The sequence below is a fragment of the Nocardia pneumoniae NBRC 100136 genome (genome assembly GCF_000308755.1).
In the GTDB taxonomy this organism is placed as follows: Bacteria; Actinomycetota; Actinomycetes; order Mycobacteriales; family Mycobacteriaceae; genus Nocardia; species Nocardia pneumoniae.
Genome location: NZ_BAGF01000040.1, coordinates 226358 through 268674 on the forward strand (window position 1 = coordinate 226358; position 42317 = coordinate 268674).

At 68.3% G+C, this 42317-nt stretch carries 42 protein-coding genes and 2 pseudogenes (1 of these 44 cut by a window edge); 24 read left to right on the forward strand and 20 right to left on the reverse strand.

What is annotated here, in order from left to right:
- The 3 genes in view from lipP1 to ON34_RS11915 are tightly spaced (at most 33 nt apart) and all read right to left on the reverse strand, a layout consistent with a single transcriptional unit that may run on beyond the window.
- On the reverse strand, positions 1–698 hold the 5' portion of the coding sequence (gene lipP1, locus ON34_RS11905; protein ID WP_051022401.1) for a LipP1 family hormone-sensitive lipase. The gene continues 271 nt to the left of window position 1, outside the view; 698 of the gene's 969 nt are visible here — the first part of the coding sequence; it begins with the start codon at positions 696–698; its stop codon lies off the left edge, out of view.
- 13 nt (positions 699–711) lie between these two features.
- The gene (locus ON34_RS11910) at positions 712–1470 is read right to left on the reverse strand and encodes a glucose 1-dehydrogenase (RefSeq protein WP_040778275.1); all 759 of its coding nucleotides are present in this window, start codon (positions 1468–1470) and stop codon (positions 712–714) included.
- A gap of 33 nt (positions 1471–1503) precedes the next feature.
- Positions 1504–2631: an LLM class flavin-dependent oxidoreductase gene (locus ON34_RS11915; protein ID WP_040778277.1), complete on the reverse strand. Its 1128-nt coding sequence runs from the start codon at positions 2629–2631 to the stop codon at positions 1504–1506.
- A 218-nt stretch (positions 2632–2849) separates the two neighbouring features.
- On the opposite strand from ON34_RS11915, the gene ON34_RS11920 reads away from it, so the two are divergent.
- From ON34_RS11920 to ON34_RS11935, 4 genes are read left to right on the forward strand one after another with little or no spacing between them, the layout of a single operon-like run.
- A complete protein-coding gene (locus tag ON34_RS11920; protein ID WP_040778280.1) occupies positions 2850–3605 on the forward strand; it encodes a glucose 1-dehydrogenase in 756 nt (251 codons plus the stop codon).
- A gap of 13 nt (positions 3606–3618) precedes the next feature.
- Positions 3619–5322: a 3-oxosteroid 1-dehydrogenase gene (kstD, locus tag ON34_RS11925; protein ID WP_040778283.1), complete on the forward strand. Its 1704-nt coding sequence runs from the start codon at positions 3619–3621 to the stop codon at positions 5320–5322.
- Entirely contained in the window at positions 5322–6053 is a 732-nt protein-coding gene (locus tag ON34_RS11930; protein ID WP_040778286.1) for a glucose 1-dehydrogenase, read from the forward strand. Before kstD ends, ON34_RS11930 begins: the two co-directional genes overlap by 1 nt.
- Positions 6054–6111: 58 nt before the next feature.
- Positions 6112–6930 (forward strand): SDR family NAD(P)-dependent oxidoreductase, encoded by an 819-nt coding sequence (locus ON34_RS11935; protein ID WP_040778289.1) that lies wholly within the window; start codon positions 6112–6114, stop codon positions 6928–6930.
- Between the two features lie 41 nt (positions 6931–6971).
- Here ON34_RS11935 and ON34_RS11940 read toward each other — a convergent pair whose 3' ends face one another.
- The gene (locus ON34_RS11940; protein ID WP_245547992.1) at positions 6972–7487 is read right to left on the reverse strand and encodes a MarR family winged helix-turn-helix transcriptional regulator; all 516 of its coding nucleotides are present in this window, start codon (positions 7485–7487) and stop codon (positions 6972–6974) included.
- A gap of 88 nt (positions 7488–7575) precedes the next feature.
- Between ON34_RS11940 and ON34_RS11945 the strand changes: the two genes are divergently transcribed.
- Positions 7576–7947 (forward strand): VOC family protein, encoded by a 372-nt coding sequence (locus ON34_RS11945; protein ID WP_040778537.1) that lies wholly within the window; start codon positions 7576–7578, stop codon positions 7945–7947.
- A 99-nt stretch (positions 7948–8046) separates the two neighbouring features.
- Here ON34_RS11945 and ON34_RS11950 read toward each other — a convergent pair whose 3' ends face one another.
- On the reverse strand, positions 8047–9729 hold the full coding sequence (locus ON34_RS11950; RefSeq protein WP_040778540.1) for a FadD3 family acyl-CoA ligase: 1683 nt from the start codon (positions 9727–9729) through the stop codon (positions 8047–8049).
- A 66-nt stretch (positions 9730–9795) separates the two neighbouring features.
- Between ON34_RS11950 and ON34_RS35985 the strand changes: the two genes are divergently transcribed.
- From ON34_RS35985 to ON34_RS11960, 3 genes are all read left to right on the forward strand, one after another.
- Positions 9796–9951, forward strand: a complete 156-nt coding sequence (locus ON34_RS35985) for a hypothetical protein (RefSeq protein ID WP_157172269.1) — start codon at positions 9796–9798, stop codon at positions 9949–9951.
- 134 nt (positions 9952–10085) lie between these two features.
- Complete coding sequence (locus ON34_RS11955; protein WP_083889334.1) at positions 10086–12245, forward strand: pyruvate, phosphate dikinase; 2160 nt, start codon at positions 10086–10088, stop codon at positions 12243–12245.
- Positions 12235–13023, forward strand: a complete 789-nt coding sequence (locus tag ON34_RS11960; protein WP_157172270.1) for a tyrosine-protein phosphatase — start codon at positions 12235–12237, stop codon at positions 13021–13023. Before ON34_RS11955 ends, ON34_RS11960 begins: the two co-directional genes overlap by 11 nt.
- Here ON34_RS11960 and ON34_RS11965 read toward each other — a convergent pair whose 3' ends face one another.
- From ON34_RS11965 to ON34_RS11975, 3 genes are all read right to left on the reverse strand, one after another.
- Positions 13024–13362: an HIT family protein gene (locus ON34_RS11965; RefSeq protein WP_040778295.1), complete on the reverse strand. Its 339-nt coding sequence runs from the start codon at positions 13360–13362 to the stop codon at positions 13024–13026.
- A gap of 78 nt (positions 13363–13440) precedes the next feature.
- A complete protein-coding gene (locus tag ON34_RS11970) occupies positions 13441–14343 on the reverse strand; it encodes a tyrosine-protein phosphatase (protein ID WP_157172271.1) in 903 nt (300 codons plus the stop codon).
- A gap of 75 nt (positions 14344–14418) precedes the next feature.
- Complete coding sequence (locus tag ON34_RS11975) at positions 14419–16821, reverse strand: PEP-utilizing enzyme (RefSeq protein ID WP_157172272.1); 2403 nt, start codon at positions 16819–16821, stop codon at positions 14419–14421.
- Between the two features lie 162 nt (positions 16822–16983).
- On the opposite strand from ON34_RS11975, the gene ON34_RS11980 reads away from it, so the two are divergent.
- From ON34_RS11980 to ON34_RS11990, 3 genes are read left to right on the forward strand one after another with little or no spacing between them, the layout of a single operon-like run.
- A complete protein-coding gene (locus ON34_RS11980; RefSeq protein ID WP_063821665.1) occupies positions 16984–18567 on the forward strand; it encodes an FAD-dependent oxidoreductase in 1584 nt (527 codons plus the stop codon).
- Positions 18564–19727 carry a 3-hydroxy-9,10-secoandrosta-1,3,5(10)-triene-9,17-dione monooxygenase oxygenase subunit gene (gene hsaA, locus ON34_RS11985; RefSeq protein ID WP_040778301.1) on the forward strand — a complete coding sequence of 388 codons (1164 nt, stop codon included), beginning with the start codon at positions 18564–18566 and terminating at the stop codon, positions 19725–19727. Before ON34_RS11980 ends, hsaA begins: the two co-directional genes overlap by 4 nt.
- Positions 19727–20581, forward strand: coding sequence for an alpha/beta fold hydrolase (locus ON34_RS11990; protein WP_040778304.1), 855 nt, complete (start codon positions 19727–19729; stop codon positions 20579–20581). Before hsaA ends, ON34_RS11990 begins: the two co-directional genes overlap by 1 nt.
- 13 nt (positions 20582–20594) lie before the next feature.
- Here the strand turns inward: ON34_RS11990 and ON34_RS38075 are convergent, their stop codons facing one another.
- From ON34_RS38075 to ON34_RS12010, 4 genes are all read right to left on the reverse strand, one after another.
- On the reverse strand, positions 20595–22874 hold the full coding sequence (locus ON34_RS38075) for a LuxR C-terminal-related transcriptional regulator (protein WP_051022403.1): 2280 nt from the start codon (positions 22872–22874) through the stop codon (positions 20595–20597).
- A 74-nt stretch (positions 22875–22948) separates the two neighbouring features.
- A complete protein-coding gene (locus ON34_RS12000; RefSeq protein WP_040778310.1) occupies positions 22949–24193 on the reverse strand; it encodes a bifunctional 3,4-dihydroxy-2-butanone-4-phosphate synthase/GTP cyclohydrolase II in 1245 nt (414 codons plus the stop codon).
- A gap of 45 nt (positions 24194–24238) precedes the next feature.
- Complete coding sequence (locus tag ON34_RS12005) at positions 24239–24814, reverse strand: PadR family transcriptional regulator (RefSeq protein WP_040778312.1); 576 nt, start codon at positions 24812–24814, stop codon at positions 24239–24241.
- Between the two features lie 37 nt (positions 24815–24851).
- Entirely contained in the window at positions 24852–25694 is an 843-nt protein-coding gene (locus tag ON34_RS12010; protein ID WP_083889335.1) for an IclR family transcriptional regulator, read from the reverse strand.
- A gap of 224 nt (positions 25695–25918) precedes the next feature.
- Between ON34_RS12010 and ON34_RS12015 the strand changes: the two genes are divergently transcribed.
- The 5 genes from ON34_RS12015 to ON34_RS12035 all read left to right on the forward strand — a co-directional run bounded on the left by ON34_RS12015 (position 25919) and on the right by ON34_RS12035 (position 29839).
- Positions 25919–26425 carry a flavin reductase family protein gene (locus ON34_RS12015; protein WP_083889337.1) on the forward strand — a complete coding sequence of 169 codons (507 nt, stop codon included), beginning with the start codon at positions 25919–25921 and terminating at the stop codon, positions 26423–26425.
- 94 nt (positions 26426–26519) lie between these two features.
- A complete protein-coding gene (locus ON34_RS12020; RefSeq protein ID WP_040778556.1) occupies positions 26520–27662 on the forward strand; it encodes a 3-ketosteroid-9-alpha-monooxygenase, oxygenase component in 1143 nt (380 codons plus the stop codon).
- A 5-nt stretch (positions 27663–27667) separates the two neighbouring features.
- Positions 27668–27901, forward strand: a complete 234-nt coding sequence (locus ON34_RS12025) for a hypothetical protein (RefSeq protein ID WP_245547993.1) — start codon at positions 27668–27670, stop codon at positions 27899–27901.
- Complete coding sequence (locus ON34_RS12030; RefSeq protein ID WP_040778315.1) at positions 27898–28935, forward strand: ferredoxin--NADP reductase; 1038 nt, start codon at positions 27898–27900, stop codon at positions 28933–28935. Before ON34_RS12025 ends, ON34_RS12030 begins: the two co-directional genes overlap by 4 nt.
- A gap of 16 nt (positions 28936–28951) precedes the next feature.
- Complete coding sequence (locus ON34_RS12035) at positions 28952–29839, forward strand: VOC family protein (protein WP_040778318.1); 888 nt, start codon at positions 28952–28954, stop codon at positions 29837–29839.
- A gap of 16 nt (positions 29840–29855) precedes the next feature.
- On the opposite strand, the gene ON34_RS12040 is transcribed toward ON34_RS12035, so the two are convergent.
- The 5 genes from ON34_RS12040 to ON34_RS12060 form a co-directional block, all read right to left on the reverse strand.
- Positions 29856–30116, reverse strand: coding sequence for a hypothetical protein (locus ON34_RS12040; RefSeq protein ID WP_040778321.1), 261 nt, complete (start codon positions 30114–30116; stop codon positions 29856–29858).
- Between the two features lie 94 nt (positions 30117–30210).
- Positions 30211–30357 carry a hypothetical protein gene (locus ON34_RS12045; protein WP_157172273.1) on the reverse strand — a complete coding sequence of 49 codons (147 nt, stop codon included), beginning with the start codon at positions 30355–30357 and terminating at the stop codon, positions 30211–30213.
- A 153-nt stretch (positions 30358–30510) separates the two neighbouring features.
- A complete protein-coding gene (locus ON34_RS33510; RefSeq protein ID WP_083889339.1) occupies positions 30511–31488 on the reverse strand; it encodes an AraC family transcriptional regulator in 978 nt (325 codons plus the stop codon).
- A 222-nt stretch (positions 31489–31710) separates the two neighbouring features.
- Positions 31711–31995 (reverse strand): cold-shock protein, encoded by a 285-nt coding sequence (locus ON34_RS33515; protein ID WP_051022424.1) that lies wholly within the window; start codon positions 31993–31995, stop codon positions 31711–31713.
- Between the two features lie 375 nt (positions 31996–32370).
- Positions 32371–32790: an Hsp20/alpha crystallin family protein gene (locus tag ON34_RS12060; RefSeq protein WP_040778571.1), complete on the reverse strand. Its 420-nt coding sequence runs from the start codon at positions 32788–32790 to the stop codon at positions 32371–32373.
- Between the two features lie 144 nt (positions 32791–32934).
- On the opposite strand from ON34_RS12060, the gene ON34_RS12065 reads away from it, so the two are divergent.
- Positions 32935–33291 carry a MerR family transcriptional regulator gene (locus ON34_RS12065; protein WP_040778327.1) on the forward strand — a complete coding sequence of 119 codons (357 nt, stop codon included), beginning with the start codon at positions 32935–32937 and terminating at the stop codon, positions 33289–33291.
- Positions 33292–33361: 70 nt separating this feature from the next.
- Here ON34_RS12065 and ON34_RS35990 read toward each other — a convergent pair whose 3' ends face one another.
- Positions 33362–33523: a hypothetical protein gene (locus tag ON34_RS35990; protein ID WP_157172274.1), complete on the reverse strand. Its 162-nt coding sequence runs from the start codon at positions 33521–33523 to the stop codon at positions 33362–33364.
- Between the two features lie 164 nt (positions 33524–33687).
- Positions 33688–34740: a fused (3R)-hydroxyacyl-ACP dehydratase subunits HadA/HadB gene (locus ON34_RS12070; protein ID WP_051022405.1), complete on the reverse strand. Its 1053-nt coding sequence runs from the start codon at positions 34738–34740 to the stop codon at positions 33688–33690.
- An 828-nt stretch (positions 34741–35568) separates the two neighbouring features.
- Between ON34_RS12070 and ON34_RS12075 the strand changes: the two genes are divergently transcribed.
- From ON34_RS12075 to ON34_RS36000, 6 genes and pseudogenes are all read left to right on the forward strand, one after another.
- A complete protein-coding gene (locus tag ON34_RS12075) occupies positions 35569–36471 on the forward strand; it encodes a helix-turn-helix transcriptional regulator (protein WP_040778330.1) in 903 nt (300 codons plus the stop codon).
- Between the two features lie 42 nt (positions 36472–36513).
- A complete protein-coding gene (locus ON34_RS12080) occupies positions 36514–36951 on the forward strand; it encodes a hypothetical protein (protein WP_040778333.1) in 438 nt (145 codons plus the stop codon).
- 129 nt (positions 36952–37080) lie between these two features.
- Positions 37081–37578 carry a hypothetical protein gene (locus ON34_RS35995; protein ID WP_157172275.1) on the forward strand — a complete coding sequence of 166 codons (498 nt, stop codon included), beginning with the start codon at positions 37081–37083 and terminating at the stop codon, positions 37576–37578.
- A gap of 392 nt (positions 37579–37970) precedes the next feature.
- Positions 37971–38174 (forward strand): hypothetical protein, encoded by a 204-nt coding sequence (locus ON34_RS12085; RefSeq protein ID WP_040778336.1) that lies wholly within the window; start codon positions 37971–37973, stop codon positions 38172–38174.
- Positions 38175–38351: 177 nt separating this feature from the next.
- Positions 38352–38909: pseudogene (locus tag ON34_RS37555) on the forward strand (transposase); the annotation flags it as partial.
- A pseudogene (locus ON34_RS36000) lies at positions 38909–39148 on the forward strand (integrase core domain-containing protein); the annotation flags it as partial. The pseudogenes ON34_RS37555 and ON34_RS36000, both read left to right, overlap by 1 nt.
- Before the next feature lie 362 nt (positions 39149–39510).
- On the opposite strand, the gene ON34_RS12100 reads toward ON34_RS36000, so the two are convergent.
- The gene (locus ON34_RS12100) at positions 39511–40611 is read right to left on the reverse strand and encodes a helix-turn-helix transcriptional regulator (RefSeq protein ID WP_051022425.1); all 1101 of its coding nucleotides are present in this window, start codon (positions 40609–40611) and stop codon (positions 39511–39513) included.
- Between the two features lie 158 nt (positions 40612–40769).
- Between ON34_RS12100 and ON34_RS12105 the strand changes: the two genes are divergently transcribed.
- Entirely contained in the window at positions 40770–42230 is a 1461-nt protein-coding gene (locus ON34_RS12105) for an FAD/NAD(P)-binding protein (RefSeq protein ID WP_040778343.1), read from the forward strand.
- The last annotated feature ends 87 nt before the right edge of the window (positions 42231–42317 follow it).

Here is a 42317-nt window from a genome sequence, read left to right on the forward strand (position 1 = left end):
TTCGCGTACGGGTTCGTGCGGTCGCGCGAGTCCAGGTATTGGCTCCAGTACCAACGCAAATGCGCGGCGGTGGTGAAGTAGCCCTCGGCGTTCTCCCGGTAGGACTCGGTGGCGCAGGCCGGGTCGAGCATGGGATACAGCAGCAGCTGCCGGGCGACCTGCGGGCCGCCCCGATCCCGTGCCATCAGCGCCGTGACGGCGGCGAGATTGCCGCCCGCGCTGTCCCCGGCCACGACGACACAGTCCGGATCGCCGCCCAGGGATTCGGCGTGGTCGGCGACCCAGCGCAGCGCCGCGTACGCGTCCTCGGCCGCCGCGGGGAACCGGTGTTCGGGAGCTTGCCGGTAGTCCACCGACACGACGATCGCATCCGTTCCGTTGGCCATGACCCGGCAGAACTGGTCGTGGCTGTCGAGGCCGCAGATCACGAATCCACCGCCGTGGCAGAAGACCACGACCGGAGCCGGGGTAGCAGCGCTGGCGGGCCGGTAGATCCGGACTCGTACCTCGGGTGCGCCCGGCGGTCCCGGAATCGACCGCTCCCGCACCTGCGCGACGGGAATCGGCTCGACAGCCGGAGCTGGACGCTCCGCGAGCAGCCGCCGCGCCTCGGCGGCATCGAGCACCTCGGTGCCCAATCCGGGAAACGCGGCACTGGCGGCATCGACGATCACTTTCGCCTGAGGTGTCAGCGGCATCGTGCTCCCTCGGCTACTGGTGGGTGTCCGGCGGCAGGAACTTGCCCGCTGCCAGGCCGCCGTCGATCGCCACCTCGGCGCCGGTGATGTAGGCCGAGGCGTCCGAGGCCAGGAACGCGACCAGTTCGGCGACCTCGTCCGGCACACCGGTGCGCTGCAGCGGCAAAGTCGGGAAACTGCCCGGACCTGTGGTCAGGTACGGGACCATCGGTGTCGCGATCGGACCCGGGTGTACCGAATTGACCCGGATTCCTGCGGGGCCCAGCTCGAGTGCCGCCGTTTTGGTCAGACCACGCAGTCCCCATTTCGAGGAGCCGTAGGCAGCGTGACCCATCAGCCCCTCCAGGCCCGCCTGCGAGGAGATGTTGACGATCGAACCGCCGCCTGCCTGCGTCATCGGACCGGCAACCGCCTGGATGCCGCGGAATGGGCCGACCAGGTTGACGCGCAGGATCCGCTCAAGTTCCTCGGGGGAGGTCTCGGTGAGCGGCTGGGCGGTGTAGATGGCGGCGTTGTTCACCAGGACGTCCAGACTGCCGAAGGCCGCGACCGCGGCAGCGACAGCGGCCTGCCAGTCCGCGCCGCTGCTGACATCGTGGCGGACGAAACGTGCCGCCTCGCCGAGTGATTCGGCCAGCTCCTGGCCTTCGTCGGCCAGAACGTCGGTGATCACCACGCGGGCTCCGCGCTCGACGAACAACCGCGCTTCGGCAGCGCCCTGTCCGCGGGCGGCGCCGGTGATCAGGGCGACCTTCCCATTCAGATCAACCATGAAGAACTCCTTGATGTTCGGGCGGTCGCCGGGTCAGCTATTGCGGAAGTGGGGGATGACCTTCTCGCCCCAGTGCCGGATGGTCTCCAGGCAGGCGTCCTGCGGGACGGTGCCCATCTGGATGAGGCAGAGGATCTCGTCGGCGCCCGCGGCTTGCAGGCGCTCGACGTATGCGATGGCGTCCTCGGGGCCGCCGTAGGCGTGCTCGGCATTGAACACCGAAGTGGCACTGGCTTTCACCGGGATCTTGGCCTCGTGCAGGTAGGCCAGGTGGTCGTCGGCGGCCTGCTTGATCGCGGCCAGCTCGTCCACGTTCGGATCGACGGCCTCGTCGGGTGCCGGGCCCGCACCGTAGTAGTGCTTGATGGACTGGGCGAAGAAGCGCTGCCCGCGCGCGCCGATCTGCTGGGCCTTCTCCCGGTCGTCGAGGACGATGGTCGGGCACAGCGCCGCGAAGTGATCGTTCACGACGCTCGACACGAAACGCTCACCGGTGCGCGCGGCGATCGCCTCGTCATAGGTGCGGCGCAGTTCCGCGATCTCCTCCACACCGGCGAAGCCGAGGACCAGCGCGCCGATTCCGTAGTCGGCGGCCATCTTCAGCGTGTCCTTCTTGGTGCAGGCCATGAACAGCGGCGGATGCGGCAGCTGCACCGGCCGCGGCAGCAGCGAATGCGGCGAGACCCGCAGCAGTTCACCCTGGTATTCGAATTCGGCTTCCGGGTCCTGCCACGCTGTGCCGATCATCCGCAGCGACTCCTCGACCTCCTGGTAGGTGTGCTCGGGGTCGACACCGCACATGGAGGTCTCGACCGGAGTGGCGCCGCGGCCCGCGCCGAGATTCAGCCGCCCACCGGACAGCACGTCGAGCATCGCGGCGCGTTCGGCCGCCCGCACGGGGTGGTTGAAGTTGAACGGCATGCACACAACGCCGTGCCCGATGCGGATTCGCTCGGTCTTGGCGGCCACCCAGGTCAGGAAAACCTCCGGGGCGCTCATGTGCGCGTACCACTTCAAGCCGTGGTGCTCGACCGCCCAGACGGTGTCGAAGCCCATCTGGTCGGCGAGCACGGCCTGCTCGACGCAGTCGCGCAGCACCTGGTGCTCGTGCTCGCGCGACGGGTTGGCCATCTGGGCCTCGAAGATCATCGAGAACTTCATCCGGTCTCCTTCTCGCATCGCCCGGACCGGGGGGTCCGGTTTCGTCGGGGTGGCTCGTCCCGGCGTGGGACGGGCGGAAGCTGTATGCCTAATCGAAATATGACCGCTGGAACTTCTCAGGTCAGGAGCTGGTCCCGCTGGCCGGGACGGTCCGGTGCCGGTCGCCGACGACCGTCCTAGCGTCGGTGCCGAGCGACGGTCAGAGAGGACGGGAATCGGTGGGAAAACTCGACGGCAAGGTGGCGCTGGTCACCGGCGGAGCGCGCGGTATGGGCGCCGAGCACGTGCGGCAGTTCGTCGCCGAGGGCGCGCGAGTGGTGTTCGGCGACGTGCTCGATCACGAAGGAATGGCGCTGGCCGCCGAGCTCGGTGCGGCCGCGCGATACGTGCACCACGACGTGACCGATGAAGCCGATTGGTCCGCCGCGGTGTCCGAGGCGGTCACCCACTACGGGCGCCTGGACGCGGTGGTGAACAACGCGGGCATCCTGCGGTTCGTCCCGATCGCCGAGATGGGCCTCGCCGACTTCACCTCGATCATGAATGTGAACGTGACCGGCACCTGGCTCGGCATCAAAACCGCCGCGCCCGTGCTCGCGGAGACCGGCGGCGGATCGGTGGTCAACGTCTCCTCCGTGGAAGGCTTCGTCGGCGCGGCCGGTCTCTCCGCGTACAGCGCGAGCAAGTTCGCGATCCGCGGCATCACCAAGTCGGCCGCCCGCGAGCTGGGGCACTTGGGGATCCGGGTGAATTCGCTGCATCCGGGCGGCATCGCCACGCCCATGACCGCGGGGGTGGCCGGAGCGTCCGGCGTCGACGGCGACGACTTCTTCGCGAGCCTGCCGATTCCGCGCTGGGGGCAGCCCGTGGAGGTCTCGCATGTGGCGGTGTTCCTGGCGTCGGATGCCGCGAGCTACTGCACCGGAGGCGAATTCGTCGTCGACGGGGGCATGCTCACCGGTTGCGGCTACTGACGGAAGCGATGCGATGACACAGGAATTCGAATGCGATGTGGTGGTCGTCGGTTCCGGCGCAGCGGGCATGACCGCCGCACTGACGGCGGCCTACCGTGGACTGTCGGTCACGCTGATCGAGAAGAGCCGATCCTTCGGCGGTTCCACCGCACGCTCGGGCGGCGGTATCTGGATCCCGAATAACCCGGTGTTGCAGCGCGAAGGCGTGCCCGACAGTCCGGAGCTGGCTCGCACCTATCTCCGTGCGGTGGTCGGCGAGCGGGTGCCGGAGACCAAACAGCGGGCGTTCCTCGACCGCGGCCCCGAAATGATGCGCTACCTCGGCGCCCGCAGCAAGTATTGGGAATTCCGCTACGACCGCGGCTATTCCGACTATCACCCGGAGCTCCCCGGCGGTCTCGCCCAGGGACGCAGCATCGAGCCCGCGCCACTCGACGGACGGCTGCTGGGCGGCGATCTGCACAAGATCAACCAGCCGACCATGTCCGGGCCCAAGGGAATCGCCTTCACCGTCAGTGACTTCCACGATCTGAACATGATCGCCCGCACCTGGGCGGGAAAACGGACCGCCATCAAGGTCGGTGTGCAGGCGGTGCGCAACAAGCTGCGGGGACGGTTGCCGCTGAGCCTGGGCAAGGCGCTCGTGGCCCGGCTGTGGTTGTCGCTGCGCGACGCCGGGGTGCCGGTGTGGCTGAACACGCCCCTGACGGAACTGATCACGGAGGGGAACGCGGTGGTCGGCGTGCGCGCCGAGCGCGAAGGGGCTCCGGTGCTGATCAGGGCGCGCCGCGGCGTCGTGCTGGCGGCCGGCGGCTTCGAGCACAACCTGGAGATGCGCATGCAGTACCTCAGCGGGCCGCAGTCCACCGACTGGACCGTGGGCGCCACCGAGAATGTCGGCGAGGGCATCGTGGCGGGTCAGAAAGCCGGTGGCGCCGTCGATCTCATGGATGACGCCTGGTGGGGCCCGTCCGTGCGCAACCCCGACGGGCCGCCGTTCTTCTGTCTGGCCGAGCGTGCCCAGCCCGGAGGCATCATGGTGAATCACGCCGGTGAGCGGTTCGTCAACGAATCCGCCCCGTATGTGAACGTGGTCCACACGATGTACGAGCAGGAAGCGACCGGCATCGGTCACATTCCGTCGTACTTCATCATGGATCAGCGCTTCCGGGACCGGTACCTGTTCCTGGGGAACTTCCCCAAACGTCCCCTCCCGCAGAAGTACCTGGACGCGGGAATCATCAAGCAGGCGGGCACGCTCGCCGAGCTCGCGGCGAAGATCGGCGTGCCGCCCGCGACGCTGACCGCGACGGTGGAGCGGTTCAACCGCTTCGCTCGCGCCGGTCGCGACGAGGACTTCCGCCGCGGCGAGTCCGCGTACGACCGCTACTACGGCGACCCGACCGTGCGCCCGAATCCGTGTCTCGCGCCGATCGAGCGCGGCCCGTTCTACGCGGTCGAGATGGTGCCGGGCGATCTGGGCACCAAGGGCGGCCTGGTCACCGACGAGCACGCCCGCGTCCTCGACACCGAGGGCCGCCCGATCGCGGGCCTGTACGCGGCGGGCAACAACTCGGCCTCCGTGATGGGCAACGACTACGCCGGTGCGGGCGCGACCATCGGCCCGGCCATGGTGTTCGGCTACATCGCGGCTGATCACATCGCCGACCCGGGGCGTGCGCGCCGGGCGGACGCACACAGCGAAGGAGGACGTTGATGGGACGGGTCGACGGTAAGAACGTCATCGTGACCGGTGGCGCCCGGGGCATGGGCGCGGCGTTCGCGCGGCGGCTGGTCGCGGAGGGGGCCACGGTCGTGGTCACGGATGTTCTGGTGGACGAGGGTGTCGCGCTGGCTTCCGAGCTGGGCGACGCCGCGACCTTCGTCCCGCTCGACGTCACCGACGAGGCGGCCTGGAACGACGTGGTCGCCTACGGCGAGAAGGTGTTCGGGCCGGTCTCGGGCTTGGTCAACAACGCGGGCATCGTGCACGTCGATCCGATCGAGAAGCTGTCGGAAGCCGACTTCCGCAAGGTGATCGACGTCAACCAGGTCGGGGTGTTCCTCGGCATGAAGGCGGTGGTGGGGTCCATGCGCCGGGCGGGAGGCGGCTCCATCGTCAACATCTCCTCGATCGGCGGCCTCATCGCCTTCTCCGACATCCTCGGCTACACCGCGTCGAAGTGGGCGGTGCGCGGCATGACCAAGACCGCCGCGCAGGAGTTCGCCGCCGACGGCATTCGCGTCAACTCGGTGCATCCCGGGGTGGTCGCCACCGAGATGACCGCCGATTCGGCACGCTCGCAGGGCATGTCGGCCAACCAGCCGATCCGCAGGCCCGGCCGCCCGGAGGAACTGGCGAATCTGGTGCTGTTCCTGGTCAGCGACGAGTCGAGCTTCAGCACCGGCTCGGAATTCGTGGCCGACGGCGGCTACACGTCCCTGTGACGACACCCGGCAGGACAACCCCGGCGGGCCGACCGCCACGTGAGACAAGGAATCAACCGTGCAGAACTTCGAGGGCAGGACCGCGGTGATCACCGGCGCGGGCGCCGGAATCGGCCGGGCATTGGCGATCGAGCTCGCTCGCCGCGGCGCCCGGCTGGCGCTGTCCGGCCGCACCATGGACAACGTCGCCGAGACCGCGGCGCTGTGCGAGAAGGAGGGTGCGCAAGCTCGCGCCTACCAGCTCGACGTGACCGATCGGGACGCGGTCTATCGCCACGCCGACGAGGTGGCGCACGACTTCGGCCGGGTGAACCTGGTAGTCAACAATGCCGGAGTCTCGCTCACCGCCAACGTCGAAGAACTCAGCTGGGCGGACTTCGAATGGATCGTCGGCATCAACTTCTGGGGCGTCGCCCACGGCACCAAGGCGTTCCTGCCGCACGTCATCGCCTCCGGTGACGGGCACATCGCCAACGTGTCGAGCATGTTCGGTCTGGCCGCCTGCCCCAGCCAGGGCGCCTACAGCGCGACCAAATTCGCCATCCGGGCCTTCACCGACGCCCTGCGGCAGGAGATGACCATTGCCGGGCACGCGGTGGGCGTCAGCAGCGTGCACCCCGGCATGATCAAGACGGAGATCGCCTGGAAGGCGCGGGCCGGCGGGGAGCGCGATCGCGACGCCTTGGCCGCCAACTTCGACCGCCTGGCCAAGACCACGCCCGAGCACGCCGCACGCGTCATCGTGAACGGCATCCGCAAGAACAAGGCGAAGATCCTGGTCGGCCGCGATGCGCACGTGATCGACTGGCTGCCACGGCTTTTCGGGTCCGGTTATCAGAAGATCCTCACCGCTCAGATGAAGAACGAAGTCGCCTAGGTCCTGTCTCCCCACGGATTTCGAAGCGATGTACCGGCGGATCACTGGATCGTTTCGTCGGCGAGGCGTTGCAGATAGACGGCGAATCGGCGGCGGTCGTGCTCGTTCCAGGTCGCGGTGAGCTGGTCGAAGCACTGTCGTTGCCAGTCGTGGGACGCGGCCAGCAGCTCGTGTCCGCTGCCGGTGAGTCGCACGACGACTCGGCGGCGGTCGTGGGCGGAGTCGCCGCGGGCGAGGTATCCGGCCGCGACGGCGTCACGCACCATGCGGCTGGCGCCGGAGTGGTCCAGACCGAGCTGGTCGGCGACGTCGGTGACGGTGGCCTCCGCACCCGTCCGCAGCGCGGCGGCGACGGCTTCCACGACCTGGATGTGCTGCACGCGCCGCAGCTCTCCGTCCGATTCCCGGGTGGCTCGCGTGAGTGCCTGGCTGCTCCAGCGGCGCGACCAGAAACGGACCAGCCGAAACAGTGCCGGGCCGCCGTCGACCACATCGCCGGAGTCGGCCACCGCGGGACCGGCCGTGGTTCGGTTGTCTCGAGTGTCACGGGTACTCACGCTCGACATTGTATGCGATACGCACATATATTTGTGTGCGTATCGCATACAAGTGACCCTGTCCGGGTCCGCTACGCAGGAGGTGGCGATGTCCATCGTTCTCAATCACACGATTGTCCCGGCGACCGACAAGCAATCCGCGGCAACGTTTTTCGCCGAGCTGATGGGGTTGCCGGTATCCGCTGCGAGCGGACCGTTCGTGCCCGTGCGAGTCAACGACGATCTGACGTTCGACTTCGACGACCGTGGGCGGGTCGAGCCCGGTCATTACGCCTTCCTGGTCGATGACGACATCTTCGACGCCGTGCTGGAGCGGCTGACGAAGTGGCCCGCTGTCGAGTACGGCTCCGGCCCGGAACACGGATGGGACCGGCAGATCAACCACCTGGCAGGTGGGCGAGGGGTCTACGTTCGCGACCCCGACGGCCACAGCTACGAGCTGTTCACCGCCGTTCCCTGAACCGCATCGTGTTTCCACGCCGAAGCCGGATTCGGCGATGCCGATCGGTGTGCAACGAGCATCGAGGATCAAGCGGCCTGCCGCGACGTACACAGCTGCTCATGATCGGCCCCCAGATGAACGCAGGATGCGTTTGAGAACCTTTCCGCTGGCGTTGCGGGGTAAGGACGCCACGAACTCGATGCGACGCGGGACCTTGTACCCGGCCATGCGGGTACGGGCCCACGCGATGATCTCCGCCGCGTCGATATCGGCGGGGCCATTGCGGACGACGAAGGCGCAGCCCACCTCACCGAGCCGGGAATCGGGGACGCCGACCACCGCCGCTTCGCGAATATCGGGGTGCGCGAGGAGAATTCGCTCGATCTCGGCCGGGTAGGCGTTGAAACCCCCGACGATGAACATGTCCGCGAGGCGATCGGTGATGCGCAGGTAGCCGTCGGCGTCCAGGGTGCCGATGTCGCCGGTGTGCAGCCAGCCGCCGGAATCGATGGCGGCAGACGTCGCCTCGGGATCATCGAGGTAGCCGTGCATCACGGTGGGACCACGCACGACGATCTGCCCCGGCTCACCGGCCGGTAGGGGCCGACCCGCCGCATCCACGATGCGAACCCACACTCCCGGCAGCGCTTTCCCGACCGTGCCCGCGAGGCGATCGGCGGGTGCATCGGGCGGGCACACCGTGACGACACCGTTCGATTCGGTCAGCCCGTATGCGGTGAACACCTTTTCGGCGCCGAGATCCCGACGGATCCGCTGCACCAACCCGGTCGGCACGCTCGCACCACCGGTACCCGCCAGACGCAGTGAACGGAGGTCATGGGCTTGCCGCCGATCATGGTCGAGCAAGTCGTGGAAGAGCGTCGGGGGGCCGGTCAGCACGGTGATCCGCTCGCGCTCGATGAGGGCGAACACCTGCTCCGGATCGAATCGGTCCACGGGCACCATGGTTGCCCCGCGCAGCAGGCACGCGATGATTCCCGCTTTGTACCCGAAGGTGTGGGAGAACGGGTTGACCAGCAGATACCGGTCGTCGCCGGAGAGGGTGACCGCGTCGGCCCACCACGTGAACGTTTCGATCGTCTGCCGGTGGGTGGCGGGCACGCCCTTCGGGACACCTGTGGTGCCGGAGGTGAACAGAATGTCGCAGACTGCCTCCGGGTCCACGGAGGCGCTGCGCTCCTCCGCCTCCGCCACAGCTACTCCGGTGGCGAGCGCGAGAAATCCAGACCACGACAGATCCTCATGGTGTGCCCGCCCGAAGCGCCCGCCGATCCCATCGCGGGCACGGTCGGGAAAGCGCTGCCGCGAGTGCGGGTTCGCATCATGGTTGCGGCCGGTCGGACCGTGGAGGAGCGCCGTCGTCCGCAGCTCCGGCAGCGTGTGTCGCGATTCCCGCAGCATCCGCGGGTAGTCGTTGCCGAGGAACTCGCGCACGGTGAACAGCATGCGACACCGGCTGCGTGCGAGGATCTCGGCCGCCTCTCGACCGCGTAGCCGTGTGCTGACCGGAACCAGCGTCGCCCCAGCGCCGAGTACGCCGAGCGCGGCGATCACCCATCGCGCGCCGTTGGGCGCCCAGATCGCCACGCGGTCCTCGGGCTGCACTCCCAGCCACATCATCGCCCGCGTGACGCGCTGTGCTTCCGTGGCGAGCTCTGCATAGGTGAGCTTCTCCTCGGGCGTCACTACCGCCACGCGCGCACCGTGTCGCCGTGCCCGGTCGGCCACCACCGCGGGAATCGTCGCGAGCTCGCCGGTGGCCGCGCGCCGTCGATCCATGCGGCGATCCTGCCGCATGAGCCGCTCGCTCCCGCCCGATCACTGCCACATATCCCGCTGACCGGGATGTTCGCTCTCCCACACATTCCGGGCCTGGTGTCGGCACCGATATTCATCATCGGGTTCGGCATCGGTGATTGGTTCGAGATCGCGCTGACCATCGTCCCCTTCGGACAGCCGCGGGCTGATCCTGCTCAGCGGGACCACGGCTACGGCAGGTGACCGATGACACGGCAGGCTCGAATCGGGCGACAGGTGTGCCGCGCCGCGGTTCGTACCCGGCCGGACACAGTCCGGGTGGGACATCCGAATCGGACTGGGGGGCACAGGCTGTTCAGTGATTGCTAAGGAGTGACATGACCGCCGGAGCAGAGCTAGTGGAGCGAAACGACGAGGCGGCGGGCGCGGCGCCGGTTGTGGTTCTCGACGGCACCTGTTCGCTGTCCCGGGAACGGATCGGCGGGAAGGCATGGAGCATCAACCGCATGCGAGCCCTCGGTCTTTCGGTGCCGCCCGCGTTCGTGATCAGCATCGACGCCTGGGCCGACTTCTCGGCACGCGGGCTGATCGGCGAAGACGTCTGGCGCGCGGTCCGCGCGGGCATAGCCGCCCTCGAACGCGGCACCGGACGGACCTTCGGATCCGGCACCCGCCCGCTGCTGGTGTCGGTGCGCTCGGGCGCCGCGGTGAGCATGCCCGGGATGATGGACACGGTGCTGAACCTCGGCATGAACGAGGCCGTTACGCGAGCACTGGCCGCCGAGAGCGGCAACCCGACCTATGCGGCCGATACTTGGAAACGCTTCCGCGCCCAATACAGCGAAACCGTGCTGGGTGATCCCGCCGGTGTGGTGCCCACCGACCCCTGGGAGCAGTTGCGGGGCGCCATCAGCGCGGTGTTCCGGTCCTGGGATTCGCCGCGCGCCCAGACCTACCGGCGCAATCGCGGGGTGACCGGCGCGCCGGGCACCGCGGTCACGGTACAGGCGATGGTCTTCGGGAATCTCGACGAGAAGTCCGGCACCGGTGTGCTGTTCAGCCGCGACCCCAACACGGGGCAGCGCGCGATGTTCGGCGAATGGCTGGTCGGCGGCCAGGGCGAAGACGTGGTGTCGGGCCGGACGACCCCGCGGCCGCTCGACGAGCTGGCCACCCTGCTGCCGCAGGCGCACGATCAACTCCTGGCGGCGGCCGAACTGCTGGAACGCGATGGCCGCGATATCCAGGACATCGAATTCACCGTCGAATCCGGCGTCTTGTGGCTGTTGCAGTCCCGTCCCGCGAAGCGTTCGGCGCGGGCGGCGGTCCGTGCCGCGGTGGCGATGGCCGACGAGGGACTCATCGGCGCGAAGGAGGCGCTGGACCGGGTCACCGCTGATCAGGTGCGGGCCGTGCTGCGTCCGGCGACCGGTGCGTCCACGGGGACGCCGCTGGCCCGCGGCGAATCCGCCTGTCCTGGACTGGCCACGGGTGTCGTCGTGACCGATCCGCACGAGGCGGAGCGCCGCGCGGAGGCGGGTGAGGACGTGATCCTGGTGCGCCCGACCACCAGCCCGGACGATCTGCACGGCATGATCGCCGCCCGGGCGATCGTCACCGGACTCGGTGGCGTCACGTCGCACGCCGCGCTGGTCAGTCGCGAAATCGGCAGGCCGTGTGTGGTCGGCTGCGGTCCCGGTGTGGTCGAAGGGCTGGCCGGTCAGGTCGTCACCGTCGACGGCGGCGCGGGCACGGTGTGGCAGGGGCGGGTCGAAGGCAAACCCGTCGACGCCGGCACCCTCGCGGATGTCGCTCGATTGGCCGACTGGGCGGGCACCGACGCCGACGGATTGGAGGAGTGGCTGGACGCGCGTGCGACCGCGGCGTCGGCCCAGGTGGACGCGGAACCCGCCACGGTGACGAAGGTTCCCGACCTCGACCTGCTGCGGCTGATCGCGATCAAGGGACGTGCCGCCCACGACGCGCTCGCCACGGGCCTCGGCGCATCGACCGAGATCATCGCCGCCCGATGCGAAGAGCTGGTCGCCGAGGGGTTGTGCGCCGCGACGCCGATCGGTGTGCGCCTCACGGTTGAAGGCAGACAGCACTTGGACGGCCTGCTCGCGACGGAACGACGGGAAGCCGACCGGGCCGCGATCGCCTCCGTCTACGCCGAATTCTGCGCGTTCAACGGCGATCTCAAGAACATCGTGACCGCGTGGCAGATGAAGGATCCGGCAACCGTCAACGATCACGCCGACGCCGAGTACGACGGCGCCGTACTGGTCCGGCTCACCGAACTGCACCGCGCCGTGCAACCGCTGCTGCGGCGGATCGGCGAGCTCGCACCGCGTTTGGCGCGGTACACCGGCCGATTCGCGCATGCGATGGAGCGGATCACCGCCGGGGATCACTCCTGGGTCGCCCGTCCCGTGCTCGACAGCTACCACACCGTGTGGTTCGAGCTGCACGAGGACCTGATCGGACTGTGCGGCCTGAGCCGCGCCGACGAGGCGGCGGCCGGCCGTGCCCACTGATACCGCGGGGGAATCGACAATGCCGGACGGCCGCTGGGTCGACTTCGCCCAGATCGACAACGTGCGCGATCTGGGCGGGCTACCTGTGCAGGATGGCGGCACAACGCGTTTCGGGGTGGTCTATCGCTCCAGCACTCCGCAGAACCTCACCGAGTCCGATCTGGCGAAACTGCTCGGCCCGATCGGTCTGCGCACGGTGATCGACCTGCGGCTGCCCGACGAGGTGGAGCAGGAGGGCTGCGGACTGCTCGCCACCGCCGACGTGGCACGAGTCTGCCTGCCCGTGCGGAAGTCGCCGCAATCGTCGCTGGCGGCACGCGATCTGGTGCCGGACTCCAGCCGGGTCGATCTGGTCGACCTGTACGACAAGCTGCTGGCGGGCAGCGCCGATTCCATCGTGGCGGCCGTACGGCTCGTCGTCGACGCGGGCCGCCATTCGGTGCTGTTCCATTGCGCCGCGGGCAAGGACCGCACCGGTGTGCTGGCCGCGGTGCTGCTGGACGCGGTCGGCGTGCCGCCGGAGGCGATCGCGGCCGACTACGCGCTGACCGGCGAACGCATGCGGCGGGTCCGCGACCGGCTCGACGCGCTCCCCTCCTACGCGGGGCTGCCGCCGGTCAGCACCGGCATTCTCGGTGTCGAAGCCGAGGTGATGCGGCGGTTCCTGGCGAACCTGTCCGCCGAGTACGGCGGCGCGGCCGAATGGTTGCTGACCAGCGGGCTGACCGCCGCGGAGCTGGCACGACTGCGCGAAGTGCTGATCGCACCGGAAGATTGATCACGTGACGAACCGCGCCACACCCTCGCCCACGGCGAGATGGATGTGCAGGTGGCGGTTGTGCTGTTCGTTGCCGAGAGTCGTCAGGACCTGGCATCCACCATGCTCGTCGACAAGGCGCCTCGCGACGTCCTGGGTGACCTCCAACAGGTCAGCACCCAACGCCGGTTCCAACTCCAGCAAGGAACGGACATGCCGTTTGGGCACCACGATGACGTGATCGGTTCCGAATCCGCGAATCGGCGGACGGAATGCCAGCACATCGTCCGTCTCGACGACGATGTCGATGTCGATCCTGCGAGGAATAACCTCATCGCAGTACCAATCCACCTCGGTCATACCCACAACCCTATGGACGACCCCACATAGTCGAGCGGGTCGGTGGATCACAACCCACCGACCCGCTCTCATCCGCGACTACTGGGGCAGCAGCTTGGATTTCAGCGCGTCCAGCGTCGCACCGTCGATGCCGAGGCCGTCGGAGACGAATCGGTCGAACGACCCGAACGACGCACCGGCCTGGTCGAACGCGGCGTCGAGGAAGTCACCGCGCACGCCGAGGATCGGATCGAACAGGGCGGGATCGGTGACCAGCCCCCTGGCCACCAAACCGTCCATCAGCGCCTTGTTGCCCGCGGCCAAGTTGTCGTTCGATTCCAGATAGTCCTTGTACACCTGGCCCTTCGGCACGCCGAGCGCGGTCATCAGGATCGCGGTCATCCAGCCGGTGCGGTCTTTGCCCGCCGTGCAGTGGTAGAGCACCGGTCCGGTGGCGTTCGCGACATCCCGGATGGCGGCGCCGAACTGCGCGCGAGCCGTGGCGTCGGCGACGAACCAGCGATAGTAGCCGCGCATGATCTCGGCGGCCCTGCCGTCACCGAACATCTGCTGCTGCACCGCGGGCCCGCCTTGCACCGCCTTGCCGACCATGACGTAGAAGTCGTTGCCCGGGTCGTACACCGGACGCGCCTGCGCGGGGATCGAGGCGGGGAGCTTGTCGGGGTTGGCCTGTACCTCGGCCGGGCTGCGGAAGTCGATCACCTTGGTGATGCCCGACGTCACCAGCTTCTGCTGGTCAGCGGCGGTGAGCTTGTCCAGGGCTTCGGTGCGGAAGACGACGCCCGTGCGCAGCTTGCCGTTGCCCTGCGTGGGATAGTCGCCGATATCCCGGGCATTCGGCGCCGCCGATAGCTCCATGGAACGGTTGTGCACGGTATGGACGAGCCCTGGGCCCGCCAGTGCGGTCGTGGACGGGAACACGGCGATCATTGCGGCGGCGACACCAGCCACCGCACTGCGAACAGCACGCGAAATCGTCACTGGATCATTCCTTCCATTGGGTCGCGGCCCGGCGACGCCGAACCGGCGAACGGGCCGGGTGATCCCGGCCCGAGCTCAGGCGTCGACGAGCAGGGTGACCGTGCCCGCCGACCCGTCGACGCGCACCCGCTGCCCGTCGGCCAGGCTGGTGCTGGCGGTCTTGGTGTCGACGACACAGGGGATGCCGAATTCCCTGGCCACGATGGCCGCGTGCGAGGCGGAGCCGCCGATGTCGGTGACCACCGCCGAGGCGTAGGCGAACATCGCGGTGTGCCCGGTGTCGGTGACCGAAGCCACGAGGATGTCGCCCGGCTCGATGTCGTCGTCCAGGGACAGCACCCGCTTCACGGTGCCCTCCACCACGCCGGGGCACACCCCGATGCCGGTGAGGCTGTCTCCCGGCGCCAGAGCGCCCGCGGCGGGTAGCGGTTCCCACTCGCCCGCGATCACATCCGGCATCCGCACGCCCCGCAGCCGGGTCAGCTCCGCGCGCCGACGTGCCACGCGCTCGGCCATATCGGCAGGCGCCCAGAGGATTTCGTCGAGCGTCAAGAAGCAGGCGTCTTCGGCTTCCTGGAGCCACCCCGCCCGGATCAGCCGTTCCGCGCGTTCGCGTACGGCCAGGCGCAGGCAATGGGTGTACCGGACGACGGCGTCGCGGACGCGTTCGCGCGCCATCGTCGCTCCCGCCGCCATCCGTGCGGTGCGGCTCGGCGCCGGGTCGACCGGTTCCCGCTTGGGCGCGGGCATCTCGGCGGCTCGCGCGGCGGCGATCACCAACAGTTCGGGCCGGTCGCCGAAGGTCGGGTTGATCAGCTCGCATTCACCCGGTCCGCGATGCCCGATCCTCCGCAGCTCTTCCTCCAGCGCGGCCGCGAAGGCCGGGGAGATCGCCCGAGCCGCCGCGACATCACCCGCGTGTGCCGCGCCGTGCAACGCGGTGTCGCCGCGGCACAATTCGGCGAGCCGTTCCACGGCGAGCATGGTTCTGGCCGACTCCAGCCGCTCGAGATCAATGGGCACGGGCGCGGATTCCTTGCCGCGGGAGTGGATGGCGGTGGCCGCGCCGGTCATCATGACGCCGATGGACGCCGCCGCCCAGGACTGGTTGAGCCGGTCGCGCCACAGCAGAGCCCTGGCGTGCAGCTGCTCGTCGGTGAGTTCACGTATCGCCGCCGTGCCCAAGGTTTCCTGATGCGCGGCGGCGTTGATCCCCTCGGTGGTCTCGCGATATCGCAGCGCCGTGCGCAACACCCGGCCCGCCGCGCGCCAGGTGGCGCGGGTACTGGCGAAACCGGTGGGGGTGGGCGGCTTGCCGTGGGGGGTCAGCGAGATCTCGGCCGGAATGTTGCCGTACACGTCGCGCCGGATGCTCTGCTCGTCCCAGCCGGGCATGTTCTCCGCGGCCAGGACCCCGATGGAGGCGTTGATGTAGATGTGGTGGCCGAGCACGGTCGTGACGCGACTGGTCCAGTGCTCCAGCGCTATTCCATCCAGTGCGATCATCCTGCCCATCGCCGCGTTGGCCAGCCGGATCGCGCCCGCCTGCAGATCGACGGTGAGCGGTGTCAGCGGTCCGGGCAGCGCCTCGGAGGTGTTCGTCGCGGTGTGTACCGGGTAGGCCGGGTCGACGCGATCGTCGAATTCGCCTTCGAGTCCTTCCGGCGCCACCGACACCAGGGAATGGCCGTCCGATGTGCTCGCACGAGCGGGTATCACATAACCGGGCAAGGGGATCGCGCCGGGCAGGTCGACGAAGTCGTCACCGTCGAGCCTGCGGCCAACAAGTCCGCGGACGATGTCGGCGGCTACTTCGGAGGCGGTCCAACCGCAGCGGAATCCCCACTCGTCGCGTGCCGCCGTCGTATCCACCAGCGGCACCGGCCGGGTACTGGTCACCCAGCTGGACATTCGCCTGCCCGCCGCGTCGGCGATGCGGTGCGCGTCCTCGCCGGAAACCGTGCCGGACGCAGCCAATTCGACAACGCCGGTACGCGGCGACACCGCGGCAATCACGAGAAACCGTTCGAAGTCGTCGGTGTGCAACACCTGGAATCCGCCCGAGCGGCGCGAACCCAGCAACGGCACCAGGTTCCGCCAACTGTCCCGATCGACGCGCCTGCCCGCCACGGGAGCGGTGCGCACGATCAGGGCGTTCACGCCGCTGGATCGCACGACATCCGTGGCGACCGAATTCCGGCCCGCAACCACGGGGACCACGAGCCGCGCTCCGGCCTCCCGGGCCGCCACCGCGATCGCGGCGAGCGAACCGCCCAGGTGCACGACTGTCGCGCAACCGGCGACGGCCTGTGCGCAGATCGATGGGTCGGCCGGATCGCCGGTGATCACCTGGACTCGGGGGTCGACGTACCGGTGCCGCTCACGGTCCAGCCCGACCACGTCGTAACCGGCGGCCAGCACCATGCGCGCCACCGCGCGACCGGTCGGATCGGACACTCCGGTGACCAGGACCCGCATGAATTCTTCCTCCTCGCTGACGCCCACGCAGACGTGACGCCGTTCACAACCATCGCCAGCCGCCGACCCCGCGACGGCCCGCAGTCCCGATGAACGGGACCGGAGGGTCGCTCACCAAGACAGGCGACCAGGAACCTCCCGCGGCCGGGGAAAGTCGGTGCCATGAGTGGTCGTGATTCGGTCGCGCCCAGGGAGGCCGCCGAGGTGCGCGCCTACGACATCGAGACCGACGTGCTGGTGGTCGGTTACGGATGCGCCGGGGCCGCCGCGGCGTTCGAGGCGGCGCGGGCGGGCGCGCAGGTGCTGGTGCTGGATCGGATGGGTGGTCCCGGCGGCGCGTCGGCACTGTCGGGCGGCGAGATCTATCTCGGCGGCGGCACACCGATCCAAAAGGCGTGCGGCTTCGACGACGACCCGGCGGCCATGGCCGCGTTTCTGTCGGCCGCGCTCGGCCCGGGCGCCGATACAGAGAAGATCACTCGCTACAGCGAGGACAGCGTCGCGCATTTCCACTGGCTCGCCGCCCGCGGCGTACCGTTCAAGCCCACGTTGTGGGATGCGCCTGTCTGGGTGCCGCCCACGGACGACGGCCTCATGTGGCTGGGGGAGAACAGCTGGCCGTTCGCCGAACTCGCCCGGCCCGCGCCCCGCGGACATCGCCCGTCCGCCGCCGACTTCGGCGGCAAGCTGCTCATGGACCGCCTTGCCGAGGCCGCCCGATCCGCCGGTGCGACGGCGCTTTTCGACACTCGGGCGACCTGTCTGATCGTCGCGGACGACGGCGCGGTCGTCGGTGTGGTGGCTCGGCGGTACGGCACCGAGCTGTCTGTCCGGGCCCGCCGCGGCGTAGTGCTGACGACCGGCGGTTTCGTCGACAACGACGCCATGCTGGCGGCACATGCGCCGAAACTGCTGGGGCACACCAAGGTCAGCGCGGGCACCGATGACGGCAGCGGTATCCGGATGGCGCAGGCGATCGGCGCGGCCGTGCGGCACATGTCCACAGGGCAGGTCGGCATCTCGCTCGTCCCGGGCCTGGCCGCGCGCGGCATGGTGGTGAACGGGCATGGGCAGCGGTTCGTCAACGAGGACACCTACCCCGGCCGGATCGGTCAGGCGGCGCTGTTCGGGCCGGGCATGGACACCTGGGTCGTGCTGGACGAACGGGCCTACGACGAGGTGCCGCAGCAGCAGCGGTGGGGTGTTCGGCCCACGCATGTGGCCGAGACCGTCGAGGAACTCGCCGAGCTCATGGGCGTCCCGGCGGCCGCGCTGGCCGATACCGTCCGCCGATACAACGCCTTCGCCGCCGACGGTGTGGACCCCGAGTTCGGGAAAGCGGCGCGCTGGGTGCGGCCCCTCACGCCGCCGTTCGCCGCGATCGACGTCAAGGCGGGCGTGCGGCCACCGGCCGAGTCCGGCGATCGCCGCGGCACCGGCGCCTCCGTCTTCACTCTCGGCGGACTGCACACCTCGCTCGACGGCGCGGTGCTCGATATCGACGGCGCCGCGATTCCCGGCCTGTTCGCCGCGGGCCGCGCCGCCAGCAACCTGCACGGCGAGGGATACATCAGCGGCACCTCGCTCGGTGACGGCACCTTCTTCGGCCGCCGCGCGGGCGTCGCCGCGGCCCGCGACAACTCCAGCCGCACGGTGGGTTCCGATCATCGGGATGGATCGGATCCGACGGCGCCGCACCGGCCTAGCGTCGAAACGCAAGCACTACCAGGAGGACTACCGGTATGACCAACAAGGTGCTCGATCGGGTGCGGGATCTGCTGCCCGCGATCCGGGACCGAGCCGCCGACACCGACCTGCGGCGCAGCGTGCCCGACCAGAGCATCCGGGAGCTGACCGAGGCCGGCGTGTTCCGCATGCTGCAGCCGTCGCGCTTCGGCGGCGACGAATCCTCGCCGGTCGCGTTCTACGCGGTGATCCGCGCCATCGCCACCGCCTGCCCGTCCACAGCGTGGGTGTCGTCGGTGCTGGGCGCGCACCCGTGGCAGCTGGCGCTGTTCCCGCTGCGAGCGCAGGAAGATGTGTGGGGCGCCGATCCGGACACCCTGGTCTCGTCGTCGTACGCGCCGACCGGCAAGCTCACCCGCGTCGAGGGCGGGTTCGAGATCAGCGGTCGCTGGAGCTTCTCCTCCGGGTGCGATCACGCCCGCTGGGCCTTTCTCGGCGCGGTCGTGCCGAACGACGCGGGGGAAGCGGAGTACCTGACCGTTCTGGTGCCGCGCACCGACTACCGCATCGAGGACGTGTGGCATGTGTCGGGTCTGTCCGGCACCGGCAGCAACGACATCGTCATCGAGAACGCGTTCGTACCCGCCTACCGGACCTACAGCGCCAATGCGCAGGCGGAACTGCGCGGACCCGGGCAGGAGGTGAATACCGCACCGCTGTATCGGATCTCGTTCGGCGCGGTGTTCTCCAACACCATCACCGCACCCATCATCGGCGCCGCCGAGGGCGCTTACGAAGCGCATATCGAACGCATGCGGGAACGGGTGCGGATCTCGTATGGCGGGCAGAAAGCGGCGGAAGATCCATTCGCGCACGTCCGGGTGGCGCGCGCCGCCTCCGAGATCGACGCCGCCATCCTGCAGATGGAGCGCAACATCAGCGAGCAGCTGCGCTATGCCGAGGCGGGCGAGGAAATCCCCGTCGAACTGCGGGTGCGCAGCCGCCGCGACCAGGTGCGCGGCACCGAACGCGCCATCGAGGCCATCGACCTGCTCTTCGACAACTCCGGCGGCCACTCGATCCGCAAACCCAATCCGATCGAACGGCACTGGCGCGACGCGCACGCGGGCAGCGTGCACGTCATCAACGACGTCGAACGCGCGCTGGTTCTCTACGGCCGCGACGCGTTCGGGCTGCCGGTCACGGATCGGATGATCTGATGACGCTCACCGCCGAGAACACCACACGCTGGAGCACGACGGCCGGGCTGACACTGCGATACCACGAGGCCGGGGCAGGGTCGCCGCTCGTGCTGCTGCACGGCTCCGGGCCAGGCGTCTCGGGCTGGGTCAACTTCGGCGCGAATCTCCCGGTGCTCGCGCAGCGTTTCCGCTGCCTGATCGTGGATCAGCCGGGCTTCGGCGGCAGCGGCCGTCCCGAGGTGTACGAACGCAACTACCTGCGCATCTCGGCCGATGCGGTACTGGGCGTGCTCGATGACCTCTGCGTGGAACGCGCGCACCTGCTGGGTAATTCGATGGGCGGCGCGGTCGCGACGCTGCTGGCACTGGAGCATCCCGACCGGGTAGACCGGCTGGTGCTGATGGCGCCCGGCGGCGTCGGGGTGAATGTGCTGGGGCCGGAACCGTCCGAGGGGATCACGCGGCTGCTGGAGTTCAGCGCCGATCCCACCCGGCAGCGCCTGGTGTCCTGGCTGCGCACCATGGTGTCGGATCCGGCGATCCTGACCGACGAGCTGATCGACGCCCGACTGGCCGCCGCCTCGGATCCGGCCGCCATCGCCGCGCTGCGCGACGCCTACGCGACCTTCGCCGACCCCGCTCTCGCCGAACCGGTTCCGTTGTGGGCCCGGCTGCGCGCCCTGCGCTCGGAGACACAGATCCTGTGGGGTCGCGACGATCGGGTGACGCCGGTGGAGGCGTCGCTGTTGCCTGCGCGGCAGATTCCGCGCGCCGACCTGCGCGTCTTCGCCCGGTGCGGGCATTGGGTGCAGATCGAGCGCAAGTCGGCGTTCGAACGCGCCGTGGTCGATTTCCTCACCGCAGGGCTCTGATCGCGGCCGCCGGTCACAGTCCGTGATCCCGGACCCATCCCGCGATCTGGGTCCGGGAGGTGAAGCCCAGCTTGGTGAGAATGTGCTCGACGTGGGTTTCGGCGGTGCGCACCGAGATCACCAGGTCGGCGGCGATGCGTTTGTTGCTGTGACCGGCCGCCACCAGTCGGGCGACGTCCTTCTCGCGGCGGGTGAGGACGTCCGCCGCCTCGGACTCGGCGGCGGGCGCCCGCCCCGGTTGGGCCGCAGCGGGTGTGCGCCCCAGCGCGTAGTCGATCGCCTCGTCCAGCGACAGCGCCGCGCCGCTGTCGAAGATCTCCTGAAACGCTTTGTCGCCCAGAGCTTCTCGCACCTGGTTACGCATCTTGTCACCCAACACGCCGGTGATGGCGTGTGCCAGGCGTACCGTGCTGCGCGCCAGAATCTCCGCGGCGCCGAGCAGGCGCGCGGCCCGCTCGAAGTCACCGCGTGCGACCGCCGTCCACGCCAGTCCCTCGAACGCCGAAGCCAGCCAGACACATCGGTCGAACAGGCGGAACATCTCGATGGACCGGGCGAGATACTCGGTAGCGGCATCCTGATCGCCGCGTCGCCAGTGATCCAGGCCCATCGACCACTGCGCCAGGCCGCCGAGCAGATACGGTCGCCGTTCGGCGGTCAGGCTCAGCAGCCGCTCGGCGAAGACGGTGGAGCGCGCGTCGCCGAGCACCAGCGCACACACGAAGGCGAAGGCGAGGCTGTCCATCTCCATCGCGTGGTGGCCGCACTCCGCGGCCAGATGCACTGCCGTCTCGGCCAGTTCGAGCGCACGGGCGGTGTCGCCGTCGTTGAAGGCCAGCAGCGCCGAGTCCAGCATCGCCTCCGCGAGGATGTCCGGGGCGTTGAGTTTGCGTGCCGAGGCGACGCATTCGTCCACCAGCTGGCGAGCGGACCCACGATCCGAGAGCAGCGCCGCGAGCGAGGCCGCCGAGGACAGCGCGCGTGCGCGAAGCTCCGTCGGTTCGCTCGACTTCGCCAGCGCGTCGGTCAGCCAGCGATAGCCCTCGGTGAGGAAGCGGTTGTGCTCCCAGAACGGCCGCAGCACCGTGGCCATCTCCATCGCCGACTGCGGTGCGTCGGTGAGGCAGAACTGCAGAGCGGCGCGCAGATTCGCGTGCTCCCGGTTCAATTCCCGGAACCAGGCGGCGTCGTCGGAACTCCAGTACGCGGTCCGTCCGCGCAGCGCCAGCCGCCGGTAGTGATCGCGGTGGCGGGCCCGCACCGCGCGCTCGTCGCCGCGCTCGGCCAGCCGGTCCTGGGCGAACTGGCGGATCGGCTCCAGCATGGAGTACCGCCCGGCGTCGCCCTCGTACCGCAGGCTCAGCACTGATTTGTCCAGCAGGCCGGTGAGCGCGTCGACGAGGGTCCGCTGCCCGGAGTCGACCACGCACACCGCCTCGGCGGCCTCGTAATCGAAGCCGCCCGCGAAGACCGACAGCTGCTCCCACAACCGCTGTTCGGCGGGGGTGCACAGGTCGTAGCTCCAGCGGATCGCGCCCTCGATGGTCTGCTGCCGCTGCGGCGCGAGGCGCGGTCCCGCACTGAGCAGGCCCATGGTGTCGTCGAGCCGAGCGAGGATCTGTTCGGGGGTGAACATGCGAAACCGCAACGCGGCCAGTTCCAGTGCCAGCGGAATGCCGTCGAGCCTGCGGCAGATCGCCGCCAGCGCAGCGCGATTGGCGGCGGTCGCCGCGAAGCCGGGATTGGCGGCGCCGGCCCGCTCGGCGAGCAGCCGCAGCGCATCGCTGTCGGCGGACTCGCCGTCCGGTAGCGGCAGCGGCGCGACCGGCATGACCTGCTCGCCCTGCACCCCGAGCACCTCCCGGCTGGTCGCCAGCACCCGCACGTCGGCAGTGGTGGCCGCGATCGTCCCGACGAGCTCCGCGCAAGCGTCGACCAGGTGCTCGCAGTTGTCCAGGATCAACAGCAGCCGCTTGTCCGCGAGGAACTCGGTGAGCCGGGGCAGTGGCGCGGCCGTGTCATCACGCAGGGCAAGCACCTCCGCGACGGTCACCGTCACCAGATCGGGGTCGTGCACGTCGGCCAGCTCGACCAGCCACACCCCGTCCGGGAACGCGCGCGCGACCGTGACGCCGATCTGGCGCGACAGCCGGGTCTTGCCCACGCCACCCGGACCGAGCAGGGTCAGCACCCGTGTCGTCGGCAGCAGCCGCTTCGCGGCGGCGAGTTCTTCCCGGCGCCCGACGAAGCTGGTGACCTCGGCGGGGAGATTGCCGATTGGACGCCGCGCCATGGATGTCAACCCTATGTACCGCGCCTCGTGCGGAAGAGCATTCTGGGCAAATTCAACGCCGGAATCGCCCTGTCTCATCGGATGGCGACCGCGGCGTCGACCTCCGTCAGCTGGTGGCGCATACGGTCACGTTTGGCACGCAGATAGTGCCCGTTGTGCTCGGTCGGTCTCGTCTGCAAAGGGATTCGCCGTTCGACGGCGATGCCGCACTCGGTCAGCCCGGCCTGCTTGGCGGGATTGTTACTGAGCAGCCGCACCGACCGCACACCCAGGTCGCTGAGGATCCGCGCGGCCGCGCCGTAGCGGCGGGCATCGACGGGCAACCCGAGGCGGAGGTTCGCGTCGACGGTGTCGGCGCCCGCATCCTGCAGCTGGTAGGCGCGCAGCTTGTTGAGCAGCCCGATGCCGCGTCCTTCTTGCCCGCGCAGGTACACCACGACCCCGCGCCCCTCGGCCGCCACCGCCTGCATGGCGGCGTCCAGCTGCTCGCCGCAATCACAGCGCAACGAGCCGAACGCGTCGCCGGTGAGGCACTCCGAATGCACCCGGGTCAGCACGTCACGGTCTCCGGGCGCACCGAGAACCAGCGCGAGATGTTCGGCGTCGTTCGCCGCGTCCTGGTAGCCGATCAGCCGGAATTCACCGAAACGAGTGGGCAGCCGGGTCTCGACGACCCGGGCAACGCTCGACTCCAGCCGCTGGCGATAGTCGATCAGATCGGCGATGGAGATGATCGGAATCCCGTGCACCCTGGCCATGGTGAGCAATTCGGGCAGCCTGGCCATCGACCCGTCCTCGCGCACCACCTCGGCGATGACTCCGGCTGGGCGCAGGCCCGCCAGCCGCGCCAGGTCGACCGCGGCCTCGGTATGACCCTGCCGACCCAAGACGCCGCACGGATGCGCCCGCAGCGGGAACACGTGCCCGGGACGGGTGAGATCCTGCGGTGTGGTGGCGGGATCGGCGAGCACGCGCATGGTGTGGGCGCGGTCGGCGGCCGATATGCCGGTGCCGACACCCGCCGCGGCATCCACCGAGACCGTGTACGCGGTGCCCTTCGGATCCTGGTTGACCGCTGTCATCGGCGGCAGGTCGAGTCGATCCAGGTCGCCACCGGCCATGGGCACGCACAGGACGCCGCTGGTGTGCCGGACCAGGAACCCGATGTTCGCCGCCGTCGCCTTCTCCGCGGCCAGCACCAGGTCGCCTTCGTTCTCGCGGTTCTCGTCGTCCACGACGAGCGCCATGCCGCCGCTCGCGATCGCCGCTACCGCGGCAGGCACTGTGTCCAGTTCACCGGTCATCATCCGCCACGTCATATGCCTAATTGAAATATGACGGTGCGGGAACGACCAGGCGGCGTCTCACTCAGTGAGGCGATCGATATCGGCGAGCAAGTCCCTGGCGAAGTCGCGCTCGGCCTCGTAGTGCCGCACGCACCACCGCAGCACGAGTTCCGGATAGGCCCAGTCCGGATTGGCCTCGGCGCCGCGGGCGTCCGCCTCGGCGCGCTTGCGCATCTTCTCGGCGTAGCGGATGTGCTCGGTGAGGATCTCGCGCAGCCGGTCGGGCTCGGCGAGATTGCCGAGCCAGGCGCGCAGCATCACGCTGTGCTTGAGCACCGGCGCCTCGACCGGGGCGTGGTTGACCCAGCTCGCCGCGGCCGCACGTCCTTCCGGCGTGATGGCGTACATCCGCTTGCCGCGCACGCCGTCCTCCTGCACGACCGTGCGGGAAGTGGCGTAGCCGTGCTTCTCCAGGCGTTTGAGTTCGGCGTAGATCTGGCTGAACGACGGGCTCCAGTAGAAGAACTGCAGGCTCCAGTCGGCCCACTTCTTCAGGTCGTAGCCGGAGAGTTCCTCGGCGTGCGAGAGCATTCCGAGCACGGCCCACGCGGTGGTCGGCAGATCGGGCACCGCGGGTGTCACGCCATCGGTCATCGTCGGACTGTACCGCCCGGGCATATTCCGGCTCGAACTATCGCCAGCGGGCGCGGCGGGGGAACAGGGCCCGGCCCGCCTCATGGGAGATCTCGAGCAGAACCCGCGCCAGCTTGTCGAAGCTCATCGCGTCGACGCGCCCGGACAGCGACAGCGCAGCGGGCGCGGAGCCGCGGACGCGCAACGGCGCTGCGACACAGCCGATTCCGTCCAGCGCTTCCTGACGGTCCAGCGCCACGCCCTGGCGCAGCCGGATCTGGGCCAGCGTGCGATGCAGGACCTCGGGCTCGGTGATGGTGTGCGCGGTCAGTCGCGGCAGCCGGGAATGGAACGCGGCTTCGGCGACACTCGGCTCCAGGGAGGCCAGCATCGCCTTCCCGAGTGCGGTGCAGTGCGCGGGCATGCGGCCGCCGAGCCGGGTGGGAAGCATCGCGGCCAGGCGGCCACCGGCTTTGTCCAAGTACACGACCTCGTGTCCGTCGAGCACCGCCAGATGCCCGACCATGCCGGTGCGCTGACACAACTCGTGCAGCAGCGGGCTCACGGCGTCGCGGATCTCGTTGTGGTCGGCGGTGAGCCCGCCCAGTTCGAGCGCGCGCATGCCGAGCCGGTAACCGCCGGACGTGTGGGCCAGCCAGCGCAGCCGGATCATCTGGTCGAGGATCCGATGGACTGTCGACCGCGGCAGGCCGGTGCGCTCGACCAGACCGAGCAGGGTGAGTGTCGGGGTTGCGGCGTCGAACGCGTCCAGAATGAGGGTCATCCGTTCGATCATCGATACCGGCACCTCGGCGGTACCGGCTCGGGCGGCTCCGGCGCCGGCGCGGTGGGAGACCCGGCTGGTGCGCGCCTGCGTGCCGGGCAACAGGGTGACGGTCATCTGGACCTCCGTCGGTCACATTCGGTCTACGTCGACCAGGCATTACGTGCTCGGCCGTGTGTGTCTCCCCTCACACTGGCGGGTTCGTGACACGGATGAATCGGGAGAACTACGTAGCTTCTACCGATCTCCATCTCGGTGACCGAACCCCGATCTTGACGTCTCTCGGCCAGCGCCTGCTGTCATAGCTATCAGGTATATGCCTGATCGAAATAGGAGGCCCGATGGAACGGGTGCTGGCGATGGACGGATCGCCACTGGATGTGGGCGACTTCAAGGCCGTGCTGGGCCGCTTCTGCACCGGCGTCACGGTGATCACGGCGCGGTCCGAGGACGGGCCGATCGGATTCACCTGCCAATCCTTCTCCGCGCTGTCACTGGAGCCGCCCGCGGTGTGCTTCTGCCCCGCGCGCACGTCCACGTCGTGGCCGCGCATTCGCGCGGTGGGCCGGTTCTGCGTCAACATCCTGGCCCACGATCAGCAGGACCTCTGCCGACAGCTGGCGCGCAGCGGCGCGGACAAGTTCGCCGGGGTCGACTGGGAGCCCTCACCGAACGGATCGCCACGGCTGGCCGGAACCATGGCGTGGCTCGACGGCGAACTCGAGCGGGAGGTCGACGGCGGTGATCACACCATCGTGATCGCGCGAGTCACCGCGCTGTCGGAACACCGCGAGGCCGGGCCGCTGCTGTTCTACCGCTCCGCGTTCGGGCGGCTCGATGAGGCCTGAAGGGCCTCCCGGCCAGTGGGACTGGACATTTCCGCGCCGGGATCGCGAACCGAACTATCGAGATGACAAACGTGGGCGAATCGTGGAGGAACCGATGACTACCGACACCGAGGTCCGAGTGATCGACGCGGGTGCTCCGCCCGCCCGGTACGCGCGCGGCTGGCACTGCCTGGGTCTCGCGGAGGACTTCCGGGACGGGAAACCGCACACCGTCGCGATCTTCGGCACCGAACTGGTGGTGTTCGCCAGCGGTGACGGACAGCTCAACGTGCTGGACGCCTACTGCAGGCACATGGGCGGGAACCTGGGCGACGGACGGATCAAGGGGGACTCGATCGCCTGCCCGTTCCACGACTGGCGCTGGGGCGGCAACGGCCGCTGCACCGGCATTCCCTACGGTCGCCGGGTGCCGCCGCGGGCGCGGACCCGGGCGTGGGCGACGCTGGAGCAGAACAAGCAGCTGTTCGTGTGGAACGACCCGGAGGGCAACCCACCGCCGGAGCGGGTCACCATCCCGCGCATCGAGGGCGCCTTCAGCGACGAGTGGACCGACTGGACCTGGAACACCATGGTGATCGACGGCGCCAACTGCCGCGAGGTCATCGACAACGTGGTGGACATGGCCCACTTCTTCTACGTGCACTTCGGCTTCCCCACCTACTTCAAGAACGTCTTCGAGGGCCACATCGCCAGCCAGTACATGACCTCGGTGTCGCGCGAGGACATGATGGGGGAGACGGCGAAGGCGTTGGGCGGCAAGAACGTGCTGCACTCGGACGCCTCCTACTACGGCCCCTCCTACATGATCGACCACCTGCGCAGCGAGAGCGCGGGCCTCACGGTGGAGGGCATTCTGATCAACTGCCACTATCCGGTGACGCCGACGAAATTCGTGCTGCAGTACGGCGCGATCGTGCGCAAGCCGCACGGCGTGCCACCGGAGCAGGCCGAGGACATCGCGGCGAACTTCGCCGCCGGTCTCGGCCGCGGCTTCGAACAGGACGCCGCGATCTGGAAGCGCAAGACTCGTATCGACAATCCGCTGCTGTGCGAGGAGGACGGTCCCGTGTACCAGCTTCGCCGCTGGTACGAGCAGTTCTACACCGACGTGGCCGATATCGACCCGAAGATGACCGACCGGTTCGAGTTCGAGGTCGACACCACCCGTGCGGTCACGGCGTGGGAGGCGGAGGTCGCCCACAATCTGGCCGAGCAGCGCGCCGCCGCCGGATCCTGAGCGGGATGGCCATGGAACCGATTTCCTGCCGTGCCTGCGGAACCCGCGTGCTGGTCGAGAAGTTCAGCCCGCAGCACACCAGTGTGCAGTGGAGCACCGTCGCGGTGGCGGCGTGCGCCGAGTTCGCCGGGGCCGCCAGCGCGCGGGTGCGGACCTGTGTCGCTCTGCGCGACAGCATCGATGCCGCCGTCGCGATCGGCGCCCTCGAGGTCAGCACGCGAGACGGGGATGTGCGGTGAGCGGTCGCCCGGAGGAAATCCTCACTCTCCGCGTGGCGCAGGTGATCCGGGAAACCCGCGACGCCGTGTCGCTGGAGCTGGCTATCGCCTCGCAGCAGCCGAAAGAGGTCGAATACCGGCCGGGCCAGTTCCTGACCTTTCGGATACCGAGCGACCTGACCGGCTCGGTGAGCCGCTGCTACTCGCTGTCGAGCGCGCCGCACGAGAACGGGCCGCTGAAGGTCACGATCAAGCGGACGCCCGGCGGCTACGGATCGAACTGGCTGTGCGACAACGCTGTCGCGGGCATGGCCATCGACGTTCTGCCGCCCGCCGGCGTCTTCACGCCCGCCTCGCTCGACGACGACGTGCTGTTGGTCGCCGCGGGCAGCGGAATCACCCCGGTTCTGTCGATCCTGAAGTCGGTGCTGTCGGCCGGGTCAGGGCACTGCACGCTGATCTACGCCAATCGCGACGAGCAATCGGTCATCTTCGCCGCCGAACTCGCCGACCTGTCCGCCCGGCATCCGGACCGTCTGCTCGTGGTGCACTGGCTGGAGACGGTGCAGGGACTGCCGACCCGCGCGCAACTGGCGGCGCTGGCGCGGCCGTGGTGCGCTCGCGAGGCGTTCGTCTGCGGCCCCGGGCCCTTCATGGACGCCGTCTCCGACGCGCTGATCGGGCTGGGCGCCGACCGCAAGCGCGTGCACGTCGAGAAATTCGTGTCGCTGAGCGGCAACCCGTTCGAGACCGGCGCGCCGGAGCTCACCGATTCCGCCGACAGCGCCGCGGTGGAAGTCGAACTCGACGGCCAGACATACCGATTCCCGTGGCCGCGGCACCGAGCACTGCTCGACGTGCTGCTGGCCAACGGCCTGTCGGCGCCCTACTCGTGTCGCGAGGGCGCGTGCAGCGCCTGCACCTGCCGGATCGTCTCCGGACAGGTCGACATGCGGCACAACGACGTCCTCGACGACGCCGATCTGGCCGAGGGATACGTGCTGGCCTGCCAGGCGATCCCGGCCACCGACACGGTGCACGTCACCTATTCCTGAGGAGTACGACGAACACATGGCTGACATCGCCTCGCTCGGCTACGTCCGAGTCGCCATCGCCGATGTGGCGGCCTGGCGCGCCTTCGCTTTCGATGTGATGGGCTTCGCGCGGGCCACCGGACCGAATCCGGACAGCGTGTACCTGCGCATGGACGAGCACGCCTACCGCTTCGAACTCGTTCCCGCCGACCAGGACCGGGTGCTGGCCGTCGGCTGGGAGGTGCGGGACTATCGCGCGCTCGCCCGGGTGCGCGAAACGCTGGAGCGGGCGGGCGTCGCCGTCACACCGCTCGCGCCGGAGCAGGTCGATGCGCTGCGCGTGGAGGAAGCCTTCGCGTTCACCGATCCGGCCGGGTTCACCGTCGAGGTCTTCCACGGACCGGTGCTCGACCACAGCCCGGTCGTCACCGCCCATGGGAATCGGTTCGTCACCGAGGGGTTGGGGCTCGGCCATGTGGTTCTCCCGGTGCCCGACCTCGAGGAGGCGAACCGTTTCTACTGCGACGTGCTCGGATTCCTGCCGCGCGGCTCGTTCCGGGTGCCGACCCCGCCCGGGGCAGGGCCGGTTCGGGTTCGATTCCTGGGTGTCAATCAGCGCCACCACAGCCTCGCGCTGATCCCGGGCAGCCGTCCCGACGGCCCGGGACTGGTGCACATCATGGTCGAGGTCGACCGGCTCGACGCGGTGGGGCGGGCTCTCGACCGCGTCCAGCGGGCGGGCTACCCGCTGTCGTCGACCCTGGGGCGGCACACCAATGACAAGATGATCTCCTTCTATGTCCGCACTCCCGGCGGCTGGGATCTCGAATACGGCACCGAGGGTGTGCTCGTCGACGAAGCCACCTACAGCGCCGAGGAGATCACCGCCGACAGCTACTGGGGCCACGAATGGTCACGTGGCTGACCACGTGACGTCTGCTTCAGGCGCCGCGGAGGCGTATTTCGCTGTTCAGTTCGGTGGCCTGTTCGGTCAGCGCGGCGGCGTCCGGATCGTCTCCGAGACGGTCGGCGAGATCGGCGCGAGTCGCGAGGAGCATGCCGCGCGGTTCGGTGTCGGAACCCTGCTCGATCCGGACTCGTCCCTCTTCCAGGACGAGTCGTGCGTTCGGCTCGCTCATGGCCAGCAGTCGGCGCAGATCCTCTTCGCGGACCACGGTGGACCCGGAACCGCTGGTTGACATGGGCTCGGAAGCAGGTGTCTCGGGAGACGCGTTGTCGGATTCCATGGTGACTGGTTGCCCTGGCAAAACCGCCGGAAACCGGGCGCGGCTCGCGCTATTCCTCGTCCTTGTCTCCGCTTCGGGCCGCCTCCAGCGCTTCGGCCAACTCGGCGCGCAGACGCGCGGCGGTCGCTTCGTCGCCCGCGTCTTCGGCGGTGGTGATGTCCTGGTGGAGTTGGGCGATCACGTCTCGGAAAGCCATGTGTCCTCCCTTCTCGTGTTCGACCGCGCCCGGTGCGAGCGTGGCCACGGAGGCACGATTCGCTCCGCCCGTGCAGCATGACCGCTATCGCCGTGCCGAAACAGGGCCACGCCGTTCCCTGTGGCGCGGGTCGAGAAGGTCTCCGCTGGGTAGTCAGGTCCGCAAGGTGTAGCTGGGTGACCGACCGTAGCGGGCGGTGTAGGCGGCCGCGAAGCGGCCAGGATGGGCGAAGCCCCACCGTTCGGCGATGGCGGCCACGGTCGGCCCGGCTCCGGGCTCGGAAGCGGTCAGATCCTCGTGGGCGCGCTCGAGCCGCACCCGGCGGAGGTAACCCAGGGGCGTGGTGTCGTAGTGCCTGCGGAAATCGTGCTGGAGGGCGCGCGTGGTGACCCCGGCGGCCTCGGCGATGTCGGTGAGGGTCAGGGGTTGATCGGCATTGGCGTTGATGTAGTCGGTCGCGCGACGCAAGGCCACCGGGGTGATCGGGCCGGGGTCGCGGACGTAATCCACTGTCATCGCGGTGTTCGGGAAGGTGGTCAGCGCGGCGGCGGCGATCCCGGCGGTCGTCTGCTCGGCGACCAGGGGATTGCCCATCGGCGAATCGGGGTCCATGAGTTCGCGGTGAACCACGCCGACCAGCTCGCGCCAGTACCGTCCCATCGCGTGCGAGACCGGCTGCGCGGATTGGAACCGCACGCCTCCGGCGGGCGCGCCGACCTGCTCTTCCGCCGCCGCGGTGACCCGGTCCATCGGCAGCCGGAGCAGGGACATGTCGAGATCGTGCACTTCGAACGACAGCCCGACACCCATCGGGACGACCGCCACGTCGCCGGGGCGCAGGAACAGTTCCTCACCGCCGCGAAGCAGGTACCGGCCCGCGATCAGGTGTTCGAACACCAGGTAGTCGAATGGTTCGGAGTCGGTGGCGTAACCGATCGCGGCACGGACCCGGTCGGTGGCCATCGTGTCGGTGGCGACGCCCGTGACGGTGAACGTGGCCTCCGGTGAGACATCGAGAAATCGGGTGCGGGTGCCGGCGTACATGCGGTCGATGTAGTCGGTGATCTCGCCGGAGTCGGTCGAGGAGAATGCGTATCGCTCGACGGGCATGGGCGCGGTGGATGTCGACATTGTGTCGCCTCCTGCTCGGACGAGGGTCCAGGCCGCAGCTTGGGAGCTTCTGTCACGACGGCGTGCCCGAAGCCCCGCCGTCGCTCATCCTCCTATTGTCCTGCTTGCGGGACGATAGCTCCAGGTGTCTGCACAACCGGGTGAGTGATCGTCACGCACCGCCGAGCTCGCCGACCCCGCTGCATGGTGCGTCCGCGCGGGGCCGGCGATCCCGCCGATGGATCAGGCGTCCCCGGTCGCCCGAACCTCCGCGGTGCCGGGGAGCAGTGGGCGTACCGCCGTTGCTTCCGGGCCGCGTTTGCGCATGGTGGCGGTGAAGATGACGGGCTGATCCGCGCTGAGCGATTTGTAGCCGGTGGTCTCGATGCTGGTGTACTCGACGAAGACCGGCGTCGGATCGTCCGCGGGCCGGAGGAATCCGAACCCCTTTTCCACGTTGAACCAGATGACCGTGCCGCGGCGCCAGGGTTCGGCCGAGGTGCTCGGAGGGCTTTGCCGGTCGGTCACGAGGGTGGTCCTGGCCGCGGTCACGCGACGCTGCGGTGGGGCCGGTCGGAGTGCATGACCCGTTGCCACCAAGCGTCGAGCGGGCTGGGGTCGGGCCAGATGACCGGCGTTTCGGCCGGGCGCGCCGGCTCGGATTCGGTCGGTCGTGGCAGGGTGTCGCGTGGGTGGCTCGGTGCCATGATCGAATGCTCCATCAGGTGTTCCGTATGCAAGGATAGCCCTTCTGCGGTAGCGCCTTTCGCGTTCGGGCCGCGTGCGGGCCCGGACCGCCGGGCCCGCACGGAAGGGGTGACGTGACACTGGTCGCGGATCTGTTCCCCATCACTGAATCGGCATCACCTCACTTTCCAGCTCGGTGCGCAGATCCCGGCCGGGTCAGGCGTGGATCGCCTTGTGCCCGTCGCCGCGAGCGATCTCGATCTTGCGCGGCTTGGCCTTCTCCGCGACCGGAATCGTGAGACGAAGGACGCCGTCGGTGTAGTCGGCACGGATGTTGTCGGTGTCCAGGTTCTCGCCGAGGAACAGCTGGCGGCTGAACACGCCGCGCGAACGCTCGGCGGCGATCATCTCCCGGCCGGTGTCGAGTTCGGGGCGGCGCGCTCGCACCGTCACCACGTTGCGCTCGATGTCCAGGTCCAGGGAATCGGGGTCGATACCGGGCAGGTCGAACTCGACCACGAACTCGTCGCCCGCGCGCCAGGCATCCATCGGCATCACCGCTGGATGCGCCTTCGTGCCGAACACCTGCTGCGTCAAACGGTCCAGATCGCGGAAGGGATCGGTACGCATCAGCATGGTCGCCACCTCCAACTCACTCCATTCTCCGTAGTAGGGGTCAGATAACCTCTGTCATCCGACATAGATTTTTTATAGCACCGGGATAAGTTGAGTTCAAGGCGCTAAACTAGGAAATCTAGTTCGGACGAGAAGTGAGGATGGATGGCGCAGGAACGGGGCGACTCGGGGCATCTGCCGGACCCCGGTCAAGCGGTGTACGGGATCTCGGTGGCCGCTGGGCTGGCGGGCATCGGCGTGCAGACGCTGCGGCTGTACGAGCGCCACGGTTTGCTGACGCCCGCGCGGAGTGACGGCGGCACGCGCCGCTACAGCGGTAACGACCTGGCCCGGCTGCGGCGGATCACCGACCTGGTCGCCACGGGCGTGAACCTGGCGGGCATCCGTCGCATCCTCGACCTGGAGGACGCGAATGCCGACCTGCATGCCGACAACGACCGGCTGCAGGCCGACAACGTCCGCCTTCGCGACGCGCAGAAACGTCAGCGCGACCAGAGGTAGGTCCGTAGCCGCACCGCACGACAATGCCCGGCCTCCGTGTCATGGGGCCGCGCGATCGCCGAGCTGGGAATCAGACCGATGTGCGGGTGAGCCGAGCGTCCTGTACCTCGCGCCACCGCGCGCTGCCGCGGCGCGGAGAACGGAGTTCGGCCAAGCTGCGTGCGACGACCGTGGCATGGACCGCGATGACGGCCAGGGAAGCCGAGCCGATCACAGCAAGAAGCACAACCACGACAGATACCGGTCCTTTCGGGTGCGAGCGGGCCTGCTGCCCGCTCGATCGGGTACCGGAGTCCGCGTCCGCCGGTCGAGGGCGACCGCGCTCCGTCTCCAACGTGCCCCGGCTTCTCCGGACCAAACACACCGATTTGCGGTGCGGCCGGACGATACGTTCGATCACGCGAGGGCGACCTCGGCCGTCGCGCGGCCGAAGATCTTGCGCCCGTCCTGCTCGGCGGTGATCGCCACCGTGGCGGTTCGCGCGCCCGCGTCCAGGTGTTTGATCCGGCCGCGGAACTCGATCCGGCCGCCGCTCGCGCCGACCTGGACCGGGCTGGTCAGCCGCACGTTGTAGGCGCGCAGGGCGCCGGGGTCGCCCAGCCAGGAGGTGATCAAGTCCACGCTCAGCCCGATCGTCAGCATGCCTTGGGCGACAACGGTTTCCAACCCCATCCGGGCGGCGATCTCGTCGCTCCAGTGGATCGGGTTCGGGTCACCCGCGACTCCGGCGTAGTTGACCAGGTCGCCGCGACTGATGGTGAGCATGCGCGGCGGAATCTCCTCGCCGGGAGCCACGGCGTCGAACCGCCGCGCGTGCGCGCTCACCGGAACGGTGTGCGGTTCTCGCAGGGGCTCGGTGACCGGCCCGACGTACCGCGGGTGCGTGGGACGGTGCGCCCTCCGCGCGTCGGGGTGCGCGCCGTGCATCACGACCGCGTCGAGCGAAACCGGGACGGTGTCGTCGGGGCGCCCCACCATGCTGGTCCGCGAGGTGACGACGGGCCGATCCTCCTGGTCCAGGATGGTCTGGCGCAGCACGATGAGGTCGCCGCCGAAGGCGCGCCGGAACGAGTCGAGGCCGACCTCGAACCCGATCCGGTCACCGGCCAGCAGCGGGCGATGGAGTTCGACCATCTGATCGGTCTGGATCATCCGGCTCAGGTCGTAGCCGGGCAGGATCGTGTCGAGCACTTCGGCATAGACCAGATAGCCGGGGACCGCGCCGAAAGTCGGCGGCGCCAGCAGGCTGTCGTAGCCGAGACCGGCCGCCGCGTCCTCCGACCAGTGCGCGGGGTGGTGGTTGCGCACCGCACGGGCGTATTCGCGAATCTTCTCCCGTCCCACCTCGTAGTAATCGCAGGCGCGATACCGGCGGCCCACCATCGACATGGCAAGCGCCGCGGGATCGGTCACCGCGGTGGTATCGGACGTCGATTGCATGCTGGACATCGCGGGGCAATCTACCCAACTGGAGCCGGAATCCTGGTCAGCCCGCATCGCACGACGTTTCGCCGTCGGCTTGGTCGGCGACAAGTGGTGGCCGACTGCGGTGACCCGGGGGGACCACACGGCGGCAGGCGGGCAAGTCCCTGAGGGATATGTTTCGCGGTTATCGTTTCGTTATCGCGAAATGCGAGTGTCCTGCTTTGCGCATTCGAATGCGTGCAGAAATATGACTCTCCGGATCCTGGCTCGACGACACCGTGGTGTTTCGAAATTCATGCGCGGCTCGGTGATATTCCCGCGAGGCCGGATGGGTCGCATCGGGCCTGCCGACGGAGATCGGAGGACCGCATCATGGCATCCAGCGCCAATGGTCGGCCTGAGCAACGCCCACAACGACATTCGCGCTCAGCCCTCGCTGCCGCGGTTGCCGCCCTGGCCGCCGTCGCCGTGCTCGCTGCCGCCGCGCCCGCCGGCGCTGAGCCGTCATCGGGTGGCATCCCCGGTTTTCCCGAGATCCAGGTCCCGATACCCGGTGGATTCCGCGGCTTTTCGGGGATTCTGCGGTTCATTCCGCCCCAGCCCCCGCCTCCGGAGCCACAGATGCCGCTGGGCCGCATCGTCGGCGCAGCCCACCCCGGCTCGATGCCGTCGACCCCGGCGATCCGGGCGGGTCGGCCGTAGCACGAGACCATTGCCGCTCGCTGCCACTCGGACGGCATGACCACCTCGTCCCGACCGCGGCACTCGTCGAGAAGACGGGCCGACACGCCTGGCAAAAACTGGTACTGACAGCACCTGGATACCTGTAGCCCCGTACGGGAAGATCACAGAATGACTGATGTGGCCGATGTTCAGGCCGTGCGCAAGGCTCGGCGCGCCGAACTGGGAGCGTTCCTGAAATCTCGGCGTGCCAGGATCTCACCGGAGGATGTGGGACTGCCTCCGGGCCCGCGAAGGCGGACGCCCGGTCTTCGGCGCGAAGAGGTCGCGCAGCTGGCTGGGATCGGCATCACGTGGTACACGTGGCTCGAGCAAGGGCGCAGCATCAATGTGAGTGTTCAGGTGTTGAACGCGGTGGCTCGGACGTTGTCGTTGGATGCGGCGGAGAAGGCGCATTTGTATCGGCTGGCGGATGTGCCGACGGTGCCGGTGGCGCATGCGGGTACGGCGTTGCCGGAGGAGTTGCAGGTGATTTTGGATCATCTGGAGCCGTTGCCGGGTGTGGTGTTGAGTGCGCGGTATGACGTGCTGGCGCACAACAAGTCGTATGAGGCGTTGTGCCCGGGGTTTCTGTTGGGGGAGCGGAATGTGGCGCGGCGGGTGTTCCTGACTCCGGAGTGCTGCAATACCTATCACCATAATTGGGATGATCTGCGTCGGATGGTGGGTTATCTGCGTGGGGCGTATGCGAAGAATTTGGGTGATCCGGATTGGGAGGAGTTCATCGCGGAGTTGTGTTCGCAGAGTGCGAGTTTCGCGTCGTTGTGGGCGTTGAATGATGTGGCGGTTCCGGCGAGTCGGACGAAGCAGGTGCGGAATTTGGCGGTGGGGGAGTTGGAGATGTTCTTGACGAGTATGTCGTTGCCGTCGGTGCCGCATGCGTGGATGCAGGTGTATACGCCGACCGATGAGGGGGCGTGGGGGAAGTTGCGGGCGTTGCTGGCGTTGAGTCCGGAGGAGCGGGCGCGTCCGTGGGCGGAGCATCGGGAGCTGTATCACGCTGCGGCTGGGTGAGGGCCATGATTGATTCGGTGCGGTGAGCGATGATTGCGGCGCGTGGGCGCACCGGATGGCTTGGCTCGCCGGTGGACTGAGGTCGGCGGGACTGCGAACGGTCCCACAGGCGTCGGACTTCTGCGACCGAACGACGCGCAAAAGCAGGAACGGCAGACGGCGCTGGAACGCGCGGCGGGTCCGCTGACACCACCGGACAACGCCGACCGCACCACCAAGAAGAGCATCGAGCAAGCCGAGCGTGTTGCGGCCAAGGCGGCAGCACGCTCGCGCCGGGGAGTCGACTCCACCAGGTTCGGCCGCCTCCGCCGCGTCGGCCCGCCGGACTCGCGCATGCCCGACCCGTACGGCTACGGCGAGACCGAGGATCCGGCGCCGTCGCCGAAGAAGTCCTCTACGCCTGAATGGGAGCGGCACACGCCGCCCCCGGGACACAACTACGGCCAGCAGCACCGCCGCGACCACGGATGCGAGCGCTGAACCACGGCAGCTTGCCCCTGGATTAGCGCAGGGTTTGTGTCCAGGGGGTAATCCAGGCGCTGATCCATCCCTCGCAGCTCGGTGAGCTGCGGTGTTCGTACGGGTTCGTGGCTGTATGCCGACGTCGTCATGCCGGTGTTCGTCGTCCGTCTCGACTACGACTTCTGGTACGAGGTGGCCCGAGAAGAGGGCACACTCGCGGCCGATGAGGAGCCGTTCCTTGATTCGGCCGGGCATGCCTACTATATCCAATATCCGCAAATGCCGCATAACGGTCGTTTGGGAACGCGGCGCTCACCAATTGCCGGCGCGATACCCTGTTTCAATTCTGTACTACTGGCGGTGGTCCCGCGACTGGCAACGTGGTGGTCACACAACGGTGGCAAACGACACAAACGTCCTATATTGCCGCCGGGCGCGCGTTCGCCAGAGTCACCAAGCGGTGCCGTCGGCGTTTATGGACAACGCCTTGTGTCGTTCGCGGTTCTCCGCAACGATGCGGCATTCTGGCCTGATTCCGGGCCGCACCGTTCGCTTGATGAGGCGCGGATCACGGCAGAAATATGCGGTGGTTGTGGCTGGTGCCGCCCGGTGGTGATCTTCGGGCTGATCGTGCTGTTCTCGTAGATTCCGGTTCTCGACACGAAACCGCGCGGCGTCCACTGGAGGGCAAGCCTGCCGCTGAGGCAGGCGCGGCAGCAGGCTCCTGGACGTGCTCACGCAGCCGGGGCTCGGTCGGGCCGAATGGCCTTTCCTGGCACTTCCGCGCATCCAGAGTGGTGTCCATCCCCGTCCTCTGGATGTCCACCCCGTCCATCGGAAGGCTGGGCGGAAGGGTGGAAGGCCGGATGGAAGGGGGTGGAAGGTCGGTCGGAAGGAGATGATCGCAGGGGGGTGCGTCGAGCGGATTTTTGGCGATAAGTCATGGTGCAAAGGGTGTGCCAACGTATACCCACAGGGGGTATTGGGGTGACAGTCTCGCTCGATTCCTGTCGGTGCCCGGGGTGACCATTCGAGTTATGCAGTCTCGCTCATACGATCAGGTCGGTCCGCTCATCCCGCACCCGGTCACCCTCGATACGGAGTGGAACGCCGAGTGCGGCCATCACCTGTCGGCGTGGTGCCTGGGCTGCTCGACGTGCACCGACTGCACCCAGACGTGCTACTGCGGCGCCGCCGAAGACGAGGACCCACCCGTCTACCTTCTCGATCTCGCCAGCTGATCCGGATCAGGCCGACCGCGCCGTCGGCTGCACGGTCCGTGCCCATCGACGGCCCGGGGGTCTGTCAGGAACTTTGGGGGTGGAGGTGATCCCGAACAGGTGCTGAAGTAGCCTGCCGCTGCTTCGGCGAGGAAGGATCACCTTGAACGACACGCAACTCGGACTGCTGGTGGCGGGCTGGATGTTCGGATCGCGCACGAGCTGGTGGAGCAGGCCCGCAGCGAGGGGCTGTCACTGACCGGGGCCGATGGTTTGCTGACGGCGGTGACCCGCCGCGTCATCGAGGCCGCCCTGGAAGCGGAGATGACCGAGCACCTCGGATACGCCAAAGGCGATCGTGCGGCGGCGGCCGAGACCACGGGTGACGATCACCGCAACGGCACCAGCCGTAAGAAGGTGCATACCGATATCGGGCCGGTAACCGTGGATGTGCCTCGTGACCGCGCCGGAGGGTTCGAGCCACAGATCCTGCCCAAGCATGCGCGGCGGGTGGCCGGGTTCGACGAGGCGGTGGTCAGCTTGTATGCCAAGGGGCTCACGACCGGGGAGATCCGCGCTCATCTGGCCGAGATCTATGGCGCCGATATCTCGCGGGAGACGATCTCCAAGATCACCGACGCCGTGGCCGGCGAGTTGGCCGAATGGCAGTCCCGACCACTCGATCGCGTGTACGCGGTCGTGATGATCGACTGTATCTGGGTCAAGATCCGCGATGGTCAGGTCGCCTCGCGCCCGGGTCGATGGGCCGTGTCGGCGCGGCCGGTGACAATGCCGCCATGGAGAGTTTCTTCGCGCTGCTGCAGAAGAATGTCCTCGACCGCCGATCCTGGTGCAGCCGTGAGGAATTGCGCATCGCGATCGTCACCTGGATCGAACGGACCTACCACCGCCGCCGACGCCAAGCTACCCTCGGCCGTTTGACGCCGGTCGAATACGAGACCATCATGACCCCACCGGCCAGTCAGGCCGCGTGATCGAATCTGTCACCCGATCGTGCAGCAGTCCCACGCGGTTCGGCGGTCCCAACCCATGTGGGAAGTGGCGGGCTCGATCTGCAAGAAGTCGCCCACGACCGTAGCGGCTTCTGGCGTAGTCCATGCCACACGCCGAGCGCGATGGCGATGTCGAGCCCATGCGGAATCAATTCCACCACACGGGTGATCATGAACTCGCGCAACAGGATTCCCTTGCCGCACCGAGTGGTGATCAGGCGATCGGCGGGTTGCCCCGATATCGACGTGTCGGTCTGCCGCCGTGTGTCGTCGAATGCCGCGGCGATGCCCACCTCAGGTGGCTGCTGAGCTGCTCCTTCCAGCACCCTTCGACTCGCTGTTCGCTACGGGTGGCGGGCACTTTCGGGCGCTACGAGCGGTTCGTAGTGCTCGGTGTACAGCTTCGCGACCAGCTCACCCCGACTCGCTACGGCAACCTTCTGGAAAATCGTCTTCACATGGTCTCGGACCGTGTGTGGCGACAGGAACAATCGGCTCGCGATCTCAGCGGTAGACAGCCCGCGCGCGATGAGTTCGGTGACTTCGTGTTCCCGAGATGTCAGTTCGTAGGCGGCGATGACCAGCGTGGCGATCTCCGACACCGGCGCTGGTCCGATCGTCATCGCGGTCATCTTCGTGGTGCCATCGGCACCGCGCAGGCACGAGGCATGACATACCAGCCATCCACCGGTGAGCGCGCGCATGCGGATTCGCGCATTGCCACCCGTCTCGCGCGCACGACCGACGGTGCTACGAATCCACACCGGCAGGGGCAGGTCGATCCCGGACGGCGTCGCCGCACGAGGGCCCGGCGGCATATCGGCGAGGAAGCGGCGGGCCTCGTCATTGATCGACGTCAGGTTTCCCGCACGATCGAACAGCAGCATTCCCGGCGTATCGGAGGGCCGACGCGGCGGCTCCGCGGATTGGGCGTACGAGCGCAGCCGCTGGGCCATCGGACTCGACAACGAGCCGACCACTGCAATCTCCTCGGCCCGGAAGGGCGCTCGACCGCGCTCGCGGAATAGACTCAGCTGTCCCCAAGGCCTGCCATCGATCCGGAACACGGCGCGCAGTTCGTCGTCGAAGCCTCTCGGCCGCATGAAGTCCCGATACAACGGGCTCGACATCAAACGACCACCGGTGGCCTCCCGCAACCCGGCAACCGGCACCGGAGACTTCGTCAAATGCCGAAAGGGATTGACGGCATCGGCGAGAAATTCAGATTCCCAGTAGATGCCGCACCCACCCTGCTGGAGATTTTCGATCCGCACCGGCGCCGCGGTCAACCCGTTGATCGGATCAGTGGCAACCCATACGGCGGCGTCGAAGGGGGCGACGCGGCGCAGGCGGTCCGACGTCACGGCGAACAGGCTCGCCGCGTCGCGCGCCGCGGCGATTCCTGTTAGGAGACCGCCCGACGGATCACTGGTCGACCTGCTCATGCCCGCCATGATTCCCGCGCACGAGGAGTCGTACAACCCCTCACGTGAGGGGTTGTACGACGGTGTCGAAACCCCCCGATCGAGGGATGGGATGTCGAACGGCGGCCGATGAAGCTGGTCGACGCACGTCCGTAAAGTCTCGATAGAGGGAATCAACCATGCATATCGGAATCGTCGGCGCGGGAATGGCTACGGTGGCCCTGCTCGACGCGCTCGCCGGCTCGGCCGCGAAGCCGGGCGCGATCACGGTGTTCGAGAGTTCATCCGCCGTCTGGCGCGGCCGCGCATACCAACGCGACCAGGAGTCCGTACGAGTGAACGCGCCACCGATGGCCATGACCGCCCGCGGTGGAGACCTGGATCATTACCTGCGTTGGTTGGGGGAACGGCCTGAGCTCGCCCGTTTCCTCGACGAAGGACTCGGCCTACCGGTCGTTCCGCGCGCGGTGTACGGACGATACTTGGAACACACCGCGGAAACCGCCATCGCCAACCTGCGCCAGGACGGGTGGCGGGTGAGCGTCGTCAATTCCGGCGTCACCGGGTTCTCTCGAGATCCCAACGCCACCTTGCACACTGCCGACGGCGGCACATTTCCAGTGGATCGCGCGGTGCTGTCCATCGGCGGCGGGCAGCCACGTGACAGCTATGGGCTCGCCGACATGCCGGGATACGTGCATGAGCCGTACCCCCTGCACGGCAGATTGGTAGGAGTCGCCGCGGACCGGCACGTCGCTGTCATCGGCAGCGGACTGACCGCCGTCGATATTGTCACCGGGCTGGTCTCCCGTGGACACACCGGTCCGATCAGCCTGATGTCGCGAAGCGGCGTCCTGCCCGCCGTGCAACAACGTCCCATTCGATATGAGCCGCGGTATTTGACGCCCGAATACGCGTTGCAACGAGTCCGCGACAACCAAGGGCAGGCGACACTCACCATGCTGATCGACCTGATGAAGAACGAGCTCTCCGAACTCGGGCACGATTTCCGGACGCTGGCCGAGGAGGTCATCGGCAACGACACCGAACCTCCCGTGCAACGGCTGCGGCGCCAGCTGTCCTTGGTCGCGGACCCGCATCAGGGGCGGCGACTGCTCGGTCGGGCCATCCGAACCGTCGTGCCAGCGGTATGGCCGCTGTTCCGCGAACAAGACAAGACGATGCTGCGCAGCGCACACTTCCGCACCATCAACTGCCTGAGTTCACCCATGGTGCCGCACAACGCGAATATCCTGCTGAGACTTCTGGATTCCGGCCAGGTACGGCTGCGGCCGGGATTGCAGAAGATCCAGCCGCACTCCAACGCCGGATTCACGGTGACCGACAACACCGAGTGGACCGCCGACGTGGTGATCAATGCCGTCAACCCACCGGCCTACACCGTGCCACAGGCTGCCGAGGGGTTGGTGCGTTCGCTCTTGACCTCCGCATCCGCCGAACGGCACCCGTTCGGGGGCCTGACCACTCAACACGGCACCGGCAGGCTTCTCATCTCGGGTCGGCCCCAAGGCATTTGGTACGCGCAGGGCAATATCGCGAGCACCTCGACATTCATCGCGACCGACCCCACAGGTCTGGCGCACGAGGCGGCACGACTCGCCCGAGCTCTCACCACCTGAGATGACCAACCGGCCCGCCCACCACACCGCATACGCATCGCTATCTCACCAGCATGCTCATCATCCGGGCATCGCGATTCGTTGGGA

Excerpts from the sequence above, each read along its gene's own strand:
- ON34_RS11910 (WP_040778275.1), bottom strand. The coding sequence starts at position 1,470 with ATGGTTGATCTGAATGGGAAGGTCGCCCTGATCACCGGCGCCGCCCGC.
- ON34_RS11915 (WP_040778277.1), bottom strand. The coding sequence starts at position 2,631 with ATGAAGTTCTCGATGATCTTCGAGGCCCAGATGGCCAACCCGTCGCGC.
- kstD (WP_040778283.1), top strand. The coding sequence starts at position 3,619 with ATGACACAGGAATTCGAATGCGATGTGGTGGTCGTCGGTTCCGGCGCA.
- ON34_RS11930 (WP_040778286.1), top strand. The coding sequence starts at position 5,322 with ATGGGACGGGTCGACGGTAAGAACGTCATCGTGACCGGTGGCGCCCGG.
- ON34_RS11945 (WP_040778537.1), top strand. The coding sequence starts at position 7,576 with ATGTCCATCGTTCTCAATCACACGATTGTCCCGGCGACCGACAAGCAA.
- ON34_RS11950 (WP_040778540.1), bottom strand. The coding sequence starts at position 9,729 with ATGGATCGACGGCGCGCGGCCACCGGCGAGCTCGCGACGATTCCCGCG.
- ON34_RS35985 (WP_157172269.1), top strand. The coding sequence starts at position 9,796 with ATGTTCGCTCTCCCACACATTCCGGGCCTGGTGTCGGCACCGATATTC.
- ON34_RS11955 (WP_083889334.1), top strand. The coding sequence starts at position 10,086 with ATGACCGCCGGAGCAGAGCTAGTGGAGCGAAACGACGAGGCGGCGGGC.
- ON34_RS11965 (WP_040778295.1), bottom strand. The coding sequence starts at position 13,362 with ATGACCGAGGTGGATTGGTACTGCGATGAGGTTATTCCTCGCAGGATC.
- ON34_RS11975 (WP_157172272.1), bottom strand. The coding sequence starts at position 16,821 with ATGCGGGTCCTGGTCACCGGAGTGTCCGATCCGACCGGTCGCGCGGTG.
- ON34_RS11980 (WP_063821665.1), top strand. The coding sequence starts at position 16,984 with ATGAGTGGTCGTGATTCGGTCGCGCCCAGGGAGGCCGCCGAGGTGCGC.
- hsaA (WP_040778301.1), top strand. The coding sequence starts at position 18,564 with ATGACCAACAAGGTGCTCGATCGGGTGCGGGATCTGCTGCCCGCGATC.
- ON34_RS11990 (WP_040778304.1), top strand. The coding sequence starts at position 19,727 with ATGACGCTCACCGCCGAGAACACCACACGCTGGAGCACGACGGCCGGG.
- ON34_RS38075 (WP_051022403.1), bottom strand. The coding sequence starts at position 22,874 with ATGGCGCGGCGTCCAATCGGCAATCTCCCCGCCGAGGTCACCAGCTTC.
- ON34_RS12000 (WP_040778310.1), bottom strand. The coding sequence starts at position 24,193 with ATGACGTGGCGGATGATGACCGGTGAACTGGACACAGTGCCTGCCGCG.
- ON34_RS12005 (WP_040778312.1), bottom strand. The coding sequence starts at position 24,814 with ATGACCGATGGCGTGACACCCGCGGTGCCCGATCTGCCGACCACCGCG.
- ON34_RS12010 (WP_083889335.1), bottom strand. The coding sequence starts at position 25,694 with ATGACCGTCACCCTGTTGCCCGGCACGCAGGCGCGCACCAGCCGGGTC.
- ON34_RS12015 (WP_083889337.1), top strand. The coding sequence starts at position 25,919 with ATGGAACGGGTGCTGGCGATGGACGGATCGCCACTGGATGTGGGCGAC.
- ON34_RS12020 (WP_040778556.1), top strand. The coding sequence starts at position 26,520 with ATGACTACCGACACCGAGGTCCGAGTGATCGACGCGGGTGCTCCGCCC.
- ON34_RS12025 (WP_245547993.1), top strand. The coding sequence starts at position 27,668 with ATGGCCATGGAACCGATTTCCTGCCGTGCCTGCGGAACCCGCGTGCTG.
- ON34_RS12035 (WP_040778318.1), top strand. The coding sequence starts at position 28,952 with ATGGCTGACATCGCCTCGCTCGGCTACGTCCGAGTCGCCATCGCCGAT.
- ON34_RS12040 (WP_040778321.1), bottom strand. The coding sequence starts at position 30,116 with ATGTCAACCAGCGGTTCCGGGTCCACCGTGGTCCGCGAAGAGGATCTG.
- ON34_RS12045 (WP_157172273.1), bottom strand. The coding sequence starts at position 30,357 with ATGGCTTTCCGAGACGTGATCGCCCAACTCCACCAGGACATCACCACC.
- ON34_RS33510 (WP_083889339.1), bottom strand. The coding sequence starts at position 31,488 with ATGTCGACATCCACCGCGCCCATGCCCGTCGAGCGATACGCATTCTCC.
- ON34_RS12060 (WP_040778571.1), bottom strand. The coding sequence starts at position 32,790 with ATGCTGATGCGTACCGATCCCTTCCGCGATCTGGACCGTTTGACGCAG.
- ON34_RS12065 (WP_040778327.1), top strand. The coding sequence starts at position 32,935 with ATGGCGCAGGAACGGGGCGACTCGGGGCATCTGCCGGACCCCGGTCAA.
- ON34_RS12070 (WP_051022405.1), bottom strand. The coding sequence starts at position 34,740 with ATGTCCAGCATGCAATCGACGTCCGATACCACCGCGGTGACCGATCCC.
- ON34_RS12075 (WP_040778330.1), top strand. The coding sequence starts at position 35,569 with ATGACTGATGTGGCCGATGTTCAGGCCGTGCGCAAGGCTCGGCGCGCC.
- ON34_RS35995 (WP_157172275.1), top strand. The coding sequence starts at position 37,081 with ATGCCGGTGTTCGTCGTCCGTCTCGACTACGACTTCTGGTACGAGGTG.
- ON34_RS12085 (WP_040778336.1), top strand. The coding sequence starts at position 37,971 with ATGCAGTCTCGCTCATACGATCAGGTCGGTCCGCTCATCCCGCACCCG.
- ON34_RS12100 (WP_051022425.1), bottom strand. The coding sequence starts at position 40,611 with ATGAGCAGGTCGACCAGTGATCCGTCGGGCGGTCTCCTAACAGGAATC.
- ON34_RS12105 (WP_040778343.1), top strand. The coding sequence starts at position 40,770 with ATGCATATCGGAATCGTCGGCGCGGGAATGGCTACGGTGGCCCTGCTC.